Origin of the sequence: Paraburkholderia sp. EG286B (assembly GCF_040965655.1) — a bacterium.
Taxonomy (GTDB): domain Bacteria; phylum Pseudomonadota; class Gammaproteobacteria; order Burkholderiales; family Burkholderiaceae; genus Paraburkholderia.
Window position 1 is genome coordinate 1 of the sequence record NZ_JBFRCF010000028.1, and the last position, 56773, is coordinate 56773.

At 60.8% G+C, this 56773-nt stretch carries 50 protein-coding genes and 3 pseudogenes (1 of these 53 cut by a window edge); 28 read left to right on the forward strand and 25 right to left on the reverse strand.

The window, feature by feature from the left end:
* From AB4Y42_RS37045 to AB4Y42_RS37060, 4 genes and pseudogenes are all read right to left on the reverse strand, one after another.
* Window positions 1-127, reverse strand: a pseudogene (locus AB4Y42_RS37045) (DNA-binding response regulator); the annotation flags it as partial.
* 55 nt (window positions 128-182) lie between these two features.
* The gene (locus AB4Y42_RS37050; RefSeq protein WP_368696952.1) at window positions 183-635 is read right to left on the reverse strand and encodes a hypothetical protein; all 453 of its coding nucleotides are present in this window, start codon (window positions 633-635) and stop codon (window positions 183-185) included.
* Between the two features lie 38 nt (window positions 636-673).
* Window positions 674-1456 carry a hypothetical protein gene (locus tag AB4Y42_RS37055; protein ID WP_368696953.1) on the reverse strand — a complete coding sequence of 261 codons (783 nt, stop codon included), beginning with the start codon at window positions 1454-1456 and terminating at the stop codon, window positions 674-676.
* A 570-nt stretch (window positions 1457-2026) separates the two neighbouring features.
* Entirely contained in the window at window positions 2027-2599 is a 573-nt protein-coding gene (locus tag AB4Y42_RS37060) for a GNAT family N-acetyltransferase (RefSeq protein WP_368696954.1), read from the reverse strand.
* Between the two features lie 250 nt (window positions 2600-2849).
* Between AB4Y42_RS37060 and AB4Y42_RS37065 the strand changes: the two genes are divergently transcribed.
* Entirely contained in the window at window positions 2850-3497 is a 648-nt protein-coding gene (locus tag AB4Y42_RS37065; protein WP_368696955.1) for a LysE family translocator, read from the forward strand.
* On the opposite strand, the gene AB4Y42_RS37070 is transcribed toward AB4Y42_RS37065, so the two are convergent.
* Window positions 3475-4302 (reverse strand): AraC family transcriptional regulator, encoded by an 828-nt coding sequence (locus tag AB4Y42_RS37070; RefSeq protein WP_368696956.1) that lies wholly within the window; start codon window positions 4300-4302, stop codon window positions 3475-3477. The two genes, AB4Y42_RS37065 and AB4Y42_RS37070, sit on opposite strands and share 23 nt — an antisense overlap.
* 637 nt (window positions 4303-4939) lie before the next feature.
* Here AB4Y42_RS37070 and AB4Y42_RS37075 point away from each other — a divergent pair.
* The 4 genes from AB4Y42_RS37075 to AB4Y42_RS37090 all read left to right on the forward strand — a co-directional run bounded on the left by AB4Y42_RS37075 (window position 4940) and on the right by AB4Y42_RS37090 (window position 10443).
* Complete coding sequence (locus AB4Y42_RS37075) at window positions 4940-5941, forward strand: UPF0149 family protein (protein WP_368696957.1); 1002 nt, start codon at window positions 4940-4942, stop codon at window positions 5939-5941.
* 213 nt (window positions 5942-6154) lie between these two features.
* Complete coding sequence (locus AB4Y42_RS37080) at window positions 6155-8833, forward strand: DEAD/DEAH box helicase (RefSeq protein ID WP_368696958.1); 2679 nt, start codon at window positions 6155-6157, stop codon at window positions 8831-8833.
* Window positions 8834-8851: 18 nt separating this feature from the next.
* On the forward strand, window positions 8852-9853 hold the full coding sequence (locus AB4Y42_RS37085) for a hypothetical protein (RefSeq protein WP_368696959.1): 1002 nt from the start codon (window positions 8852-8854) through the stop codon (window positions 9851-9853).
* Window positions 9854-10293: 440 nt separating this feature from the next.
* Entirely contained in the window at window positions 10294-10443 is a 150-nt protein-coding gene (locus AB4Y42_RS37090; RefSeq protein WP_368696960.1) for a hypothetical protein, read from the forward strand.
* Between the two features lie 59 nt (window positions 10444-10502).
* Here the strand turns inward: AB4Y42_RS37090 and AB4Y42_RS37095 are convergent, their stop codons facing one another.
* The gene (locus AB4Y42_RS37095; protein WP_368696961.1) at window positions 10503-10838 is read right to left on the reverse strand and encodes a metallophosphoesterase; all 336 of its coding nucleotides are present in this window, start codon (window positions 10836-10838) and stop codon (window positions 10503-10505) included.
* 432 nt (window positions 10839-11270) lie between these two features.
* Between AB4Y42_RS37095 and AB4Y42_RS37100 the strand changes: the two genes are divergently transcribed.
* Window positions 11271-11438: a hypothetical protein gene (locus tag AB4Y42_RS37100; protein WP_368696962.1), complete on the forward strand. Its 168-nt coding sequence runs from the start codon at window positions 11271-11273 to the stop codon at window positions 11436-11438.
* A gap of 157 nt (window positions 11439-11595) precedes the next feature.
* Window positions 11596-12864 carry an acyl-CoA dehydrogenase family protein gene (locus AB4Y42_RS37105; RefSeq protein WP_368696963.1) on the forward strand — a complete coding sequence of 423 codons (1269 nt, stop codon included), beginning with the start codon at window positions 11596-11598 and terminating at the stop codon, window positions 12862-12864.
* Window positions 12865-12900: 36 nt separating this feature from the next.
* On the opposite strand, the gene AB4Y42_RS37110 is transcribed toward AB4Y42_RS37105, so the two are convergent.
* Together AB4Y42_RS37110 and AB4Y42_RS37115 are read right to left on the reverse strand one after the other, a co-directional pair.
* The gene (locus AB4Y42_RS37110) at window positions 12901-14007 is read right to left on the reverse strand and encodes a sigma-54 interaction domain-containing protein (RefSeq protein WP_368696964.1); all 1107 of its coding nucleotides are present in this window, start codon (window positions 14005-14007) and stop codon (window positions 12901-12903) included.
* Complete coding sequence (locus AB4Y42_RS37115) at window positions 14004-15230, reverse strand: acyl-CoA dehydrogenase family protein (RefSeq protein ID WP_368696965.1); 1227 nt, start codon at window positions 15228-15230, stop codon at window positions 14004-14006. Before AB4Y42_RS37115 ends, AB4Y42_RS37110 begins: the two co-directional genes overlap by 4 nt.
* Before the next feature lie 436 nt (window positions 15231-15666).
* Between AB4Y42_RS37115 and msuE the strand changes: the two genes are divergently transcribed.
* The 8 genes and pseudogenes from msuE to AB4Y42_RS37155 form a co-directional block, all read left to right on the forward strand.
* Window positions 15667-16236 carry an FMN reductase gene (msuE, locus tag AB4Y42_RS37120; protein ID WP_368696966.1) on the forward strand — a complete coding sequence of 190 codons (570 nt, stop codon included), beginning with the start codon at window positions 15667-15669 and terminating at the stop codon, window positions 16234-16236.
* A gap of 26 nt (window positions 16237-16262) precedes the next feature.
* A complete protein-coding gene (gene sfnG / locus AB4Y42_RS37125; RefSeq protein WP_368696967.1) occupies window positions 16263-17366 on the forward strand; it encodes a dimethylsulfone monooxygenase SfnG in 1104 nt (367 codons plus the stop codon).
* 99 nt (window positions 17367-17465) lie between these two features.
* Window positions 17466-18245, forward strand: a complete 780-nt coding sequence (locus tag AB4Y42_RS37130) for an ABC transporter ATP-binding protein (RefSeq protein ID WP_368605991.1) — start codon at window positions 17466-17468, stop codon at window positions 18243-18245.
* A 12-nt stretch (window positions 18246-18257) separates the two neighbouring features.
* Window positions 18258-19139, forward strand: coding sequence for a branched-chain amino acid ABC transporter permease (locus AB4Y42_RS37135; protein ID WP_368696968.1), 882 nt, complete (start codon window positions 18258-18260; stop codon window positions 19137-19139).
* A 10-nt stretch (window positions 19140-19149) separates the two neighbouring features.
* Window positions 19150-20184, forward strand: coding sequence for a branched-chain amino acid ABC transporter permease (locus tag AB4Y42_RS37140; RefSeq protein WP_368696969.1), 1035 nt, complete (start codon window positions 19150-19152; stop codon window positions 20182-20184).
* Window positions 20185-20238: 54 nt separating this feature from the next.
* Window positions 20239-21603: an ABC transporter substrate-binding protein gene (locus AB4Y42_RS37145; RefSeq protein ID WP_368696970.1), complete on the forward strand. Its 1365-nt coding sequence runs from the start codon at window positions 20239-20241 to the stop codon at window positions 21601-21603.
* 1 nt (window position 21604) lies between these two features.
* On the forward strand, window positions 21605-22405 hold the full coding sequence (locus AB4Y42_RS37150; protein WP_368696971.1) for an ABC transporter ATP-binding protein: 801 nt from the start codon (window positions 21605-21607) through the stop codon (window positions 22403-22405).
* Between the two features lie 461 nt (window positions 22406-22866).
* Window positions 22867-22980, forward strand: a pseudogene (locus AB4Y42_RS37155) (HU family DNA-binding protein); the annotation flags it as partial.
* A gap of 47 nt (window positions 22981-23027) precedes the next feature.
* On the opposite strand, the gene AB4Y42_RS37160 reads toward AB4Y42_RS37155, so the two are convergent.
* From AB4Y42_RS37160 to AB4Y42_RS37175, 4 genes are all read right to left on the reverse strand, one after another.
* Window positions 23028-23729: a LuxR C-terminal-related transcriptional regulator gene (locus AB4Y42_RS37160; protein ID WP_368696972.1), complete on the reverse strand. Its 702-nt coding sequence runs from the start codon at window positions 23727-23729 to the stop codon at window positions 23028-23030.
* Window positions 23730-23809: 80 nt separating this feature from the next.
* Window positions 23810-24886, reverse strand: a complete 1077-nt coding sequence (locus AB4Y42_RS37165) for a porin (protein ID WP_368696973.1) — start codon at window positions 24884-24886, stop codon at window positions 23810-23812.
* Between the two features lie 74 nt (window positions 24887-24960).
* Complete coding sequence (locus AB4Y42_RS37170; RefSeq protein WP_368696974.1) at window positions 24961-26211, reverse strand: MFS transporter; 1251 nt, start codon at window positions 26209-26211, stop codon at window positions 24961-24963.
* A 59-nt stretch (window positions 26212-26270) separates the two neighbouring features.
* On the reverse strand, window positions 26271-27866 hold the full coding sequence (locus tag AB4Y42_RS37175) for an amidohydrolase (protein ID WP_368696975.1): 1596 nt from the start codon (window positions 27864-27866) through the stop codon (window positions 26271-26273).
* Between the two features lie 200 nt (window positions 27867-28066).
* On the opposite strand from AB4Y42_RS37175, the gene AB4Y42_RS37180 reads away from it, so the two are divergent.
* The 6 genes and pseudogenes from AB4Y42_RS37180 to AB4Y42_RS37205 all read left to right on the forward strand — a co-directional run bounded on the left by AB4Y42_RS37180 (window position 28067) and on the right by AB4Y42_RS37205 (window position 34244).
* A complete protein-coding gene (locus tag AB4Y42_RS37180; RefSeq protein ID WP_368696976.1) occupies window positions 28067-28462 on the forward strand; it encodes a DUF4440 domain-containing protein in 396 nt (131 codons plus the stop codon).
* Between the two features lie 401 nt (window positions 28463-28863).
* On the forward strand, window positions 28864-29433 hold the full coding sequence (locus AB4Y42_RS37185; RefSeq protein ID WP_368696977.1) for a plasmid pRiA4b ORF-3 family protein: 570 nt from the start codon (window positions 28864-28866) through the stop codon (window positions 29431-29433).
* Between the two features lie 37 nt (window positions 29434-29470).
* Window positions 29471-30874: pseudogene (locus tag AB4Y42_RS37190) on the forward strand (ISKra4 family transposase).
* A gap of 190 nt (window positions 30875-31064) precedes the next feature.
* The gene (locus AB4Y42_RS37195; RefSeq protein ID WP_368696978.1) at window positions 31065-32285 is read left to right on the forward strand and encodes a porin; all 1221 of its coding nucleotides are present in this window, start codon (window positions 31065-31067) and stop codon (window positions 32283-32285) included.
* Window positions 32286-32550: 265 nt separating this feature from the next.
* On the forward strand, window positions 32551-33369 hold the full coding sequence (locus AB4Y42_RS37200; protein WP_368692341.1) for a molybdenum cofactor biosynthesis F family protein: 819 nt from the start codon (window positions 32551-32553) through the stop codon (window positions 33367-33369).
* Between the two features lie 206 nt (window positions 33370-33575).
* Entirely contained in the window at window positions 33576-34244 is a 669-nt protein-coding gene (locus AB4Y42_RS37205; protein ID WP_368696979.1) for a response regulator transcription factor, read from the forward strand.
* Here the strand turns inward: AB4Y42_RS37205 and AB4Y42_RS37210 are convergent.
* From AB4Y42_RS37210 to AB4Y42_RS37225, 4 genes are all read right to left on the reverse strand, one after another.
* The gene (locus tag AB4Y42_RS37210; protein ID WP_368696980.1) at window positions 34222-34911 is read right to left on the reverse strand and encodes a TetR/AcrR family transcriptional regulator; all 690 of its coding nucleotides are present in this window, start codon (window positions 34909-34911) and stop codon (window positions 34222-34224) included. The genes AB4Y42_RS37205 and AB4Y42_RS37210 overlap by 23 nt on opposite strands.
* Before the next feature lie 98 nt (window positions 34912-35009).
* The gene (locus AB4Y42_RS37215) at window positions 35010-36311 is read right to left on the reverse strand and encodes an NAD(P)/FAD-dependent oxidoreductase (RefSeq protein WP_368696981.1); all 1302 of its coding nucleotides are present in this window, start codon (window positions 36309-36311) and stop codon (window positions 35010-35012) included.
* 125 nt (window positions 36312-36436) lie between these two features.
* Window positions 36437-37249, reverse strand: a complete 813-nt coding sequence (locus tag AB4Y42_RS37220) for an SDR family NAD(P)-dependent oxidoreductase (protein WP_368696982.1) — start codon at window positions 37247-37249, stop codon at window positions 36437-36439.
* Between the two features lie 69 nt (window positions 37250-37318).
* Window positions 37319-38077, reverse strand: coding sequence for an SDR family NAD(P)-dependent oxidoreductase (locus AB4Y42_RS37225; RefSeq protein ID WP_368697019.1), 759 nt, complete (start codon window positions 38075-38077; stop codon window positions 37319-37321).
* 337 nt (window positions 38078-38414) lie between these two features.
* On the opposite strand from AB4Y42_RS37225, the gene AB4Y42_RS37230 reads away from it, so the two are divergent.
* A complete protein-coding gene (locus AB4Y42_RS37230) occupies window positions 38415-39911 on the forward strand; it encodes an aldehyde dehydrogenase (RefSeq protein ID WP_368697020.1) in 1497 nt (498 codons plus the stop codon).
* A 60-nt stretch (window positions 39912-39971) separates the two neighbouring features.
* Window positions 39972-41411 (forward strand): APC family permease, encoded by a 1440-nt coding sequence (locus tag AB4Y42_RS37235; RefSeq protein WP_368696983.1) that lies wholly within the window; start codon window positions 39972-39974, stop codon window positions 41409-41411.
* A 40-nt stretch (window positions 41412-41451) separates the two neighbouring features.
* Here the strand turns inward: AB4Y42_RS37235 and AB4Y42_RS37240 are convergent, their stop codons facing one another.
* The gene (locus tag AB4Y42_RS37240) at window positions 41452-42174 is read right to left on the reverse strand and encodes a TetR/AcrR family transcriptional regulator (protein WP_368696984.1); all 723 of its coding nucleotides are present in this window, start codon (window positions 42172-42174) and stop codon (window positions 41452-41454) included.
* Window positions 42175-43326: 1152 nt separating this feature from the next.
* Here AB4Y42_RS37240 and AB4Y42_RS37245 point away from each other — a divergent pair.
* Window positions 43327-44589 carry an adenylate/guanylate cyclase domain-containing protein gene (locus AB4Y42_RS37245; RefSeq protein ID WP_368696985.1) on the forward strand — a complete coding sequence of 421 codons (1263 nt, stop codon included), beginning with the start codon at window positions 43327-43329 and terminating at the stop codon, window positions 44587-44589.
* A 225-nt stretch (window positions 44590-44814) separates the two neighbouring features.
* On the opposite strand, the gene catA is transcribed toward AB4Y42_RS37245, so the two are convergent.
* The 3 genes from catA to AB4Y42_RS37260 are packed head-to-tail and all read right to left on the reverse strand — an operon-like array spanning window position 44815 to window position 47251.
* Window positions 44815-45750, reverse strand: a complete 936-nt coding sequence (gene catA / locus AB4Y42_RS37250; RefSeq protein WP_368696986.1) for a catechol 1,2-dioxygenase — start codon at window positions 45748-45750, stop codon at window positions 44815-44817.
* A 44-nt stretch (window positions 45751-45794) separates the two neighbouring features.
* The gene (gene catC / locus AB4Y42_RS37255; protein WP_254317753.1) at window positions 45795-46085 is read right to left on the reverse strand and encodes a muconolactone Delta-isomerase; all 291 of its coding nucleotides are present in this window, start codon (window positions 46083-46085) and stop codon (window positions 45795-45797) included.
* A gap of 29 nt (window positions 46086-46114) precedes the next feature.
* On the reverse strand, window positions 46115-47251 hold the full coding sequence (locus AB4Y42_RS37260; RefSeq protein WP_368696987.1) for a muconate/chloromuconate family cycloisomerase: 1137 nt from the start codon (window positions 47249-47251) through the stop codon (window positions 46115-46117).
* 310 nt (window positions 47252-47561) lie between these two features.
* Here AB4Y42_RS37260 and antA point away from each other — a divergent pair, with 310 nt between their 5' ends.
* The 4 genes from antA (at window position 47562) to AB4Y42_RS37280 (ending at window position 51594) form a co-directional block, all read left to right on the forward strand.
* Window positions 47562-48950 carry an anthranilate 1,2-dioxygenase large subunit gene (gene antA / locus AB4Y42_RS37265; RefSeq protein ID WP_368696988.1) on the forward strand — a complete coding sequence of 463 codons (1389 nt, stop codon included), beginning with the start codon at window positions 47562-47564 and terminating at the stop codon, window positions 48948-48950.
* Window positions 48951-48953: 3 nt separating this feature from the next.
* Window positions 48954-49445, forward strand: a complete 492-nt coding sequence (gene antB / locus AB4Y42_RS37270; protein ID WP_368696989.1) for an anthranilate 1,2-dioxygenase small subunit — start codon at window positions 48954-48956, stop codon at window positions 49443-49445.
* 16 nt (window positions 49446-49461) lie between these two features.
* The gene (gene antC / locus AB4Y42_RS37275; protein ID WP_368696990.1) at window positions 49462-50499 is read left to right on the forward strand and encodes an anthranilate 1,2-dioxygenase electron transfer component AntC; all 1038 of its coding nucleotides are present in this window, start codon (window positions 49462-49464) and stop codon (window positions 50497-50499) included.
* Window positions 50500-50595: 96 nt separating this feature from the next.
* Window positions 50596-51594, forward strand: a complete 999-nt coding sequence (locus AB4Y42_RS37280) for a helix-turn-helix domain-containing protein (protein ID WP_368696991.1) — start codon at window positions 50596-50598, stop codon at window positions 51592-51594.
* Window positions 51595-51878: 284 nt separating this feature from the next.
* Here the strand turns inward: AB4Y42_RS37280 and AB4Y42_RS37285 are convergent, their stop codons facing one another.
* The 5 genes in view from AB4Y42_RS37285 to AB4Y42_RS37305 are tightly spaced (at most 55 nt apart) and all read right to left on the reverse strand, a layout consistent with a single transcriptional unit that may run on beyond the window.
* A complete protein-coding gene (locus AB4Y42_RS37285; protein WP_368696992.1) occupies window positions 51879-52832 on the reverse strand; it encodes a transporter in 954 nt (317 codons plus the stop codon).
* Window positions 52833-52872: 40 nt separating this feature from the next.
* Window positions 52873-53406, reverse strand: a complete 534-nt coding sequence (locus AB4Y42_RS37290; RefSeq protein ID WP_368692357.1) for a flavin reductase family protein — start codon at window positions 53404-53406, stop codon at window positions 52873-52875.
* Window positions 53407-53429: 23 nt separating this feature from the next.
* Window positions 53430-54668, reverse strand: coding sequence for a styrene monooxygenase/indole monooxygenase family protein (locus AB4Y42_RS37295; protein ID WP_368696993.1), 1239 nt, complete (start codon window positions 54666-54668; stop codon window positions 53430-53432).
* A gap of 55 nt (window positions 54669-54723) precedes the next feature.
* Window positions 54724-55512 (reverse strand): SDR family oxidoreductase, encoded by a 789-nt coding sequence (locus tag AB4Y42_RS37300; RefSeq protein WP_368696994.1) that lies wholly within the window; start codon window positions 55510-55512, stop codon window positions 54724-54726.
* A gap of 36 nt (window positions 55513-55548) precedes the next feature.
* On the reverse strand, window positions 55549-56773 hold the 3' portion of the coding sequence (locus AB4Y42_RS37305; protein ID WP_368696995.1) for a dienelactone hydrolase family protein. 20 nt of this gene lie beyond the right edge of the window; only the last 1225 of its 1245 coding nucleotides appear in the window; its start codon lies off the right edge, out of view — the gene reads right to left on this strand; the stop codon is at window positions 55549-55551.

A 56773-nucleotide genomic window follows, 5' to 3' on the forward strand; every position in this document is an offset into this window, starting at 1 on the left:
GCGCGGCGAACGCGGTCAGCGCGAGCGCGCCGTCCGTGACGCGATCTGCCGCGTACGAGGCGTCCTTCAGCGCAGCCTGGACAGCTTCGCCAATCATCGGGTCGTCTTCGACAAGCAGTATCCGCATGCCTCCACCCCACGAGTGATAGCCGGAATCAGCGTCTGTGATTTTCGCATGCGCGTCACGAGGTCTTGCCGGCGAGCCTGTCGAACGTGTGCAGGAGGTCGTCCATCGCGGCAGTGCAGTCGCTCTGCTTCGGATGGTCGGTGCGCAGCGCTTCGAGCGCGCGGTCGATCGCCTTGTCGAGCACGTGCCAGTCGTCGGCCGCGCGTGGCTTCAGGCCAGCTTCGGCCTCGTCCCACGCGACCTCGAGATCCTTGATGCGTGTCTTGCCGCCAGGCAGGTCGCCCCTGGCAACGAGATCGGACACGTCGGCCGCGATCCTGCGGAACTGGGAGAGGTCGCCGAGCTTCGACGCGCTTGCGGGCGAACCGCCCTGTGCGGCGGCGGAGGCGGACGCCTTGGTCGATGCGACGGCGCTGCCGGTCTGTCTGGAGCAGCCGGCCGCGAGGCCGAGCGCGGCGCACATGGAACCGGCAACGAGCAGACGCAAAAGCGTGGTTGGATAACACATGAAGAAACCTCGATTCGATGGTGAAAGAAACGTGACGGTCACTCGGCGTTCTCGACGCGCGCGCGGCTACCGGCGCCGATCTGCGCGACGGCGACGAGCACGACGATCACGGTGAGGAACAGCAGGCTCGTCGAAGCGGCGCCCATGCCGAACCCGCCGTAGTTGCGCGACTGCGTGAGCAGGTCGCCGAGCGAGGCACCGAACGGTCGCGTCAGGATGTACGCGATCCAGAACGTGAGAACCGCGTTCGCACCGATTCGCCATGCTGCGTAGGCCGCAGCCAGCAGGAGGCCGAACGACACCGCGCCGAGCGAGAAGCCGAGACCCAGCGCTTCGGTCGCGAGATCGCCGGCGGCCGTGCCGAGCGCGAACGTGCAGAGGATCGCGGTCCAGTAGAACAGTTCGCGACGCGGTGTGTCGATCGCGTCGATCGCCAGGGTGCCCTCGACGCGATACCAGATCGCGAAGAATGCCGCGAGCACAATGGCGAATACGCCCGTGCTGATGTAGAGGCTGACACCGAGGCCGTCGGTCAGCAGATCGGTGATCTGCGTGCCGACGACGCTCACGAGCACGACCGTAAGCCAGTAGATCCATGGTGTGTACCTGCGCGTGCGCATCTGCAGGAAGAGCGCGATCGCAAGCAGCGACGTCATCAGCGCGCGCGTTGCGCCTTGTCCCCATCCCGCGTTGACCGCGAGAAAGTCGGCGCCCGTCTCGCCGACCGTGGTCGACATGATCTTGATGATCCAGAACGCGAGAGTGATCGCGGGAACCTTGTTGAGCCAGCGTGTAGCCGGTCGATCGGAGGTGAAGGTCATACGGCGACTCCTCGGAAATCGGGTGACGGACCTGCAGTCTGATCGCTCAGACTTAGCAGATCCTTAGCCGGGTTCTTCTGGAGCCGCCTCCTGGCTCATACACCGACTGCAGGTGGGCTGTTAGACAGGGGGAGATATCGACACTTGGCCGGGTTCGTCACCTTGCGGTGGATCGCTGCCAACGGGCGCTCAATCGCCGGCGCCGGACTTCGGCGACGGCACGCCCGACATGGGGCTTTTCCTCGGGCAGGTCACGTCGCCGCCTGGCGGTCTGGCGAGCAATGACAACGGATGCGGTTTTCTGATCTGTTTCCCCCGACGTAAGCGTTGACGACGTGTGGGCACACTTCGCCAGGGTCGTTCGTCGGCGGCTTACGCCGAATTTGGGAAAAGGTACAGGAGTTCAGCGTTTGACGAAGTCCAGACGTTCGGCAGTAGCCGACCCGATATAGCGGTCCTACAAAAAGCGGTCCTACAAAAGCGTAGAGGGGATTGTCGCGTCCTCGAGCGAGAGCGGCCATTCGGCTGCGGCCAAATGGGTGCTTTTGCTTATCATCCGTCCCAAGACGACTAATTCGATTTGGGAGTCAATGCAGCGATCGCTGGACCTGTTGCTGGCGGCGCTCCCGGCTCGTCGAGATGGCATTCGAAATAGACGAGGTCATGCCACTCGCCGTGAAAATGCATGGCCCTGCCGGCTCGCCCAAACGCCACGAAGCTGTTCCGCTCCAGAACTCGCATCGATCCGATGTTCTGAGGCCGTACAATTGCTTCCACTCGCGACAAATTCAATTCGCTTGCGGCAATATCCATCGCACGCTTAACGGCTTGAGATGCATAGCCACGTCCTGCAAAGCGTCTTCCTATCCGATATCCAAGCGTCGCCCTGTTGAAGTATGGGCGAGTAACGCTGACAAGATTCACTCTGCCGACGATCGTATCGTCGAGCCGAACGAGGTACTGATAGGCTCGATCGTCGTCTCTATCGCTCGTTGCTGCTCCTATCGCTTCGCGAACCGCGGAAGCGCTGTAGTAGTCGCCAGGGCGAGCGTTAATCCATTGCTCGAAGTAAGCACGGTTTTCGACCTCGAATGCCAGTAACGCGTCGGCATCGCTCAACGTCGGGGGACTGATTTTCAGCATGGCAGCGGAGATTATTCGCGACCCAAGGATTGTACAACCGCAGTGTTCACTGTGTGGGGTGCAAAGTCCGACGGCCATTCGTTTCCGTATGGGACGTCATTCCCGTGCTTGTCAATTTCTTCCAATCATTCTCCTTCCATCCGCGCGACTATCCAGGCTCCCAATTCGCGCGCCTGACCGTGCCTTCTAGCTACGCAGCTGAAGCCATTGCCAGGTGCATCTACCGGTCAACGCAGAAATCCCTCGTATCATGAGTCCGCAAACCAATGGCTTCCTCCTTTCCCTCTCTCTTTGTCTGGACATCGGCATCGTCAACATCGCGATGATGACCGTAACCATGCAAAGAGGCTACTGGAGCGGCTTCTGGCTCGGAATAGGTTCGTGTGTTGGAGATTTGCTCTATGCCATCCTTGCGTTGGCAGGGATGACAGCCGTGTTGCAATTTGCCGCCGTCAGGTGGGGGATGTGGCTCGGGGGGACGGTCGTCCTTGCGGTGCTTGCGGCGAAAATGGCGCTTGGCGCATTCCAGCCGGTCTCCACTCAATCGCGCAGGCACTACGAGGTCAGCGGGACACATCTGCAGCAGTTGCTCAAAGGCATCTTGCTTGCGCTGTCGTCGCCATCGGCCATCGTCTGGTTCGCCGCAGTTGGTGGCGCGTTGATTGCACAGGCGGGCGCGAAGGGTTGGGAGGCAATGGCTCGTTTCCTGGCCGGCTTCCTGGTCGCGGGGGTCGTTTGGACATGCGCGGCATGCTCTGTCGCCAGGCTTGGTGGAAAAGCGTTCGGCGCCAGAGTATTGTCGTTCTGCTATTTCGCGTCGGCGGCACTTTTCGCTTTCTTTGCCTGGCAAGTGGTATGGTCTGGCTATCGGAGTCTTATTCTCGGGCTCCCGGTCTGACGAGGCGCTGCGGCTTGGCAAACCGCAACGGGCTCACTCCGAGTACCTTCCTGAACGCGTTGATGAAGTGGCTCTGGTCGTAAAAGCCGAGTTCAAATGCTACATCCTGTACTTCGACGCCGCGACGCAATTGGCTTCGCGCTTCGATCAATCGAAGTTGCATGTGGTACCTGGCTGGCGTCACCCCAACTAACGATTTGAAACTGCGGATCAGGTGATACTTGTTTACGTTTCCCACGGCTGACAGGACATCCAGCGTGACAGGGGCGCAAAGTTGCGTCCTCATATACTCGATTACCGGCGCGAGTTCGCGGCGGCCTGGCTTGTCGATGGCGTGATCGCGATGGGTCAACAGCGCCGCCGTGATTTCAATCATGGCGGTTTCGAAGTCTGCCTCGCAGTTGTCCCTTTTTGCTTGATACGCGGCCAGTATCAGCTGATACAGGGCGGGATTGGTAAATGCGCCTTGACGCAACTCGGGGGCTGTCGAGTGGGACAACCATCCGTTGGCTTGTCCCATGCCGACCAACTCATCTGATTCGATGTAAAGCGAGATGAATTCAGCGTCAACCCCGCTGGAGTCGAAGGCAGAAGACTGCACGGCTTCGGGGTTGTAGATCGTGACCATACCTTCGGTCGCGCGCAGCTTCTTTCCGTCGACGTAAATGTCTTCACAGCCGGAAAGATTGGCGCTGACGACGTATTCGGCGTGGGTATGAGGGGGGAAAGACGCATCGGAGCTGGCGCAAATTCGCGCAAGCTCTATACCACCGGACCGATAGAACTCGCCCATTTCAGGCGTCATGTGCATGCTCCGACTTGTTCGCGCGAGTGCGGTGACGAAATTCGAAGCTCACAGGATATCAACAAAATTCAAGCGCTGGACAACCCACCGGATACTGCCCGACCGTCAAGACTCTTTCGGGTTGCGAAGCGGTCACTCGAATGACCATGCGACGACGATCGAGGACGGCTGGTATTGGCCGAGACCAGCAGTTCGCCGTACGACTGTCGGTAAGCAATGGTGCTACCACGCGGCCGCTGCTAACCGGGGCGGGCCGGCACTGCTGCGACGACGTTGCCCAACAGCCCAGATTGGCTGACCGGTGGCGTGATGACAAAGCGCCGCCGCACCGCGGGGCATCCGAGATGCCTGGCCGGCGTGGATGCGTTCCAGCCAGCACGTGCGGTTCGGACTGAGCCACGCGCGCCTGCCATCGTGACAGGTCCCAGGCCCCTGGCAAAAAACCTGCCGACAGGGCAGCCAAAAAGTTCATCGCGTGTCGCCCGGCGTCCGGTCTGTGCATCGCGCCTCGGATAAAATGCCGGGACTGTCACACTGGCCGGAAATGCCTCACGAGCGCGGCGTAGCGCTGAACGTCGGCGGCAATTGCGAAGCGGGTGAACTGCATCGCGGTTGCTGCATACCGCACGGACATACCATGAAATTCGATCATCCCGATCCCGAACTCAACAATCCGTTGACTGACGAAGAACTGGAATTCCTCGAACGCTTTCTTTCGGGCAATGCCGTCTGCGACGATGCGATGGGCGCGGTCATGTTGCATGGATTTCTGACTGCCGTCATCTCCGGACCGAACGCGATCATGCCGGACGCGATCCTTCCCTGGATCTGGGATGCCAGGCATGCAACCCGTCAACCCAGATTCCTGTCGGCAGGCCGGGCTCGCAAGGTCACAGGACTGATCTTTCAGTACTGGAACGACATCAACGATACCCTGAATCAATGCCCCGACCTGTTCGAACTCCCGCTGCACACGAGCGTATACGAGGGCGAAGAGGTTCCTGTTTTAGACGAATGGTGCGAGGGTTATTGCAAGGGCATCGACATCGACCGGGAGGCCTGGGAGCCGCTGATGGAACGGTACCCCTGGTGGTTCAATATCATCCTGCTGTTCGGCACAGCGTCCGGATACCAGGAACTTGCGCGACGGGACTACACGGTTGAGCAACGCCGGTCGTTCGTACTCCAGCTTGTGGCCTCGGCACTCAATATCCATCGCCACGGGTGTGAGGAACGTCGGAGATCGCTGGAGCAGGGCGAGCAGCCAGGCGCGATTCCGGCGGGTTCGTGGTCGAAAGCCAAGCCGGCGATGCAGATCACCGCGAGGAATCGGGCCGCGCGGGACGGGAGCGTGTCCAAAGATGTGTTCCTCGTGGATTCGCTCGGTCGGCTGACGGACGACGCGTTTCACCCGCTGGCATTGTCCCCGCTGGCTACGCGCATCACGCGTGGCGGCACGTCTGTCAATGCGCACATCTATCGCGCCGGCGATGAGGGTCGCGACGGCTGGATACTGGAAATCATCGATGCGTCCGGGACGTCCACCGTCTGGGACGAGCCGTTCCCGACCGATGGGGCCGCGCTGGCCGAAGCATTGAGCACGATGAACATGCACGACATCGCCCCCGGTAACCGGTGACGGGCCGTGCCCGCGTCGTAACGCTGAGCGTGCCCGCACCCGGAAGGGCCTGGCGTTGCGCGCCGTGAACGGATACGTTGCCCGGCGATGTCATGTGACGTGCTGCGAAACAATCCGTCCCACGACCAGGTCCGGTCCTTTTTCCCACGGCGCAGCCGAAACGTGATCGTTTCCGTCTGCATTTGAAACCGGGACTCTTCCCCATCAACTGTCATGTCCTTGACCGATACCGATCGCCTCTCGCCAAGAATCACACCGGCTGGCCATCTGCTTGCCGCACCCGACGTCGAGGCGCCTGCCCTGCCCGATGACGTAGCGCTGGGCGCGGCCTTCACGCGCGGCGCCGGTCACGGGCTGCTCTATCTGGGAAGCGCAACTATCGGGCGGGCATTGCCGCCCGCCTGGGCGTGGTGGCGAGAACTAGGGGCTCGCTATGTCACGGCCCTGTGCACTACGACGGAAGGTGGGGAAATCGCGGTCGCAGAGCCAGACCCAACGGAGCTCGGCACACTGATCGACGACGCGCCACCCATGACGGGCACTGAATATCTCACGCCGGATGTTCTGGCGGCACTGTGGAGCGAAATCGATGGCGCCCTGCGCGACGAGCTCGCTGAATCGGGAGAGTCACTTCAGGCATTCCTCAGGTCGCGTCATCCTGCATGGAATCTGGTGGGCCGGGTTCACTTCAACCTTGCCGAAAACCGCAAGGACCCCGAAGCACCTTTCGCGTTCCTGGCTACATACGCTGCGCGCCTGTCGGCCCATGGCAAGACGCAGCATCAACCCCTTTCGCGTGCGCTCGAAGAGTTCTCCGGTGCGCGCAACAAGGCACAGCTTCTCTCCCTCCTGATGCCGGTCCAGCGTGCCGCTGAACGCTGCGACTGGTTGCGCGCGATGGTTGAATCGCGCGAAATCTACCACCCGTTGCGCTGGATGCCGGCCGACGCGTTTCGCCTGCTCTCCGATTTGCCGGCCCTGGAATCGGCCGGCATCATGGTTCGACTACCGGCGAGCTGGGCCGCGGGACGCCCCGCGCGGCCCGCGGTCAGGACGAGCGTCGGGACGCGGCCTCCGTCACGCCTGGGCAGGGAAGCACTGCTCGACTTCAGGATGGAGGTGTCGCTCGATGGCGAAGCGTTGAGTCCGGCCGAGATCCGGGGTCTGCTCAAGGGGGCCGACGGCCTTCAGTGGATTCGCGGGCGCTGGATCGAGGTGGACACGAAGAAGCTGGGCCGCCTGCTTCAGCGCTTTGAGGGTCTGGAAAAGGCCGCGCAGGCGGGACTGCCGCTGAACGATGCGCTGCGTCTGCTGGCGGGCGTCTCCGGTGACGAAGATGACGCGTTCGGCGAGCGCGACTGGGCGCAGGTCGTGGCTGGCGACTGGCTTGCACAGATGCTGCAGCAGTTGCGCCAGCCCGAAGGGCTGGCGCACGTCGATCCGGGTCCCGATCTGAAAGCGCAGCTTCGACCGTACCAGCAGGCCGGTGTGCGCTGGCTCTACCTGCTCAGCCAGCTCGGGCTCGGAGCGTGTCTTGCCGACGATATGGGTCTCGGAAAGACGATGCAGGTCCTCTCCCTGCTACTGATCCTCAGGCGCGACCGGGTCGACCCGCGCCCGAGCCTGCTGGTCGCCCCGGCGTCCCTGCTGGCAAACTGGGCCGCGGAAGCGGAGCGTTTCGCGCCGGGCCTGCGCGTGCTGGTGGCGCACCCGTCCATGACGCCTGCCGACGAACTGCGCGCCCTGGACTGTGCGCGGCTCATGCAGACAGATCTTGTCATTACCAGCTTCGGTTCGCTGCTGCGCCAGCCCGTTCTGGAAACAATGCAATGGCGTGTCGCCATTGTCGACGAGGCCCAGGCGATCAAGAACCCCGGCGCCCGGCAGACGAAACAGGTCAAGAAGCTGCAGGCGCAGTCACGTATCGCCCTGACGGGTACCCCGGTAGAAAATCGCCTGTCGGATCTGTGGTCCATTTTTGATTTCACGCATCCAGGCCTGCTGGGCTCGGCGAAGGAATTTGCCGGTCTGACCCGGCGTCTGGCGAAAATCGAGCATTTCGGCCCGCTTCGCACCCTCGTGCGGCCCTACATCCTGCGTCGCCTGAAAACAGACCGGCGCGTGATCGCGGATCTCCCGGAAAAGACCGAACTCAAGGCGTGGTGTCACCTGAGCCCCATCCAGGCCGCCCTGTACGAACGCGCGGTCAAGGACCTGGCTGCGGCGCTCGATGGTACCGAGGGTATTGAACGCAAAGGGATCGTATTAAGCTACCTGATGCGGTTCAAGCAGATCTGCAACCATCCGTCCCAGTGGCTGGGGGACGCGGCGTGGCGACCCGAAGCCAGCGGGAAATTTGCGCGGCTGGGCGAACTGATCGACGTGATCGCGGCGAAGCAGGAAAAGGTTCTGGTGTTTACGCAATTCCGCGAAACCACGGAGCCCCTTGCCGCGTTCCTCGGATCGCTTTTCGGGCGGGAAGGCCTGATTCTCCACGGTGGAACGCCCGTCGCCAAACGCCGCGAACTCGTCCGGCAATTCCAGGAAGATGAATCGGTCCCGTTCTTTGTGCTCTCGCTCAAGGCGGGCGGCGCGGGGTTGAATCTCACAGCCGCGTCCCACGTGATCCACTTCGATCGCTGGTGGAATCCGGCAGTCGAGAATCAGGCGACGGACCGGGCATTCCGCATTGGCCAGCGCAGGAATGTTCTGGTACACAAGTTCGTTTGCCGGGGTACGGTCGAGGACCGGATCGACCAGTTAATCGAAACAAAGCAGCAACTGGCGAAGGATGTGCTTGAGGGCGGGGCGGAGCTGCTGCTGACCGAGATGAGCGACCGCGAGCTGCTCGATCTGGTCAGGCTCGATATTCATTCCGCGCAGGCAAACTGATCAAGGAGAGGAACTCCGATGGCTGACTACGGTGGATGGAAACCCTACGTCCCGGTGGCCGAGCGCAGAAAAAAGGCGGAGCAACTGGTCGCGAAAGCTCTCAAGGCTGGCAAGATGCTGTCGCCCATCGCGCCCTATCGTGGGGCTATTGCGAAGACCTTCTGGGGCAAGGCATGGTGCGATAACCTTGAGCACTACAGTGACTACGCAAGTCGCCTGCCACGCGGTCGCACCTATGTGCGCAATGGTTCGGTGATCGATCTGCAGATTTCGACGGGCAGGATCCGCGCACAGGTCATGGGCTCCAGCCTGTACGAGATCGAAATCGGTGTTACAGCCTGCCCGGAAAAACAGTGGCGGGCGTTGAGTGCCGAGTGCGCATCGTCGGTTGACTCCATGGTCGAACTGCTGCAGGGCAAGCTGTCGGCTGCGGTGATGGGCCGCATCTGCAAGCCCGGCAGCGGGCTCTTCCCCGCGCCGAAGGAGATCAAACTCGGCTGCAACTGCCTGGACTGGGCGGCGATGTGCAAGCACGTCGCCGCCGTACTCTATGGCGTCGGCGCGCGGCTCGACCAGCAGCCAGAATTGCTCTTTACGTTACGTGGTGTCGACCCTGGCGATCTCGTCAGCAGCACCGGTGCGAACCTCTCCGGGGCAGGAGCCGGCCCGGCGTCCGGCAAGGTACTCGACAACGTGGACCTGGGGGATGTGTTCGGAATCGATATCGACACGGAGCCCTTTGCCGATTCGCCCCCGGCCCGGAGCAAGCGCACGCGCAAGGAAACCGCCTCACAAAAGGCACGCACGCCGGGATCGACGGCATCGGAGGCGTCTGCGAACGCAAAAGTGACACCGAAAGGCAAGGCCGTGCCGCCAGACGTGAAAGCCAGTGCTGCCGCCGTGAAGAAACCAAAGGGTAAAACCGACCCCGGCGTTTCGAAGGCGACACGTTCGGCTGCATCCCCAAAGCCCACTGTGCGTGCGCCCGCTGCATCAAAAACCGCGAAACGCCGCGGGTGATGTCTGACGCGACGCGTCACCGCCTGGTCCAGCGACTGATCGCGCTCGCGAAGTGAGCAACTGTTACGGAAAGCACTGAATCGAACAGCGCAACTTCAGTCATGCGAAGGGAAACTGTTCACCGGATTCGCCGAAATGGCAAAAATGCGATACGCCACTACTCGCGCCATCCTGCCAGCAGTGCAACTGGAAGGCCGGAGGTTCGAGCAACGACGCAGGATTCTCATTTGGCTGGAGTCGCAATGCAAACTGCGTTGTAGTAACCTGGGCAGGTCAACACGGGTACGGCGCCAGGACGCGCGTGCAACGCGCGATGAACGTGCCCGGTGACGATGCGCTCGACGTTGTGATGTCCGGATAGAAGAAGTCGCAAGGCGTCAGTCGTCTGCATGCCGAAAAGTTCGGGATGGGGGATACAGGTGCGAAACGGCGGATGATGCATGGATGACAACCGGTCGGCTCACGTATCCAACGGGCTCGCGTTCCAGCCACAACTGCGCCGCCGGACCGGTTTCGCCGTGGCGGAAGCCTGGGACTCTTGTGTCTGTCGCAAGGATGCGCGCATGGCCGACATCGACGCCGAAAACTGAGTTCACCCGCGCATGTTAGCCCCGGTTGATCGCCGGGCGCGCCGCGCAGACATCTGCAGTCATCGTTGGTTGCCGGGTAAGACCATATTGGGGTGCGTCAACTGCGCCAGCAGTTCGTGCAGCATTTCGTATTCTTCCGGGAGACCCTCGTCCGTGAGATCTCCGGTTATCAGGACGAGCCGAGGCTCTGGATTCGGGCGGTTCGATCCTGTGGCCTCTGTAGCGAACGCCGCCCCACCGCCGCGCTCGCAGTAGAGATGTTGGAGCGGACCTAAATGGCTGGCGCCGTGCCAGTAGCGCAACCGCGGGGCCGAGGTGCCCCGCGTTTTCTCCCTTTCGCGTGAGCTACCCGGACGCGATGGTCTGCTTCCGTCCTCAGACGCTAAATCCCGCAACTCGCATCAACTGGCGCGACACTGCGCTGCATGAGCCTTCCGCATCGAATTGTGCGCGAAGGCTCGCGTCTGCCTTGCGGGTCACGCCACGGTGCATGGCCACAATCAAGGCGAAAAGGGCGACGAGAAACATTGGTATGCCGTACATCGTATTGCTCCTGGCTGGTGAAACCGGATATGCGTTCGGCGATGGTCATGTGTGATCGCGTCGCGCTGTCGTCGGAGATCGCGGTCCCATCCCCTCGCGTGACTCCACCAAGAAGGCCTTCACGATGCCCGGATTGCACCGGCTGGGATAGGTGCAGTTTCCTCAAGGCCATGCGCCGCCCACGCGAATCGTGTCTGTACCCTGCGTAGACTGTCATCCGCCGGAGTCCCGCTCACCGGAAGGCTCTCAGTAATAATGTATCACAATATGATATATGGAAGTATATGGCTCATTTGCTGGAAACCGGATGGATCGACAAGGATGCCGAAATCGACTCGCAACAGATGGCTGGGCCGGCCGCCATGTCGCGGAACAGGCGGGCAGCGATGACGCCCAGTGACCAGTCCGGACATCACGAGATCGATCAGGCATCGCTGCAAATCCAGCAGTGAATCAGCAGCGTGCTGTTGCTGAACCAGCAACGTGCATGCGGTTTTCCCGACCTACGCACACCTGCACCTTGGCCTACGATTGGCATGGCTTCTGCTTTATCGGTAAAGAACGAGGCCCGATCATGGGCCACCCATCATGCCGATACCCGGAGCCCCTATGACCGCATTGAATCTCGCCAGCACGGTGGCCGTTGCTCCCGTTCTTTCTCCCGGTACGGATTACGAGCGTCTCGCTTCACGGTTTCGCCCCATCTTTGCCCGCATCGCAGAGGGCGTGCTCGAGCGTGAGCGCGATCGCAGCCTGCCCTATGAGCAGATCGAATGGCTCAAGGCCGCGGGATTCGGCGCCGTTCGCGTGCCTCTCGAGTATGGCGGCGCGGGAGCTTCGCTGCCGCAACTGATTCAGTTGCTGATCGAACTGGCCGAGGCGGATTCGAATCTGCCGCAGGCACTGCGCGGCCACTTCGCGTTCGTCGAGGACCGGCTCAACGCGGAGCCCGGCCCGGCGCGCGACGTCTGGTTCAGGCGATTCGTCGACGGCGAACTGGTCGGTAACGCCTGGACCGAAGTCGGCAGCGTGGCGATCGGCGACGTGACCACGCGCGTATCGCGTGATGGCGCACGTTGGGTCGTCAACGGAGAGAAGTACTACAGCACGGGCAGCATCTTCGCCGACTGGATTGACGTGTTTGCGCGCCGCGACGACACGGGCGAAGACGTGATCGCGGCCGTGCGCGCAAGGCAGCCCGGCGTGACGCATCACGACGACTGGGACGGTTTCGGCCAGCGCACGACGGGCAGCGGCACGACCACGTTTGTCTCCGCCGAGGTGGACGAGATCGACATCATTGACTTTTTGACGCGCTTCAAATACCAGACCGCGTTCTACCAGCTGGTGCTGCTGGCTGTGCTCGCGGGTACGGGCCGCGCCGCGCTGCGCGACATCTCGCAGGAGGTGCGTTCGCGCCGACGCATCTTCAGTCACGGCAATGCGCCTTCGTTCGCGCAGGATCCGCAGGTGCAGCAGGTCGTGGGCCAGGTCTCGTCGCTTGTGTTCGCGGCCGAAGCCACAGCCGTGCGCGCGGCGCAGGCTTCGCAGCGCGCGTACGAGGCGCGTTTCGGCGGCGACGCGCAGGCCGAGCACGAGGCGAATGTCGATGCCGAACTCGATTCCGCGCGCGGCCAGAGCGCGATCGCCGATCTCGTGCTGCGTGCGACCACGCTGCTGTTCAACGCGCTCGGCGCATCGGGTACGAGCGAGCAGAAACGACTTGATCGCCACTGGCGCAACGCCCGCACGGCGGCCTCGCACAACCCGATCGTCTTCAAGGAGCGTATCGTGGGAGATCGCGAAATCAACGGCACCGAGCCGCCGTATGTCTGGGCGATCGGCGCCGGTCCCGCTACGGAGCAGAAGGCGGCCTGAGTGCGAACGTGCGGTGCCGCCACGCGCACGGCACCGCTATTTGAGGGCCCTGATTTCCTTCGTGCGGATCAGCCGTGCACGCAGCACGTTGCGGCTGATGCCGAGGAGTCTCGCCGCCTGAATCTGGTTGCGGTGGCTGTACTCGAACGCCGTGCGCATCACCATGTCCTCGATCTGTTCGAAGAGATTCTCGTGTTCACCGTTGAACAGTTCGAGCAGCGCCGATTCGAGTGCGTGGTGCGGGCCGCTCGGCGCACTCACGCTCGCACCGGCCGGGGCCGTGATGCCGGAGGAGAACAGGTGCAGGTCGCCATCCTGCAGGGTGTCGTGGCGGCTCACGAGCAGGGCGTGATGAATCACGTTCTCCAGCTCCCGAATGTTGCCCGGCCAGCTGTACGCGAGCAGCTTCTGTTCGGCGCGCGGCGAGATCGTACCTGGCCCGTAACCGAGCCGGCCGCGGTAATCCTCGATGAAGTAGCGGGCGAGCGGAAGGATGTCGCCGGTGCGCTCGCGCAGCGTCGGAATGGCGAGCTGCACGACGTTGAGCCGGTAGAACAGGTCGCTGCGGAAATGCCCGGCCGCCACCGCGTGCTGCAGGTGGACGTTCGTCGCCGCCACCACGCGCACGTCGATCGGAATACCGTGCCGGGAACCAAGCCGCACGACCTCGCGCTCCTGCAGCACGCGCAGCAGCTTGACCTGCATCGACAGCGGCAGGTCGCCGATCTCGTCGAGGAAGAGCGTGCCGCCGTTGGCCGCCTCGAACCAGCCCGGCTTTGCGTTGAACGCGCCGGTGAAGGCGCCTTTCTCGTGCCCGAACAGCTCGCTTTCGACCAGCGTTTCAGAAAACGCGCCGCAGTTGACCGCGACAAACGGCTTGTCGCGCCGCCCGCTCAAGCTGTGGACGTGGCGCGCGATCAGCTCCTTGCCGGTGCCGGTCTCGCCGATGATCAGGATATTCGCGTCGCTGGGCGCGACCAGCTGGATGCGCTCGAGCAGTTCGATCGAGCGGGGATCGACGAAGACCTGCGCGCGTGCGCGGATAGAGGTGGTCAGCGAATGCCTGTGTGGCAACGTCAGGACGGAGACATCGCCGTTGGCTTCGGCATCGTCTGACCATGCATGGGAGAGCGGTTGGTTCATGAGTAGAAGCTCGGCGAAGGATAGGTTCGTTTGAGCGCCCATTCGCCGATCTCACGGATCTTGTAGGCGAGCGGATCGTGCAGCGTATGGGTGCGCAGGTTGCGCCAGTGGCGGTCGAGCCGAAGCTCGCCGTGGGTCGCGCGGGCGCCAGCGACATCGAACATGCGCGTACAGATGTCGAGGCCGGTTTGCGCGGCCGCGACCTTCGCGCTGGCAATCGCCAGCGCTACCTCGCCACGTTCGGCCGCCGTGAGGCGGGTGCCGCGCGACCACGCACGGTCGAGTCCGGCAGCGGCCTTGTCCGCGAGCGCGCGAGCGGCTTCCAGCCCTAGCCAGAACTCGCCGTACTGGCTCAGGATGTACGGGTCCTCGCCGGTGCTCGCGACCTTCGCGGCGGGCCAGGGCCGCGCCTCGTTCAGCGTGTAGTGTCGTGCATCTTCGAACGCGGCCTCGCCGATGCCGAGATAGATGTTCGTCAGGATCAGTTGTGCAATGAGCGGCCTCAGGCACGCGAACGGCGACGAAAGCGGTCCTGGGTCCGAAAGGATCTCGTGATGCTCGACACGGACCCGTTCGAACGTCACCGAACCGCTGTCGGTCTGGCGTTGGCCGAAATTGTTCCAGTCGTCCGCGATCGCAATGCCGCTTCGCTGGGTTGGCACGGCGGCCACGAGAAACGCGCGCGTGTCGGCGTGGCGCGCGGAGACGATCAGCATTTCCGAGTCGAGCGCGCCCGAGCAGAAGCTCTTCTGCCCGCTGAATTCGAGCCACGCTCCGCGCGGATGCGCCAGCGTGCGTTCGTCGAGTGGATTGAGCGCATTGCCCCAGAACCACCGGTGCCGTGAGGTCTGTTCGAACAGCGCCTGCCATTGCTCCCGCGAGCCGAACAGGCGGGCCGTGGCCAGCATCAGGTGATGGAATCCGAACACGTGCGCGAGTGAACTGTCGGCGCACGCGAGCACGCGCACGACGTCGAGAGTCGTGCGCCAGTCCGCACCGAGGCCGCCATGTACCGCAGGGATGCTCAGTGCGAGCAGGCCGCTCGCACGCAGCGCGTCGCGTTCCGCCTTCGGTGTGCCGCCGCGCGCGTCGCGCTCAGCTGCGGTCCGCGCAAAGCGTTCAGCAAGACGCCGGGCGACGCTCAATGGCGATTCGACCTGCGGGATGGGCCGGATGTCCTCCGGCGCGTCGGCCAGCGGCAACGATAGGGAAGTGGATGCCATTGCAGTGTGATCGGGTGAAGCAGCACTGCACGCGCATGCGTGCTGCAGGATCAGCACAGTGTTCAAGGTTTTGGCACTCGAGAGAAGCAAGGATTTCTCATAACCTAATCAGGCTGCTGCGCTGGCAGCATTGAGACGCGAAGCCATGCGTCTTAAGTACTTCCATTCATGTGACGAACCGGCGCTGCTGCGTGGGAAGCAGCGAAGAAGCAGCGTTGTTGCCGGTGCGTCATCACATGCCGGCATATCGATCCGAGTGCCGCCGGGATGTGCTTATCAGGTGCATTTCCCCTTCTGGAGCGCCGCTCGACGACGAAAACTGCTGCTATGTCAGCCGTTCTGCCGTGAGCGGCCAGTTCTCAAGATTTGGCACAGTCCTTGCCTTTAGCTCATGACGGGACCGATCAGGCACGTCCCGATTCACGAAGGAATCCTCATGAGCAACAAACACAAGATCGTGGCGGTGTCGGGCAGCTTGCAGCAGCCGTCGCGCACGCTGGCGCTGGTGCAGTCGCTGCTGTCCGCGCTGGAAGCCGCGCTGCCTGTCGAAATCCGCGTGATCGATCTCGGCGAGATCGCCGGACGACTCTCCGGTGCGCTCACACGTGCGCAGGTGCCCGCGGATATCGAAGAACACATCCGCGCGATCGAGACAGCCGACCTCGTGGTCGCGGCCAGTCCGGTTTATCGCGCCTCCTATACCGGCCTCTTCAAGCATCTGTTCGATCTCGTGCACCACGAGGCGCTGAGCGATGTTCCGGTGCTGCTGGCCGCCACGGGCGGTAGCGAGCGTCATGCGCTCGTCATCGATCACCAGTTGCGTCCGCTCTTCAGCTTCTTCCAGGCGCACACGCTGCCGATCGGCGTCTACGCCTCCGAAAGCGACTTCGATCGCTACGAGATTGCGAGCGAGGCGTTGCGCGCTCGTATCGCACTCGCTGTCGAGCGTGCGGCACCGTACGTCGGTGCGCGTGCGGAAAACGTTACTGCGGCGCTTGCCGTCTGAATCCAAAATCATTCAAGGAACCTTCAATGAGCCAGACTTCCCACACCGCCGCCGCCGTCAAGTTCGCCTACTGGGTGCCCAACGTGAGCGGCGGCCTTGTCGTCAGCACGATCGAGCAGCGCACCGACTGGAGCCTCGACTATAACCAGCGTCTTGCGCAGACCGCCGAGCGTGCGGGCTTCGAATATGCGCTGAGCCAGATCCGCTTTACGGCTGGCTACGGCGCGGAGTATCAGCACGAGTCGGTCTCGTTCAGCCAGGCGCTGCTGCAGTCGACCACGAAGCTCAAGGTGCTCGCGGCGATCCTGCCCGGGCCGTGGCATCCGGCAGTGGTCGCCAAGCAGATCGCCACCATCGACCACATCTCGAACGGCCGCATCGCGATCAACGTCGTAAGCGGCTGGTTCAAGGGCGAGTTCACCGCGATCGGCGAGCCGTGGCTCGAACATGACGAGCGTTACCGCCGCTCGAACGAGTTCATCCGTGCGCTCAAGGGAATCTGGACCGAGGACAACTTCACGTTCAAGGGTGACTTCTATCGGTTCAACAACTACACGTTGAGTCCGAAGCCGGTGCAGAAGCCCCATCCCGAGATTTTCCAGGGCGGCAGCTCGCGCGCGGCGCGCGACAACGCGGCGAGCGTATCGGACTGGTATTTCACGAACGGCAACACGCCCGAGAATCTCAAGGCCCAGATCGACGATATCCGTGCGAAGGCGGCGCAGAACAATCACCAGGTGCGTATCGGCGTCAATGCCTTCGTGATCGCGCGCGATACCGAAGAGGAAGCGAAGGCCGTGCTCGACGACATCATCAGGCATGCGCACGTCGAGGCGGTGCACGCGTTCGGCGAAGCGGTCAAGGAGGCGGGCAAGGCGTCGCCGGAAGGCGAGGGCAACTGGGCCAAGTCGACCTTCGAGGATCTCGTTCAGTACAACGACGGCTTCCGCACGAACCTGATCGGCACGCCGCAGCAGATCGCCGAACGTATCGTCGAACTGAAGTCGATCGGGGTCGACCTGGTGCTGACCGGCTTCCTGCATTTCATCGAGGAAGTCGAGTATTTCGGCCAGAAGGTGCTGCCGCTCGTGCGCGAGCTCGAGGCGCAGCGCGAAAAGCAGGCCGCCTGACGCAAGCGGCGGCGGGGCGGGGCCGGGCGCGCGAGCAGACCCGCCCGCACGAAACAGAAGAACACAACTGGGAAACGGCACCCCAAGGGGTGAATCAGCATGACGCAAGCCTCGACGGCCCTGCTCGCGCTCGACGGCATTTCCGTGTCGTTCGGGGGCGTCAAGGCCATTACCGATATCAGTTTCGAAGTGGCGGCAGGCGAGATCTGTGCGTTGATCGGCCCGAACGGCGCGGGCAAGAGTTCGCTGCTGAACGTGATCAACGGCGTCTATCGTCCGCTGCATGGCACGCTGCGCTTCGACGGCCATGCATACCGGCGCATGGACGCGCACGACGCCGCGCATCGCGGCATCGCACGCACGTTCCAGAACCTCGCGCTGTTCCGGCGCATGAGCGTGTTCGACAACGTGCTGGCCGGGCGCAACCTGCATCGCCGTAGTACATGGCTCGAGCAGACACTGCACGTTGGCCGTGCCGCACGGGATGAAGCCTTGCAGCGCGAGCGCGCTGAGCGCGTGATCGAAGCACTGGATCTGCAGCCGTGGCGCGACAGCGTGGTGGGCACCCTGTCCTACGGGTTACAGAAGCGGGTCGAGCTGGCGCGTGCGCTCGCTGCCGAACCACGCCTGCTGCTGCTCGACGAGCCCATGGCCGGCATGAATACCGAGGAGAAGCACGCGATGGCCGGGTACGTGCTCGATGCCAACGAGCATCTGGGCGTCACGGTCGTGCTGATCGAGCACGACATCGGCGTGGTGATGGGCTTGTCCGATCACGTGGTCGTGCTCGACTACGGAAAAAAGATTGCCGACGGCAGGCCCAACGAAGTCCGCACGAACCCGGACGTGCTGGCGGCCTATCTCGGCACACGTCATTGAGAGGGGCGCGCAATGCAATTCTTTATCGAGGTGCTGGTGGGCGGACTGCTGGCCGGCGTGATGTATTCGCTGGTCGCAATCGGCTTCGTGCTGATCTACAAGGCGTCGGGCATCTTCAACTTCGCGCAGGGCTCGCTCGTGCTGTTCGGTGCGCTGACTTACGTGAGCCTCGTTGAGCGCGGCTGGAACCCGTGGCTGTCGTTCGGGGCGACGCTCGCCGCGCTCGTACTGATCGCGATCGCAACCGGCCGCTTCGTGCTGCGCCCGCTCGTCAACCGCGCGCCGATCGTGCTGTTCATGGCCACCCTCGGTCTGAGCCTGATTCTCGAAGGCGCGGCGCAGCTGTTCTGGGGCGCGCAGGTGCACGGGCTCGATCTCGGCATCGACGACAGGCCGCTGCATCTGGGCGGCGTAATGGTGAGCCGCTTCGACCTGTTCGCGGCCGCCACGGCGGGCGTGCTGGTGCTTGCGCTGTCGCAGCTCGCGAGGCGCTCGCGTTTTGGCCTGTCGCTGCGGGCCGTGGCCGACGATCCGCTCGCCGCCTTCGCGGTCGGCGTGCGGCTGCCGCGCGTCTGGGCCATCGTCTGGGCACTGGCTGGCTTCGTCAGCCTCGTTGCGGGTCTGCTCTGGGGCGCGCGGCTCGGCGTGCAGTTCTCGCTCTCGCTCGTCGTGCTCAAGGCTCTGCCGGTGCTGATCATCGGCGGCTTCTCGTCGATCGGCGGCGCAATCGTCGGCGGGCTGCTGGTCGGCGCAACGGAGAAGCTGGCCGAGGTTTATGTCGGGAGCGTGATCGGCGACGGCATCGAGAACTGGTTCCCCTATCTGCTTGCAATGCTGTTCCTGCTCGCGCGCCCGTCCGGCCTGTTCGGCGAGGCGGCCGTCGAGCGCATTTGAGGAAACCTTGATGGAATTGACCCGTCCCCTCGCCGAACCGCGCCGGCTGAACCTGCGCCGGCTGGCGGTGCCGCTTGCGGGCGCGCTCGTCGCGTTTGCCGGCGTGCCGCTCGCGGCGAACGACTACTGGCTGAACGCGATCCTCGTGCCGTTTCTGATCCTGTCCGTGGCCGGACTCGGACTGAACTTCCTGACCGGCTATGCGGGGCAGTTGTCGCTCGGTTCGGCCGCGTTCATGTCGATCGGCGCCTATGCGACCTACAACCTGCTCGTACGTGTGCCTGCGATGCCGCTGCCGGTCGCCCTGCTGCTCGGCGGCCTGGTCAGCGCCGCTGCCGGCGTGCTGTTCGGACTGCCGAGCCTGCGTATCAAGGGCTTCTACCTGATCGTCTCGACGCTGGCCGCCCAGTTCTTCGTGGTCTGGCTGTTCACACGCGTGGGGTGGTTCTCGAACTACGACACGTCCGGCGTGTTGAGCGCGCCGCAGCTCGCGATCGGTCGCTGGCGCATCGACACGCCGGTATCGCGCTACCTGTTCGTGCTCGGCGTCGCGACCTTGCTGTTCGCATTCGGCGCGAGCCTCGTGCGCAGCGAACTTGGCCGGCGCTGGATGGCTGTACGCGACATGGAAGCCGCCGCGCGTGTGATCGGCATCCCGGTGGGGCGCAGCAAGCTGCTGGCCTTCGCGCTGAGTTCCTTCGTGCTCGGCATCGCCGGCGCGCTGTGGGCCTTCGCGTATCTCGGCACGATCGAGCCGGACGGCTTCAACCTGAATCTTTCGTTCCAGGTGCTGTTCATCATCATCATCGGCGGCATGGGCAGCATCTCGGGCAACTTCCTGGGCGCCGCTTTCATCGTGTTGCTGCCGATTCTGCTTTCCAACGCGGCTGGCGCGCTGGCCTATGCAGGCATTGGCGCAGACCAGGTGCAGAACCTGCAGAAGATCGTCTTCGGCACGCTGATCATCGTCTTCCTGATCAAGGAACCGGACGGCCTTGCGAGACTCGTGCAGATCGTTCGTCAACGCCGGCCGAAGGCATTCTGAGCCGTCAATTTTTCTGCTTCATCGTTGCTCTTATCGTTCAAGGAATATTTTGTTATGCGAATTAATGAGGTTCGTCCCGTTCGCCCGAAATGGGGAAAGTGGTCCTCGGCTTTCGTGGCCGCGCTTGCGCTCACCATTGGCGCGTTGCCTCAGGTGCATGCTGCGGGAGAGGAATATTTCCCGCTGCAAAGCTACCGGGTCGGCCCGTACGCGGCTGGCGGCAGCGGCTTCTTCGGCGGCTTTATCGACTATCTCCAGCTGATCAACGCGCGCGACGGCGGCGTGAACGGCGTCAAGCTCGTGTGGAAGGAGTGCGAGACCGAGTACGTGGTGGAGAAGGGCGTCGAATGCTATGAGCGCCTGAAGAGCGGCGGCCCCGACGGCGCGCCGACTGCGGCTACGAACCCGTTGTCGGTCGGTATCGCTTACGCGACACTCGACCGTTCGACGGCCGACAAGATCCCGCTCATCACGATCAACCACGGCCGCACCGATTCGACTGACGGCGCAGTGTTTCCCTATGTGTTCCCGCTGCAGCTGAATCCGTACAGCGAGGTCTCCGCGATCGTCAACTACATCGGGCAGCGCTCGGGCGGTCTCGCCGCGCTCAAGGGCAAGAAGATTGTCGTGCTATATCACGGTTCGCCGTACGGCCGCGAAACGATTCCTGTGGTCGATCTGCTCGCGAAGAAATATGGCTTCGACGTGACCCAGATCGAAGTGCCGCATCCTGGCAACGAACAGGGTTCGCAGTGGCTGAAGATTCACCAGATCAATCCCGACTGGGTGATCCTGCGCGGCTGGGGTGTGATGAATCCAGTAGCGATCAAGACCGCGCAGAAGGTCGGCTATCCGGTCGATCACATCATCGGCAACATCTGGAGCAACTCCGAGGAAGACGTGCGTCCCGCAGGTGATGCGGCCAAGGGCTTCATCTCGATCACGACGCACCCTTCGGGCACGGACTACCCGGTGCTGCAGGCGATCAACCAGTACGTGGTGAAGCCCGGCAACGGCAACCTCAAGGACCCGGCGCGCTTTGGCACCGTCTACTACAACCTGGGCGTGGTGAACGGTATTCTCAACGTCGAGGCGGTGCGCGTTGCGCAGCGCAAGTTCGGCAACAAGCCGCTCACGGGCGAGCAGGTGCGCTGGGGCTTCGAGCATCTGGATCTGGACGATGCGCGCCTCAAGCAACTCGGCGCACTCGGCCTCGTGCAGCCGCTCAAATTGACCTGCGCGGACCACGAAGGCGGCGGCGCCGTGCGCTTCCAGCAATGGGACGGCCAGAAGTGGAACGTGATCAGCAACTGGGTGCAGGCCGACCGCGCGCTGCTGCGTCCGATCATCGAGAAGTCGGCGCTGTCGTACGCGAAGGAAAAGGGCATTACGCCGCGCGATTGCAGCAAGGACCTCTGACATGGCGAGCACCCCGATCCTGCAGGTCGACGAGATCGCCGTGACCTATAGCCAGATCATCCCCGCGCTGCGCGGAGTGTCGCTGGCGGTGCCCGAGGGCGCGATCGTCGCGCTGCTCGGCGGCAACGGCGCGGGCAAGACGACCACGCTCAAGGCAATTTCGAACCTCGTACGCGCGGAGCGCGGCGAGCTGACGGGTGGACGCGTCGTCTATCGCGGCGAAGATGTCGCGCGCGTCGAGCCGTGGACGCTGGTCGAGCGCGGGCTTGTCCAGGTCCTCGAAGGACGGCGCTGCTTTGCGCGTCTGTCGGTCGAGGAGAATCTGCGGATCGGGTCGTTCGCCCGGCGGCCCCGGCGGGCCGAGATCGAAGCGGATCTAGAACGGATCTACGCGATCTTTCCGCGTCTGAAGATCAAGCGCCAGTCGCTGGCGGGATTGACGTCGGGTGGCGAACAGCAGATGGTGGCGATCGGCCGTGCGCTGATGGCGCGCCCCTCACTGGTGCTGCTCGACGAGCCGTCAATGGGGCTCGCGCCGATGGTCGTTGAGGAAATTTTCGAGATCGTTGCGGCGCTCAACCGCGACGAGGGTGTGAGCTTCCTGCTTGCCGAGCAGAACGCGACCATGGCGCTGCGTTATGCGCAACATGGCTATGTACTCGAAGGCGGTCGCGTGGTTGCCCAGGGCGCGCCGGGCGAACTCGCCCAGCTTGATGTGCTGCACGACGCGTACCTTGGAGGCGCAGCCGTCGATTACACGGCGCGTCGCTCCCGGCGTGCGAGACAGGCTTTGACTGGCTGATATGTGACACGTCACCGAACGGACAGCGCGCTACGAGCAACACTGTGGCTTATGTCGTGAGCTGGTTCCAGTGTCGACAAACCATCACAAGTGAGCTAACCAGAGTAACGTCAGTCGCTCCCGGCTAGCGGGGGAGAATTACAAATTCGTCATAAATATATGTTGGAGTGCAGATTAACTGCGATGTGGGACCGAGCGAGTCTTTTTAACTTACGCCCCTTCTGTGATTCAGATAAGAAGACTTATCTCAACGGCAGTTCGGATGTCGCGTTGCACGCTCAAGCGATGAGTTCGGCCCCGCCTTTTGCGCGACCAGCGCCAACGAGCGCTGTGGCGAGAGGGCAAGGCGGCTCTCCTGAGCGCAGGGCACGTTGACGGGTCGATTGACCCTGGCGCCGCAGCTTCGATCGAGTCCGGGGTGTAGAACCCCGGACGCTTTCCTCCGCGTCCGGAAGTGGCCCAGGTCCGGGCGGAAGGAAAACATCGGGACCGGCGCGGAGATCCAGATCGCGGCGGCGAAGACGGTCAAGTTCACGGCGGGCAAGGCGTTCAAGGACGCATTGAACGGTGCCTGACAGCGGGTCGTGATGTCGACCCTGACCACAGGCCCGATATCTCCAGTTCATACGTGCAACTGCGGCACCCTAGCATTGACAAGTCCAATCAGTTCGACCCGGTTGGTGAGCCCGGTGCGAGCAAGAATTTGCGTCACATGGCATTTGATCGTGGGTACAGCCAGATCAAGCCGTATTGCGATCTCCTTGTTCGATAAGCCCAGCCCGATCAGACGCGCAATGTCCATCTTCCGTGTCGACAGATTCACCGTTGCCAGATTCCTCGATACGCGCCGCGCCGCGCCGCCGGCGAGCTGCTGCCGGAGATTGAACTCGACGTACGGAAAGAGGGCGCGTGCAGCCGCCAGAACTCTTGCGGTTGCGTCGCGCTCAGAGTGTTTCGGAATCAGATATGCCAGCCAGCCAAGCGTATCTGCGCTCTGGCCGTCCCCTCGAAAGCTCATCACCACCATGTCGGCGATGCCGTGACCAGACACGAAATGGCGATACCGGCCGCTGTCGGGCGACGCATCCAGCCGCTCCGACAGCGTCTCGACATCGTGGCAATCGTGGGCGCGATCGCCGCACAGGAACGGATTGAAACGGCACATCCCGCCAACGTAAGCGCGATGAAAGTCGTCCGGCGATTTATAACGCTCGAATATGCTTTCGCCAAATCGATCGCCAAATATCTGCATCCCCGCGGGGTACTGCGGAAATAGCCGGACGGCAAGAGCAAGGCTTTCTTTGGTGAACTCGGCGACGGACATTTGTGCTCGTTCCTCGATGGGCGGCGGGCTGTTGGGCAGACGCCATGCGTTGGCGCCCGCTCCCTCGAGCCGAATTGGCGTCAGAATTGCTGTCTGAGACCGACTACTATACCGACCGTATTGCCGTCGTCCAAGCCCTGCAATGAGGTGCTGGTATTGGTCGCGAGGCCGGTGCCGAGGCCACCCGAGTTTCTGGTAAACCCGACTTGCGTATAAATGGTCGAACGTTTCGATAGAGAGTACATAAGACCCGTGCCCGCCATTGTGGAGTGGCCCCCGCTGTCGCTCTCGTTACGTGATACATAGACGCCCGCGTCCCACGTGAGGGCAGGTTGTATCGTCCAATTGAAGCCGAGACCGTACACGTAGACATTCGAATACGTCGTCTGTGGACGACGATAATTCGTGACTGCGGCTTTGACCGTAATGCTTTGATAGGTATAGCCGATGCCCGCAGTGCGCCCCTCGGCCTCGAGCGTCCCTGTTGTATCGCTGCGACTCGCATAGTATGCGGCGTTGGCGTACAGGCCCGAGTTCGAATAGGTGACGGAAGCAGAGGTGCGCTTGCCCGCGTTGAAATTGCCGGGCTGATTACCCAGCGCCAGTTCGACGGACGCAGCAAGGCCGTGAAAGTTGGGCGACGTGTACACGAGCGAATTTTCGTCGAACATCCCGGTGATCAGGAAGTTGTTCAGATAGGGCACGAGGCTACTGGCGAAATCCGCACCCAGCCGCGCGTCGCTGCCCATGACGGCCAGAAAGAACGGCGAATACTGCAGACCCGCCGTCAGTGACCCGAAATCCGGATTAGTGAGTCCTACATATGCCTTGCGACCAAAAATTCCGCCGTTCGAACTCGCGAGGCTTCCGTTGATCGAGCTGAAGCCTCCTTCGAGAACGAAGGTGGCGGCCGTCCGGCCTCCCAGGTCCTCTTTTCCCATGAATCCGTAGATCGAGGGATTCAGGCCGCCGTCCAGAGTTTCCAGACTGCTCTGGCCGCCCGCCGTCGTGCGGTTTTGCCAAAGAATCCCCGAGTCGACCACCCCATACAGCACGACCGAGTTTTGAGCCGAGGATTCTCGAGGAAATACGCAAACTGAGATGGCAATGAATGTGATTGACAATAGAGATTGACGAATTAAATGACGTGGTCTCATGGCAGGCATGTTATGGATGTGCGGATTCGGGAAAGTAGGTGGGCGGCCTGACGGCACCCACGAGAAGCACAGCGTTAGTCCGCGAACGTCGACAACCGTGTGGACACCGCCGCTTGGCGAGCTGCTTTCGTTTCCTTGAAAAAGAGCGAGAGCAGTGCCCCAGCGGCAAGACAGATACCGCCGATCAGCAGGACGACCGGTAACCCAAGGGCGTCGGCATACGAGCCTGCAATCATCGGTGCGGCGGCTCCGCCGACTATCTCGGCCGTCCCCATGATCAGCGAGCTTGAAGTCGCTGCCAGCCTTTTCGGGACGCTTTCCACTCCCAGAAGTGACATGTAGAGCGAGGTCGCACTGCCGGCAATGCCACCTGCAACCACGTAAAACGACACGGTCCAGAACGACGGTCCGACGAAGTACAGCGACAACATCTGTGCGGATGCGATTGCCAGGAATACAGTCGATGCATTGCGCCGCCCGACGTAATTGGAGATGGCGGGAATGCCAATCACCCAAAAGATCTGGAGCAGGCCCATGATGGAGGCGAGATTACCCATCTGGGCGGCTGTGAGCCTCGCGGACTTTACCCAGTAGAGCGGGCCGAAAGTGTAGGATAGCCACATCCCGGACAATGTCAGGGTGCAGACCACGACCGAAAGCCACACATTGCGCACGCGCAGAACAGACCCGACCAGACCTAGACGGTTACTTGCCGAGCTCTTCGGGTCATCGTGCTCTCCGACTCGAGCACTGCGGGAATCTTCGGGCAGGAAGCGAAATGCGATGATGCCCAGCAACAGCGAAGGGAGCGCGCTAATGGCGAATGCTACTTTCCAAGTGAACAGCGCTTCGAGATGGGTGACGGCCGTGGGACCAAGCGTGAGGCAGATTACTGTCACCCCAGCCTGCACGAGGCCCACGTTCAGCGCGTAGCGACCTTCACTGCTATGGCGGGACAGGATCGCCATCGTCAGAGGGAAGATTGGGCCTTCGCAGGCGCCTGTGAGAATGCGAAACACGAGCAGGTCGTGATAGTCGCGTGAAATCGCGGAGGCCGCGGCGAAAACCGAGGTCAATAGCACGGTCGTGGCCAGGCCGCGTCGGGAACCCAGTGTTCGATCGATGAAGGAGCTAAAAAGAAGCGCCGATAAAGCATAGGCGAGTGTCGTCGCCAGCATGATCTGGCCGATCTGTGTGTTGCTCATGTGGAACACGTTGGCGAGCTCGGGCGTGAGGAACGCTATTGCCATTCTGTCGAGGAATATGAAGCCCCAGATAAGGGAAAGCAGAAGCACCAACAGATTTTCTCTACCTTTGTTTTGCATGGTAGTCCTTAGTAATGTGATGACTGCCGCAGCAGCGGCAGAAAGGGAATGGTGGTTGCTTATCCGCTTATCCGGTCGAAGACGATCCGACCTTCGAAGATCGTCTTCAGAACTTGCGTTTCGCCGATGCTGGAGACGGGAACGGTGAAGAGGTTGCGGTCCAGCGCGATGAAATCCGCGGACTTGCCTGCCTCGATCGTTCCGATCAGATGCGACAGGCCCACGGAGCGGCTACCCGCGAGCGTCATGCAGGAGAGTGCATATTCGAGGTCGACCGATTCCTTGCCGCGTTCCAGCATGCCCTGGAGCGCGGGGAACAGGTTCGGGTCAGGTGGCAGGACCCAGTCGGAGCCGACGCTGATCGTCGTTCCACAGTCGCGAAGCGTGGCAAATTTGAAGCCAGCGTCGAGTGGAGCAAACTCCGGCTCCTTCCGGTGCCAGATTGCCGGCGACATTTCGGCGGTGACGCCCAACCCGGGAAGACGCTTGACGTCATCAGGGTGTACGAAGCCTGCGTGGGCGATCTCGTGGAAACGGCCCGGGCCGTTGCTGGCACGCACCCGCTCGATCGCATTCAGAGTCACCCGCGCGGCTCCCTCGGCCGCGCAGTGGATCTTGACAGTCATCCCTTGGGCATCGAATTCGCGCAGCGCGTCGAACAGTTCATCCTCGGAGAAGATCAGATTGTCCGTATCGACGCGGCCGTCCTCGCCAAGACCTGAGTGAGTCATATATGGCGGAAGCGGTACGCCGTCGAGCCAGATTTTGATGAAGTCCGGACGAACGTGGGGCGTTGCATATTGCCGGCGGTTGCGGATCAACTCGTCCAGATCAGCTGCGCTTGCCTCGCCGAACCGTTCGTCTCGCCAAACGAGATGCGCGGCGACGTGAAGCGAGAGCTCGCCATCGAGGTCCAGTTCTCGGGCAGCCTCCAGAAAGTGGCGAGACGCAGAGGCTTCCTGGATGGAGGTGATGCCGAACTGGTTGGCAACTTCGGTGGACCATCGAAGCGCCTTTTTGTACATTTGTCGGGAGCGCGCGGGCATCGCTCGCAGAACCCGGGTATTCGCCATTTCGACGAGTACCCCATTGGGTTCCGATGAGCCGTGCCGGCGAATATATTTGCCATTTGGCGGGTCGATCGTGTCCGACGTTACGCCCGCGAGCTCGAGCGCCTTTGAGTTCGCGACACCATGATGAATGGTGTAGTCATAGAGATAAACCGGAGTGTCGGGAAACGCGGCATCCAGCGCCGACTTGTCAAAGCCGGTCGCAACGAGACTGTTGAGGTTGACTTCCCCGCCAACGAGCCAGCCATTTTCTGTCTGGCAACATCCGCACGCGAGCAATGCCTGCGTTAGCGCCGCGGTGTCCGCGCCCTCGGGCAGTCGTGGGTCGAATTTGTGCTTCAGCCCGCTTAGCAGCAGATGGGTGTGAGCATCGTGAATCCCGGGCATCACCATGTGCCCGCCAAGGTGTTCGAACCGGCAATGCGGGGCCGCCTGTGCCCTGATCTGTGGATCGGTCCCGACGGCCGCGATCTTGCCGTCCCGAACCAGAACCGCCTCTGCCCAGGCGCCGTTGCGTCCTGTATAGATGCTGGCGCCGACGAAGGCGATTTCGTTTGCGTCGTGAATGTAGGTTTGCGTCTCCACCACCTGTCTCCTGAGATACTGCAGTTGGTCATGCTGTTCGTTCCAGCCTCTGCAAAAATGCTCGCTGGATAGGTCGAAATTTAAGGAGCTTAGGCAACCCGCACCATCAGCCGAAGGTATGTCGAGCATACCTTCGGCTGATGGTGTTTTCTCGGACGAGGACGGAAAGTATCGGAAACCACAACTTTGGAGACGATACGATGAATCGCACTGATTCACGCGCTGAACTGGTTGAGTTCCAGGCGGCAATACGGGAACGCTACGATTTCCACATCGACGCGTTCCGCAGAGGGGATGCGCACGGTCTGGTCAAGGGATTTTTTACCGAGGACGCGGTCTGGACAGGTCCGGGGTTTCCGGACGCTGTTGGACATCAGCAGATTATGGCGATGTTTTCCGCCGTAGTTGGCACGCAGACGGTTTCCGTGACGTCCGAGCACACGGCTGTGCGCGGGAGCGTGGGCTGGGACATCGCCGCCTACCCGGTGGTGCCGAACAATCCGGATCTCCCGCCTTTCACCTTCCGGCCGCTTTTTGTCTGGGAAACGCAGGCAGAGGGTTGGCGATGCAAGGCGGTTTGTTCGTTTTTACGATAGGCAACGGTCGACAGAGGCGGGGGATCGCCCGGTTGCGCAGCCTGGTGTGAGCCACCTCGCTCCAGCCTGATCATCGATGGTTCATGCTTCGCCGCTTCTGCGCCGGCCGTCACCTTCGGAACGCCGGACGCAAAAGAAGCGCGTGGTTCGGGTGCCGTTTCCCGGCGAGTCAACAACGGCGAAATAGTGCTTGGCGAAGCGGTCGGAATGCACTTCCCACGAGATCGGCGTGCCTTATTCAATGAACCAGCTGTCGCCTGCCTTGTACCGGACGGTTTGACCCGTGTGTTGGAGACCGCGCAAAAGCGGGGGCTGAAGCCGGGCCCCGGCGAATTTGGACGAAGGAAGGTTTATAGTGGGTCAATGGACTCCGCCCTTCCGATCCGCCTTCCGTCCTCCAGTTGCGAATCAGTCTGCGCGGCGTCAGCCCGCCGGTCTGGCGGCGAGTGTTGATTCCCGAGCAGATCACGATTGCGCAACTGCATCAGGTGATGCAGCTCGCCATGGGCTGGAACGACGAACACCTGCACCGGTTCATCATCCGCGGATGGCGTTACGGTGGACATCGCGACGGCGCGTTCCAATTCTTTGACGGCCCAGACACCCTGTCGCTGTCGGTGTTTGACCTGCACGACCATGAGCGTTTTGCCTACCTGTACGACTTCACCTCGTGGTGGTTACATGACGCGCGCGTCGAGCGGCGCACGTGCAACCAGCGGTCAGGGCCGCTACCATGCTGCATCGCGGGCTCCGGGCGTTGTCCGCAAGAAGACAGCGGAGGCCCCGAGAGATACATGAACGCTCTGGAAGTTCATGGCGAGCACGAATTTCTCGAGTGGATCGAGACTTTGCGCGAAGGCCAGATTGACGTGAACGATCTGCGCGTTGAGGCCGACGAATGGCTGATGTGGCTGGATCGGGGTTTCGACCGGCGTGCAACGAATGAGCGGCTGCAGATCCTTGCGCGGTAAGCTCATCGTCCGAGCTACGCCGCCGCGGGAGACTGCGATGCAAATCAGCGTGCAGATTGTGGTTCATACCGAAGTCGACGAACAGGCGAACATTATGGAGATAGCCCGATTCGAACGGGACGGATTCGATGCTGGTTCTCTCGGCTTACATCTTGAGGAGGCAAAGGCGCTGCTGGGCCGGCTGCAGCGTTCGATGATCGATGCCCAGGCCGCCGAAGCGATCGCCCGAGTGAGCGTGTGTACGAAATGCGGCTCCCGTCTGACCGTCAAGGGCCACCATCGCCTGGTCTACCGCTCGGTCTTCGGTCGGCTATCGATCGACAGCCCGCGGTTGTACCAATGCAGGTGCTGCGCAAGCGGGCGCCGATCCGTCAGCCCGCTGGCCGGCTGCCTGCGTGAGCGGACCAGTCCCGAACTGCAGTATCTGCAAACCAAATTTGCCGCGTTGATGTCCTACGGGCTCACCGTCCGGGTGCTCGAAGAGGTGTTACCGCTTGAGCATGTGCTCGCCGCTACCACGATCCGCAGACGCGTCGACGCACTGGGCCGTCGCCTTGACAGCTCTATGGCAATGATCGCTGTCGAGCAACGGCGATACGTCGATCTGCCTGCCGGCCGGTGTGCTATTCCACAGCTAAGTTCAGTGCGCGCCGTGGGAATCGACGGCGGGTATATCCGCCTGGCCGGACACAGCAGCCGGCAGGACGGCTGGTTCGAAGTCACCGTCGGAAAATCACTGCGCGACGACGGTCGCGGACACAGCTTCGCTTACGTTCACACACTCGAGCACTAGCCTGCCGATCGAATGCTGGCCTTTCTCGCGCAGGAAGGCGTCAGCGCCGACCAGCCGGTAACTTTCCTGTCCGACGGCGGCGACACCGTGCGGCGCGCCCAGTTGGACTTAGGCGATTGTGGCGAGAGGGTACTCGAATGGTTTCACGTCGCCATGCGTGTGCAGAATCTCGAACAAATGATCAAGGGGTTGCCGGACCGCGACGAACGGCCATCCGTCGACGCGCTGGTCGATGGGCTGCGCAGCGCAAAGTGGCACCTCTGGCACGGTTGCCCTTATCCGGCGCTGCAGCGGCTTGAAAGCCTGGGCTGGGAACTCGCTGCGGATGGCAGTCCCGAGGAGGCCAGGCTGCTGGCCAAACTGGATGAGTTCGTCGGTTACCTCGAGAACAACCAGCGCGTTATAGTGAACTACGGAGACCGCTACCGTCATGGCGAGCCGATCACCTCGAGCTTCGTCGAGTCGGCTGTCAACCAGGTGGTCAGCAAGCGCTTCGTGAAGCGGCAGCAAATGGCGTGGCGACCGGCTCATGCGCAGGGCCTTCTGCAGGCGAGGACAGCAGTTCTGAATGAGCAGTTGCGCTCATGCTTCGAGCGATGGTTTCCGGCGCTCGCTGTCAACGATCATGCTCACGCTATCACGGGATAGAGCCCCCGCTTTGGCGCGGTCTCCGTGTTGGTAGTTTCCCTCAGACCATCATGAAATCAGTCTAACGGTTGATTTCAGCAATAAATCGTCCAATAAGAATATCCGCACTCCCGTCGGTAGTGCCGCGATCTGCGGCACTCCGTGCGAGCGATTTTTTTCTGCAAAAACTGGTTGCGAGGAGTCGGAAGTGATGGATCAGAAGAAGACGAAGAGGGCGGGTTGGCTTCTTGGTGTGATGGCCGCAGCGTGTTCACCGCTAGCTCATGCGCAGGGTAGCGTAACGCTTTACGGAACGATCGACACGGGCCTCACATATGTGAGCAATCAGCAGGTTTCGACGTCGGGCGGCCAGGTGTCTGGAAAAAGTTCAGTGTCGGTGACGACCGGAAACCTGGCGCCTGCGTCTTTCGGCTTTCGCGGTACGGAGGACCTGGGTGGCGGCACCAGTGCGATATTCAATTTGCAGAATTACTATCTATCGAACAACGGTGCAATGTTTCAGGCAAATAACCTGTTTGATGCTACGGCGATGGTTGGACTGAAATCGGACAGATGGGGTCAACTGACGCTCGGGCGCCAGTTCGACTCATACACCAATGCTCTCGCACCGTTTGCAGTCAGCAACAACTGGGCGGGGCCATTCGGTGCGCACTTCGGAGATATCGACAACCTGAACGCTGCTTTCAACCTGAACAACAGCATCCAATATTCGAGCCCGGCTTTTCACGGACTGAGCCTGAGCGGAACCTTCAGCCTGGGGGGCCAACCCGGAGCCTTTGCCACCAACCGCGCATGGGCTATGGGCGCCAGCTATACCGACGGCGCTCTCTCGCTGGGAGCGGGCTATCTGTCATTGCGCAATCCCCTCACAGCTGCGCTGGGTGGCAGTTCGGGGTATATCGGCGAATTGAGCTGCGGGCAGAGTCCTTCCAGCTATTGTGAATTGCATGACGCCGACGAACTGCGGACGTTTGGACTGGGTGGCAATTACACGGTGGGTAATCTGACTATTAGCGGCACGCTGACGCGCGCGATGCTGCTGGGGAGCCGGTATCTGATATCCACGGGCGGGCCCGTCAGCGATTTCCGGTTCGATACTGCGGAACTGGGCGGATTGTATAGCGTCACGCCAGCCCTTCAGGTAGGGCTCGCCTACAGTTACACGCGCGCGAAAATTCAGGTGCTCGACTCGAATACGAACATCAACAAGATTTCGCTTGGCGGTATTTATTCGCTGTCGAAGCGGACCCAACTCTACGCAACGGGCAATTTCGAAAAGATGAGTGGTGCGGGCCTCGGCATTAACCCCGTGACAGGTGCTTTCGAAAACTACGCCCAGCTAGCGTACCTGGGTACCTCGAATTCTTCGTCCCAGCTCGAGATATCAGTGGGGATCAAGCATAATTTCTGACGTCGAAATGTGCCGGAAGGCGCAGATCATGAGGAGAGCGGGTTGCCAACGGAGTTCCTCAGTAACCATCCCGTGGGGAGCGCCAGTCCCCCGGATCCGTTCGGGGTTCCGCCAAAAAATCAGCCATGAGGTTGACGTCGGCAAAGATAATATTCCGCAGAGTCAACCTCTGTATGCCCCACCTGGAATCAGGTGGAGTATTGAACGATCGGCTTGTTTCTGAACAAAGAAACATCGAGACATCTTCAATTGATAGGAGCACATTATGGACTACAGCATCGATCAAACGATTCAGAACCACAAATATGTCCCCGAAAGCGAGTGGGTGACGCTCGAGGAGATGGCGGATGGCTTTTCCGAGCACAAATATCCGAACACGTCGTTGCTCGCGGGGGTTCGGGAAGTTTTTCGTTTCGACAACGGCTGGCTGATCGAGCATCACTTCATCGACGAAAAAACGCTGACCTGGAAGATTATCGAGGGTGACGGCGTTGGAATGACCGGCACGCACACCTATGAAGCCATGGAGCTGCGGCGGGGGATTGTTTTCGTCGAATTTCTCAAGGAAGAATTCGAGGAATCGGTGACGCTGGTCTGGAAGCTGGAAAGCGGCAATATCTTCGTGGCGGCGTCGAGCTTTTACGACCGCGATGGCGAGAAGCGGACCAAGACCGATTTCCTGAACGCTACCGTTCAAGGCAAACCGGGCGATCAGCCCATCAGGCAGTCCTCGTCCCTGGTCGGCAAGCGTGTCCTGTACCGGTATAGCTCCGATGACTGGTACGAGCACGTGTACTTTGGCCGGGAAGTGATGGCCTGGCATTGCGTCAACGGTGCCGAACGAGGTGTGGCCGATGTCGAGAAATGCGCCTATTTCGATGTGGCCCCGGATTTGACGATCCTCTTCTGGAGCGAAACCGTCATGCCGGTGGAATCGATCGTGGTGGTCGATATGCAGCGCATGCGCTCGACGGGCCGCTTTTTCTGCTGGGATCCGAAGCCCAGCAAGCTGGTGCATCTGACGTTCGGTTCGAAAGCGACGCTCCTCAACGAAACGACGTATCCGTCATCGTTCCAGGATTGAGAGGGGACCCACGCGATCCCGGTCACCGATGGGGTTATCTCCGACCCCATCGATTCGTCCCCAAGCAAGCGCTAGATGAGGGTTAGCGCTAATGCAATGTCGAGCGTTCCCGGCTAATAATAGGTCGTATGGCCTAGTTGCGCCGGGTCGATTGCATACGTAATTGGGGGTGGGATGTCATGGAGCAGGGAAAACATCGACCGTCGATGGAGCAGTTCATCGACGAGACGCTGAATTGCTTCACTCGCGTGACTGGCGCGCAAGCGCTGGCGTTTTATACCTGCGGTGGGCATCAGGAGATCCGCTATTTCGAACGAAGGGGATTGCCGGACGCGTTTCATCGCTTGTATGTGGACGAAATGTATCGTCTCGATCCGTTTGACGAGCACATGGTCGATTTCCCGGACGTCGACGTGGCGCTGCTTTCAAATCATCTCGGGATGCACGAATCGCACCGGGAGTACCGGCAATTTCTGTCGATGTTTCGGATCAGCAATATTATCGAACTGGTATTCCGGTCTGAGGGGCATCCGCAGGCAGGCATGAGTGTATGTCTGCCGGAGGCTTGCGACGATCAGGCTGCTGCTTCGATTCTGGCGGCGGCTCGCGCGCTGCACCCGTATATTGGGTTCAACCTCGCCGCATCATCGGCGATCGCAGAGGACGACGCTCGGGCCAATACGGGCGGTCGATATGGTTTGTCGAAGCGCGAGGCACAGGTAGCAGAACTGGTTTGTCGTGGGTTCAGCAACGGCGATGTCGCGTCGTCGCTCCACGTCAGTGTGGCAACCGTCAAAACCCATCTGCTGCATATTTTCGACAAGGCTGGCGTCACGAGCCGCACGGCCCTGGTCAGCCGGTTGTTGGCGAGCTAGTAGGTGCACTGGCAAGTGCCATCATGGCTCGTATCACCTCGGTTTCGAGTCCTTTCAAATCACGCGGAAAGCTCTTGCGTTGAGGAATCAGGATCATCAGCCCCTCCATCTGGCACGAGATCAGTGCCGCCCGAAGTGCGCATTCATGTTCGGTGAGTGCCGGATTAATCTGTGCAATAAAGCGAGCAAGGATAGCTCGCTGCGCTTTATAGATCCGGTCGACAATCTCGCGCGCAAAGTCCTGCGTCTGGGCGAGCGCCCAGATATTGAAGAAAATTGATTGCACGCGCGGCTTTTTGTCTTCAGTCAGCGTGTGTCGCAAGAGCACTTCCAGACGGTCCTCCGGGCTGAGACGGGCATCCTGCGCGAACACTTCATATTGCTCGAGATATCGAGCCGTCAGCTGAATAATGACTTCGCCAAGCAGATCTTCACGCGTTTTGAAATGGAACTGCAGATTGGAGAGACTGATACCCACGCTGTTCGCAACTTTGCGCATGGTGAGTTCGCCGTAGCCTTCCTCGCATAGCATGTCGGTTGCTACGGAGAGAATCCGGGCAATCGCGTCCCGGCCGCGTTGGGTCGGGGCGCGTCGTTGGCTTGCCTCGGTGGTGCCAAGATCGGATACTTCGCTATCCAGTCGGGCGGTAGATGCACTGCGGGGCATGCGCTACTCCATGCGTTGGGAGAAATACACATTCTCTCGCATTTTGCGCTCTCCGGGTCATTCTCAAATATCGAAATCGACCCGGAGCGGCCAATATCTTATCGCCGACCGTTGACGTAGCCGTGCAGCTGATGCGTCACTTTCCCTAGTGTGCAAATGACATTTCGGAAATTTTCCTTGCCAATGACTCTGGCCCGAGGAATCGAACTCATCACGTCCCATTCATAAGATCCCTCCAGTATGCCATCCACCACGACGCGGCTGACGACATGGCTTGGGGTCACGCCGAATCCTGAATAGCCCTGGACGAAAAAAGCATTGGGTTGACCCGGAAGCGTACCAATCTGCGGGAAAAGCGTTGCGGAGCACTCCATCGGACCGCCCCATCCCAGGTCGACCTTCACGTCCTTCAAATACGGGAAGATCCGAAGCATGGCGTTTCGGTTGTATTCCTTGAAGTCCTTCGGGATATATTCCAGAAAATGCGTGACGGTGCCGAAGAGCAGCCGATTCTCATTGGTGACGCGGTAGTAATCGATCGCCGGGCGCACATCCGTGAATGCTCCCCGGATTGGGCTGATTCTCTGAATGAGGTCGTCGGAAAGGGGCTCAGTGACGAGCTGAAACGAATAGGTGCTGATGATTGTCTTATCAAGCTTGGGTTCAAGCCGATTGATGAATGCACCGCATGCGAAGCAGACCTTATCTGCAGTGACTGAACCCCTGGCGGTGCGCACCTTGATCTTCTTGCCATACGTCACTTCCACCACCGGCGTGCTTTCGTAAATTCGCCCGCCGAGCTCGACGACGGCGCGTGCTTCGCCAAGCAGGAGATTGAGCGAATGAATGTGGCCATTGCCCATATGCATCAGCCCAGACCTATAGGCGTCTGAGCCAAGGATGTTTCTCAGCTCAGCCCCTTCCAGGTAAGCAATGTCTTGCCCCGGATTCAACTCCTTGAATTCCCTTTCCCATTGCTGAAGAAGTTTTCCCTGGCGACCATTGAAGGCGAGATACCCGTACCCTCGGCGGAAATCCGCATCAATGCCATAGCGATCAATGCGCCGTTGAATCGTGCTGGCGCCTTGATCGCTTATATTGAAAATGGCCTTGACACCGTCATCGCCGACGTACTTTCGGATCTTCTCCAGATCGTGACCGATGCCGGCCATTACGTGCCCGCCGTTGCGCCCCGAACCACCGAACCCGAGATAGTTAGCCTCGAGCACGACCGTATTGGTGATGCCTCGTTCGGCAAGCTCCAGCGCAATATTCACCCCCGAGAATCCTCCACCGATGACCACGACGTCCGCCTCGATATCTTTTTCGAGCGGCTCGTATCGATCGTGATACTTGCGCGTCATCGTGTAATAGGTGGTGGGGCTTTCGACTGACAACATGTTCGCTCCTGGTCACAAATGCTGGGGATCAGACCATTCCTTAAATACTAGGTCATGTGACATAGTATCGAGGGTGCGGACGCACTTTGGCATTAGCGTTTACGCGTGCCGCACGAGCCCTGAGGTCAGTCGCGATGACGCTGGGCGAAGGTGACGCGTGGATCCAGGGCAAGGGATCCCGGGTCGCCAGCGACCATCCCGCCATCGACCGGTATGACTGCCGCGTTGATATAGGACGCCTGTTCGGATAGCAGCCAGGCAATCAGATGGGCCACTTCAATGGCATCCGCCGCTCTGCGGGCCGGGACGAACGAGGTTGCGATGTCGTATGCTTCCTGATACCCGACCCCAAGTCCTGTGCCGATCTCGCGCATCTCCATATCGGCCATCTCGGTTCTGATCCAGCCTGGGCACACGGTATTAGCGCGCACGCCTTGCGGGCCATAATCCACCGCAACGGACTGCATCAGCATGGCGAGCGCGGCTTTGGTCGCGTTGTAGCCGGGAATTCCCCCTGTCGCTCTCAGCGCGGCAGCCGAACCGACGCCGACGGCCGCTCCTTTTGCTGCCACAAGATGAGGTAGTGCGGCCCGCAGCAATCGGAACGGCCCGGTCAGATTGGTGCGAACCATGTCATCCCAGGCGTCGTCCGCGAGCTCGCTTACCAGTCCGGCCCGGACGATTCCGGCATTCAACACGAGGCCATCGAGAGATCCAAATTTATCCAGCGTGCTTCCCACCAGACGCTTGAGATCATCTGCCGATGCTGCGTCTGCGACAAACGGGATGGCACCGGTGGACTCCGCGACGCGCTGAAGCGGCTCGGGGCGGCGACCGCAGATAACGACTTCCCATCCGCTGGATCGGAGAACTTTGGCCGTTGCGGCGCCAATACCTGTGCCTCCGCCAGTGATGACGGCGACTGAACGATTGCTCATCTTTAATCCTCTATAGAGACGGTTACTACCTGTGGAGATTGCCTTAATCGAGGAACTGCGCTGATAGGCTTACTTGAAATCGAGCGCGGGAAGGGCGGATCGTGCTACGTATCCGAAATCGGTAATCAGACTGGTCCCGTTCATGGGCGCGCTCACCGGGGAAGCCAGAAATACTGCGTGTCGTGCAATCTGCGAGGGCGACATGATAGGCAAGTCCGTACCGGCAAAGCCTTCGGGTCGTCCGAGGTCGGCGCGTGACATCGGGGTGTCGACGATGCCGGGGCACAGACAATTCACCCTGATTCGGGGATGGTCCACAGAAAGTGACTTCGCGAGCATTAGTACCGCGCCTTTGGATGTGCTGTAAGGAGCCATACCTTCGAATGCGACCAGCGCTGCGTCGGAAGCGAGGAACACCAGCGTTCCGACCTCACTTGCGCCGAGCAGTGCCAGGGTGTGCTTGGCGATAAGGAAGTTACCCTTGACGTTGACAGCCATGACGCGGTCCCAGTCCTCCGTGGAAATGTCAGGCGCGGTCGATCCGACAGGGCCGGAGATTCCAGCGCAGGCGATCACCGCGTCAAGCTGACCGAAGCGGTCCTTAGCTTGCTTTACGGCTCTGCGGATATCCGTCTCGAGGGTCGTGTCGGCCTGCGCGAACTCAACGCAATATCCCTGCTGTCGAAAGCTGCCGGCGACTTCAGCCCCGCTTGGGTCTCTGTCGACGATCAGGACGCTGGCGCTCTCGGCAAGTACGGCCTGAACACACGCACGGCCGATACCCGAGGCGCCACCAGTAATCAAAACCACACGGTCGCGTAAATGCATGTCCACGATACCTGTCTCCTGTAAATGATCAGATGTGTCGAATGATGTGATGCCTCGGAACCTGGCAATTTCTGCGCATTTTCAGCAGCGCATTTTTTCCGGTCAATCCTGCTTACGGCTGAATTTTTGAACGACCAGCGATGCGGATAAAGATCCAACTTTCGGTGGATGCGCGACCGGACTCGGGCCAGTAGCCTTGCACGTGCCTTCTTCCGTCGCGAAGCAGGGCATTGACATCGGGATTCGGGTTCAGGCGCTCTTGCAATCGACCGGATTCTGCATTAAAAATAGGTCGATAGACCTAGTTAAAATTGGAGGCGGTGTTGTGGAGCGAAACCTGGGATCCCGGTTGGTCGAGATTCTTCCCGAAGTCAGGGCATTTCTCGATCGGGCGCATGGTGCCTTCATCGACGGAAAGTCGGTCCCGTCGACTACGGATCGATACATTGATGTTCATAACCCGGCGGATGGCTCTGTCATCAGCAGAACCATCGAGGGCTCGCGTCATGAGGTCGATCTGGCAGTCGATAGCGCCCAGCGCGCCCTGGGTGTCTGGCGCGCCATGAGGCCCGCCGACCGGGAGCGGTGCCTGGTCCGGTTCTCTGAAGTGATCGAGGCTCATGCCGAAGAACTGGCGCAAATCGAAACGCTGAATCAAGGCAAGTCGATCAATCTTGCGCGCGCCGTCGACGTTGCTGGATCAGTCGAATATGTTCGCTACATGGCAGGCTGGGCGACCAAGATTGAGGGTTCGACGCTCGATCTGTCGATACCGATTCCGCCGGGAACCAGGAATCTCGGTTTCACATTGCGCGAACCGGTCGGCGTGGTGGGGGCCATCGTGCCCTGGAATTTTCCGATGATGATCGCGTTGTGGAAGATCGCGCCGGCACTGGCGGCGGGATGTACGATTGTCGTCAAACCGTCGGAAGACACACCGCTCACCGCATTGCGGGTGGCTGAACTGGCGCTCGAGGCTGGCATTCCGCCAGGTGCGGTCAATGTTGTCCCAGGATACGGGCGGGATGCGGGCGCGGCGCTGGTCGAGCACGCCGGCGTCAACAAGGTGACGTTTACCGGCTCGACCGAAACTGGCCGTCATATTGGCATGTCGGCGCTGAAGAACATGACACGCTTCTCTCTGGAACTCGGCGGCAAGAATCCGTTGATCGTCCTGCCCGACGTCGACGTTGATCAGATCATGCCGGGCATCATGGGCGCGTGTCTCCTCAATCAGGGGCAGGTGTGCGCGGCGGCGTCGCGGCTTTATGTGCATCGCTCAATCTATGACCGGGTCGTAAGCGGGGTGAGCGACGCCATGAAGCGCTTACGTATGGGTCCGGGCATGGACCTGAGTGCGGATCTGCAACCGCTGGTGTCGCGCGCGCACGTCGAAAAAGTCGCCGCGCTGGTCGGGCAGGCGGCCAAGACGGCGGACATCGTCACGGGCGGCAATCGTCCGGATTCCAGAGGCTTCTATTTTGAGCCGACATTGATCGTCAATGCCGACGCCAATAACCCTGCAATGCGCGATGAGATCTTCGGGCCAGTGATCAGCGTTACGCCGATCGAGTCACTGGATGACGCAGTGACCCTGGCGAACGCTTCTCGAAATGGTCTGGCCGCGAGCGTGTGGACCAATGACCTCAACTCGGCATTGCGCGGCATTCGGGCACTGGAAGCCGGCACTGTCTGGGTCAACAGCCATATTCCGGTGGATCCTAACTTGCCGTTCGGCGGCTACAAGCAATCGGGTATCGGCAGGGAGCACGGCCGGCAGATGATCGAGCAGTACACGGAGATCAAGTCGGTGTGTATTCCGGTTCCGCTGTGAGAGATGCCCAGGAATCCATATTAGTCGGAACAGTTGATAAGCTAAATATTGGAGACGTCAATGAAAACGATGGAGAGTAACCAAACCTCGCTGCGCAAGGACGCGCTGGGTTGGTTGAATATTGTGTTTCTGGTGATTGCGACCAACGGTCCTCTGACGGCCTTGGTTGGCGGCGCGCCACTTGCGATCGGCATGGGTAACGGGGCCGGCGCTGCGGGTACGTATGTCGTGGTTGGCTTGCTGTATCTCGTCTTCAGCGTTGGCTTTTGCGCGATGAGCCGCTACGTGAAGAATGCCGGTGCATTCTATGCGTATATCGCCCAGGGGTTGGGACGCCCGTGGGGGATCGGTGGAGCATTTATGGCAATCCTCGCGTATAACGCCATGCTGATCGCCTGCTATGCGATGATCGGCTTTTTCATCAGTTACGGCGTCCAGTCACATTTTGGTGTTGCAGTTCCATGGTGGATGTGCACATTGGCCTCGATGGTGGTCGTGTTTTTCTTTGGCTACAAGAACATCGCATTTAGCGGTCGTGTGTTGTTCATACTGATGCTTGCCGAAGTCTCCATCATCCTGATTCTTAACGGAGCCATTCTCGGGAAGAGTGGTGCGAGTGCGGTTGCCTTGACGCCGTTTATGCCGTCGAATGTGTTTGGTCACGGGTTTGGCGCCTCGTTCGTGTTCGTCGTCAGTTGCTACATGGGTTTCGAGACGACGGCCATCTATGCGGAGGAAGCACGCAACCCGGAACGTTCGATTCCCCGCGCCACGTATGCGGCGGTCATCCTGATCATGGCTCTGTATGCAGTTTCCGTGTGGCTGGTGACGAATGCCTACGGTATTCCCGAAGCGGTAGCGCAGGCCTCGAAGGACCCGGGCAACATGTGGTTCATCATCACGCAACGGTATCTGGGTGCCACTGCGGCCGATATCACCAATATGCTGATGATCACGAGCCTGTTGGCGGCACTGATTAGCTTCCACAATGCCTCGGCGCGATATCTGTTTGCCCTCGGACGCGAGGGTGTGCTGTGGTCGCGCTTCGCCAAACTGCATCCGGTTCAACAGACGCCTCACGTTGCCGGTATATTCCAGATTCTGGTCGGCGTCGCGGTCATCGTGCTGGCTGCGATCTATAAGGCCGACGCCATGCTCGTCGTGGTTCCGCTGTCCAGCGTTCCGGCGGCGGTCGGTATCGTTGCGGTGCAGGCGCTGACTGCGCTTGCGGTGATCGGGTTCTTTGCGCGTAATACCCACGGAGTGTCGATCTGGCAACGTCTGATCGCGCCGACGATCAGCGGCGTGGGTCTCGTGCTTTGCGTCTATGAAATCACCAGCAACGTGTCGCTGCTCACGGGTACGAATTCGTGGTTCTCGGAAGCGCTTCCGTGGATAACGCTTGCGGTTGGTGTGTTTGGCGCAGGCTTCGCCTATTGGCTGAAAGCTGCCCGTCCTGAACTCTACAAGGGTATGGGGCGGCTGCTCGACGAAGCGTAGGCCGTGTAGCGGTTGCGATATTCGCCCTCACCAAGTACGCTTAGTGAGGGCGAATTGCGTTGGCTGAGGAGGGCGCGGCAGCGAGAGCAAGTATCGTCCGCATGGCTTCCTCTTCGATACCATCGAGGCCGTGAGGATAGGCTTCGCGCTGGGGAATCAAGCTCATCAGGCCTTCTATCTGGCACGAGATCAGCGCGGCGCGCAGCGAGCAATCATGCGCGCTGAGGCGCGGATTGGCCTCTCCGATAAAACGCGAAAGTTCTGCGCGCTGCGCCACGTAAATCTGCTCGACGATCGAACGAGCAGATTCCTGGGTCTGTGCGATCGCCCACATATTGAAGAAAATCGCCTGTGTGCGGGGCTCCCGATTGCCAGCCAGCGTATGACGGAGCGCCGCTTCCAGGCGTCCTTCTGAACTCAAGTGCGCATTGCCAGCCAGGGTGCGGTACTGTTCGAGGTATCTTGATGCCAGCAGCGTCATGACTGCACCGAGGAGATCTTCGCGGGTCCTGAAATGAAACTGCAGATTGGACAGGCTGATACCCGCTTTGCTTGCGATCTTCCGCATCGAGAGTTCGCCATAGCCCTCGTCGACGATGATGTCGATGGCGATGCGCAAAATTCGTTCGATGGTATTTCGACCACGCTGCGTGGCTGCCGATGTGTTTTCAGTCGTCGCGGCAATTTTTGTGGCGACGCTATTGGTGTCGGCATCTACTGACATGTCTTGAACTGCATGAGTGGCATGCACACTGAGGGACATTCGCGTTGGCTCCAAAGAATATTATCCGCTTTCATTTTCACAAAATTCGCGTGGGAGAGCATTTTAAAATTCACTGCGATTTTTGTGAAATCATCCGAATGGCTGATTTCGGTGAAGAGTTTCCAAAAAAAATGATTTTATTCCAGAGCGCCACGCGGTGAAGCGGCGTTGGAATTCGTGTGAACGTGTACATTTTCATCTTGAAATCGCGACGAAAGCGCGGTGGAATTTTGCGCGATGGCGGCATTCTATTCACCCGTCAGCCATGCCTAGAGAATGAAAGAGACGGGGACGTCCATTTCATTCTCTAGATGGCGCCAAGCAGCGTGGCTGGCATGGCGTGTCATAAGGAAGGACGACCCCTTGCAGGCAAGTTCGGCTGTCGTCGAGATGGGACTGTGGTCACGCGATCTCACGGCGAAAATCGGCTGCGACTTGCCGAACGCGGTAAAGCGCCGCTATTACATGCACTATTCCGTGATAAAAGGGGCAAAACTGAACCAGCCCGTTCTCGACACGGAGGCGGGCTTCCAGATTCCCCCGATGCTGCGCGGCGTCCGCCTGACGAGAGGTGTCGAACTGGGTTATCGCGATACGGCCAGGACCCCGGTTCAGCTCGAAGCCGACGAGGCGCTCTCATGCGGCCTTTTTCGGCCCAGCGCGCGGGCGGATCCCGCGCCGTGGTGCGGTTGCCGCCCCTGCACGCCCGCATGTTGCCGGTCATTGGGCCAGCGCCGACGCACGACAACCTCTGTTTCGCATTCGGACACGCCCACTACGGTCTGGCGCTCTGGCCGGTTACCGTCCGGCTAATCGCAGAGATGATGGCAGGTGCGCCGACGTCGTGGGTCTGAGACCATTTCACGCCTGGCTCTGAACCGAAGCAACTGTGTGGACTGGGCTTCGGAATCAGTGAGGCTCTCAAACTGGTCACCAACAAACTCAATGCCCAGTACGGTGCCGGTGGCTTAAAGATAATGTTGAGCTGGATTTGGAGCGCGCGCCGCGCATGCATTGTATTTGTATGAAAATATCAATGCTCGCATCTTCTGTGTGCGACTGGGTACACTGGGAGTATCAGATCGATAGCATGCTGAAGGCAATGGGGTGAGCAAGCGCCGCACCGGATGCCGGAGGCGCAAGAGGTGAAGCATGGCTGCGATCCATCTCCAGTGTTTCTCTACCGTCGCAGAATTTCGGGTGGGCGACGTGACGCTCTCTGCAGGCGATGACCTCCAGACACAGCGGAATAAGTTAGCGCGCATCATGTTTGACTCGATGTATCAGTTCGTAGGTCTACTGGATACGGACGGGACAATGCTCGAGATCAACCATGCTGCGCTTGAAGCCGCCGGGATACGAATGGATGACATTCGTGGTAAACCGTTCTGGGAGGCGCGTTGGTGGGTCGTTTCGGGGCAGACCCAGGCCCTGCTCCGGGAACTGATTCACCGCGCTGGCGAAGGCGAGTTCGTCCGCCGCGATTTCGAAGTCTACGGTCACTTAGCGGGTGCGGGGACGATCGTCGTCGATTTTTCGATTTTGCCGATCAAAGATTCAAACGGTGACGTCGTATTCCTGCTTCCTGAGGGCCGCAATATCACTGAGAAAAAACGGGCGGAAGCCGAGATTACGCGTAAGAACGAGGAATTGCGGGCGAGCTGGGAGCTAATCCAGCGCCAACGCGACGAACTCCAATGCCTCTATGACAAGCTCGCTGTCGAGCAAAAAATGTCGGAGCGGCTACTGCTCAATCTGCTGCCCTATCCGATCGCTGAGCGGCTGAAAGCGCGCCCGGACCTGATTGCCGACAGTATTCCTGAAATCATCGCGGATAGTTTTACGGATGTCACGGTTCTATTCGCTGATATTGTGGCGTTTACACAGTTTTCGGCGCTCATGGAGCCGGAGCAACTAGTCGCTTTACTCAACGAGATTTTCGCCGAATTCGATAACATCGCCGACCACTGGGGCCTTGAAAAGATCAAGACTATCGGTGATTCGTACATGGCAGCATGTGGGCTGCCAGACCCAGCTCCTGACCATGCAGAGAGGGCAGCTCATATGTCACTGGATATGATCGATGCGCTTGCGCGATTCAATCGGCGCCACGGCTACAGCCTCCAAATGCGTATTGGCATCAATAGCGGGCCTGTGGTCGCCGGTGTCATCGGCAGGCGAAAGTTCATCTATGACTTGTGGGGCGCTGCAGTCATCACCGCCAGTCGAATGGAGTCACACAGCGTGGCGGGGCGTGTGCAGGTTACCGACGCCACGCGGGGCCTTCTTGGTGATCGTTTTCTGTTTGAGGAGCGAGGCGAGATTGAAGCGAAAGGCATAGGTACGCTGCACACCTGGTTCCTGACGGGCACAAACCCGCTATACGCGGAAACGGGCGACAAGTCAGCGCAATAGCCGTTTCATCTTTTGACGCGGCTGGATTAGACGCTTGGTTCGTGGACGTTGCGCATATCAGCGCTTCTGGACAGCTAGCCACATATTCGGCATTTAGCCGATGTCACGTCTTCTACGGTCGATCTTCGTACGTGGGTTTATATAGCACGCGTCGTGCGGGTAGCAGCGGCCAGTTCACTACACTGACCGGCGGCAGCGTTGCGGCGCCGCCACCGGCTCGGCCAACTACGCTGTGGCTGAAGCGCGAAGGCGATTGACGATATGGTTATCCTTGCCCTGGACCAGCGGCGTGAGCGTGAAGTTGAACTCGATGTCCTTGTACGTATCGGCTTTCAGGCCGAGCGCGGTGCCACCGGTCTTTTCCGTCACGGGCGGAATCAGCTCTTCGCGCGTTGCGTAGGCGAAGTCGTCCCAGATCAGCGGGTCGCCTTCGATATTGAATTGCGTGGTGAGCTTGCGGCTGTTATCCGCCGAGACGAAGAAGTGCACGTGCGCCGGGCGGTTGCCGTGGCGGCCAAGGCCGTCCAGCAACCGCTGGGTCGAGCCTTGCGGCGGGCAGCCGTAGCCCACCGGCATGAGCGTGCGGAATTCGTACTTGCCGTCCGCGCCGGTCTTGACCGCGCCGCGCAGGTTGAAGTCGTCCTGCGCGCCAGTCGGGTCGAAGTGCGAATAGAAGCCCTTCGAATTGGCGTGCCAGCATTCGACCAGGGCGCCGGCGAGCGGCTTGCCGTCGAGTCCGGTGACCGTGCCGTGAATGACGAGCGGCCCCGCGTCGGCGTCGGCGTTGAGGTCAATGCGCGAAACGCTCTCGCGCACCGGCGCGCCCGCAACGTAAAGCGGCCCTTCGATCGTGCGCGGCGTGCCGCCTTCGAGACCCACTGCCTTGTCTGCGGCGTCCATGCGGATGTCTAGATACTTCTCGAGACCGAGACCGGCGGCCAGCAGCGCCGCTTCGCCGTCCTGGCCGAGCTTGTTCAGATAGTTCACGCCGGCCCAGACTTCATCGGGCGTGATGTCGAGATCGTCGATGGCCGTGAACAGGTCGCCCAGCAGACGATGGACGATCTGCTGGAAACGCGCGTCGCCGCTACCGCCGTTGAGATTCGCAGCGGCCTTCAGCAGGTCCTGCACTTCCTTCGTGTCGAATACTTTTGCGCTCATGGTCTTTGTCTCCTGGTGCTTGCTGGTATTGAGGGGGAATCAGCTCAAGCGTCGTTGTCCCTGACGGAGGACGGGTGGCGACACAACGGCGTGACCGTTATCTTCATGTATGGAAAAAGCGGCAAGGCGGTGAGAATGTCGTGCAGCTCTGCATTACTCTCTACGTCGAAGATGCTGTAGTTCGCGTACTCGCCCACCAGTCGCCAGATATGACGCCACTTGCCGCTGCGCTGCAGCTCCTGCGAGTACTCCTTTTCGCGCGCCTTGATTTCGTTGGCGACATTGGCCGGCATGTCGGCCGGGATGTTCACATCCATGCGTACGTGGAAAAGCATCGTCAAATTCCGTTTATCCGGTGTCCGGATTACTTCGTGACTTTCATCAGGCCGTCGCGGGTGAAGCGCTTGACCTTCGCCTCGTCCAGTTCGATGCCCAGGCCCGGGCCGTTCGGCACCGTCAGCTCGAAGTCGCTGTAGTCGAGCGGCTTCGTCAGAATCTCTTCGGTGATCAGCAAGGGGCCGAACAGTTCGGTGCCCCACTGCAGGTTGGCGAAGCTTGCGAACAGGTGCGCCGACGCCACCGTGCTGAACGCGCCTTCGAGCATCGTGCCGCCGTACAGCTCGATACCCGCGGCGTCCGCAATCGTGGCTACGCGCTGCGCCGCGAACAGTCCGCCGCTTTGTTCGATCTTGATGGCGAACACATCGGCGCCCTCGCTCTTCGCGATCTCGAACGCGCTTTCCTGTCCCTGCAGGATTTCGTCGGCCATCAATGCCACCGGGAAGCGGCGCATGAGGCGCGACAGCGCCGCGGGCGAAGCGACCGGCTGCTCGACCAGCTCGCAGCCGGCTTCCGCCAGCGCGGGAATCGCCCAGGCCGCCTGCGTCTCGCTCCAGGCCATGTTGACGTCCACGCGCACGGCGGCACGGTCGCCCATCGCCTTCTTGATGTCGGCCACGTGCTTGATGTCGGTCTTGAGGTCCTTCGCGCCGATCTTCAGCTTGAAGATCTTGTGACGGCGCACTTCGAGCATCGCCTCGGCTTCGGCGATGTCCTTGGAGGTATCGCCCGACGCGAGCGTCCATGCCACCGGCAAGCGCTCGCGGCGGCGGCCGCCCAGCAGTTCGCTCACCGGCACGGAGAGACGCTTGCCCTGCGCGTCGAGCAGCGCCGTTTCCAGCGCGCACTTGGCGAAGTGATTGACCTTCACGAGCTTGCCCAGATGCGCCATGAGCGCCTGGATTCGCGTGGCGTCCTGGCTGATCATCGCCGGGGCGAAGTAGGCGTCGATCGCCAGCTTCATCGCTTCCGGGCTTTCCGGACCGTAGGCCATGCCGGCAATCGTCGTACCTTCACCGATGCCGGTTACGCCATCGCTGCAATACACCTTCACCAGCATCAGGGTTTGCCCGTACATCGTGGCGACGGACAGCTTGTGAGGGCGAATCGTCGGCAGATCGACGAGGCGGGTCTCGATGCGTTCAATCGTCGGTGCGGTCATGGCAGAAGCTCAATGATGTACGTGGAATCCGGTGGACATGAGCCTGCGGGCGCTTGAGCTCGGTGTCTGTCGCTCCGAAGAGCATCTTGGGGCGTTGACGGCATTAGATATCCGGGCCCGCGCGAGCGCTATCCGTCTATTGGAGACTTACTATCCGTTTTTTTCGGCGCCAGCTAAGCGGAAAAAACTGCAAAAAAAGCGGATAGCGAATGCCGACCAGGCGGATAGCGCCCGCACCGCATCGGGTATTCAATCCAGCTCATCAAGAACCCGGTCGCAAGACCGCTCAACGGCAGGAGGAGAACCCATCGTGAGTGCAGAGAAAAACACGTCGCAATGGCAAGAATTCATTGGCGGATGCCTCGATTTTCGTCCGGCAGAGGGCGTCTATCGCATTGCGCGGGAGATGTTCACGGAGCCGCAACTGTTCAACCTGGAGATGGAGTTCATCTTCGAGAAGACCTGGATCTACGCGTGCCACGAGAGCGAGATCCCCAAGCCCCACGACTTCATGACGATGCGCGCAGGGCGCCAACCGATGATCATCTCGCGCGACGGCAACGGTCAGCTCAACGCGATGATCAACGCATGCCAGCATCGCGGCGCGACCCTCACGCGTATGGGCAAAGGCAATCAGTCGACCTTCACCTGCCCCTTTCATGCGTGGTGCTACAAGAGCGACGGACGCCTGGTCAAGGTCAAGGCGCCAGGTGAATACTGCGACGACTTCGACAAATCCACGCGCGGCCTGAAAAAAGCGCGCATTGCAAGCTACAAGGGCTTCGTGTTCATCAGCCTTGACGCCGATGCGACCGACACGCTAGAGGACTACCTCGGCGATGCGCGCATCTTCTTCGACATGATGGTCGCGCAATCGCCCACGGGCGAGCTCGAGGTGCTGCCGGGCAAGTCCACGTACACCTACGAAGGCAACTGGAAGCTGCAGAACGAAAACGGCCTCGACGGGTACCACGTGAGCACGGTGCACTACAACTACGTCGCCACGGTGCAGCACCGCCACGAATCGAACGCCCAGAAGGGCGGTGCGACGAGCGGAACGCTCGACTACAGCAAGCTTGGCGCGGGCGATTCCGAGACCGACGACGGCTGGTTCGCATTCAGGAACGGCCATAGCGTGCTGTTCAGCGACATGCCGAACCCCAGTGTGCGTCCGGGCTACGGCAGCGTCATGCCGCGCCTCGTCGAGGCACAGGGGCAGCAGAAGGCCGAATGGATGATGCATCGCCTGCGCAACCTGAACATCTATCCGAGCCTGTTTTTCATGGACCAGATCAGCTCCCAGCTTCGCATCGTGCGCCCGGTCGCCTGGAACAAGACTGAGGTCATCAGCCAGTGCATCGGTGTGAAGGGCGAAACGGATCAGGATCGCGAGAGCCGTATTCGGCAGTTCGAAGACTTCTTCAATGTTTCGGGCATGGGCACGCCGGACGATCTCGTGGAGTTCCGCGAGCAACAACGCGGCTTCCAGGCGCGCCTCGAGCGCTGGAGCGACATCTCTCGCGGACACCACAAGTGGGTGGCAGGCGAGACGGCAAATACGCGCCTGCTCGGCATCGAACCTGTGCTGTGCGGCACGGAGCTGACCCACGAGGGGCTTTACGTCAACCAGCACGGTGCGTGGCAGACCTACCTCATGAAGGGGCTCGCACAGAAGTCGAACGTTACGAAGGAGGCCTGAACCATGTCCATCACCCTGCAACAATCGGTCGAGCAGTTTCTCTATCGGAAGGCCGAGCTCTGCGACGCGCAGAGCTGGGACGAGTACCTCGCCCTCTTCGACGAGAACAGCGAATTTCACGTACCCCAGTGGGACTCCGAGCATGTGTACACGACCGACCCGAAGCGCGGCATGTCGCTCATCTACTATGCGAACCGCACGGGGCTCGAGGATCGCGTGTTCCGCCTGCGCACGGGAAAGTCGGCGGCGTCGACGCCGCTGCCGCGCACGCTGCACCAGATCACCAACGTCCGCATTTCGGAGCGCGATCGCGGCGAGCTGGAAGTCAAGGCCAACTGGGCCACGTTCTACGCCCGGCATGGCGTTGCCGAACATTTCTTCGGACGCGTCACCTACCAGCTGCGCCCAGCCGGCGAGACCTGGAAAATCGCTCGCAAGCACGTGCTCCTGCTGAACGACACGATCAACGCAGTGCTCGACTTCTACCATCTGTAAGCGGGAGTGCCACGAGATGAGCCACAAGGTTGCCTTCAGTTTCGCCGATGGCAAGACGGCGTTCTTCGATGTCCGAGCGGATGAGCTCCTGCTCGACGCCGCGCTGCGCAATGGCGTCAACATCCCGCTCGACTGCCGTGAGGGCGTGTGTGGAACTTGCCAGGGGCGCTGCGAATCGGGCAGCTATACGCAGGACTATGTCGACGAAGAGACGCTGTCTGCCGACGACCTCGCTGCGCGCAAGATCCTGTCCTGCCAGACGCGCGTGCAATCCGATGCGTCCTTCTACTTCGACTTCGATTCGAGCCTTTGTGGCGCGAGCCGGACTACTTTGCTAACTGGCAAGGTCACCGCCGTGAAGCAGGTTTCAGAAACGATGGCGATCCTGCATCTGGACGCGAGTGCCCATCCCGGGCGGCTCGATTTTCTGCCGGGCCAGTACGCCCGCGTGAAGGTGCCGGGCGCGGACGTTTGGCGATCCTATTCGTTCGCGCACCGGCCCGAGGACGGAAACCAGATCCAGTTCCTGATCCGTCTGCTGCCCGACGGCGCGATGAGCAACTATATGCGCGAGCGCTGCCAGCCGGGCCAGACGGTCGAGTTCGAGGCGCCGCTGGGCACGTTCTATCTACGCGAGGTGGAGCGGCCGCTGGTGATGGTCGCAGGCGGTACGGGTCTGTCCGCATTTCTGGGCATGCTCGACGATCTCGCGCACAAGGGCGGCTGTGGCCAGAGGGTCCATCTGTACTATGGTGTGACGAACGCGCGGGATCTATGCGAGCTCGATCGTTTGAAGTCCTACGAGCAGCGCATCCCGAACTTCGCGTGCGATATCGTTGTGATGAATCCCTCTGAGGCATGGCAGGGCAAGACGGGGCTCATTCCCGAACATTTCGACTGCGGGATGCTGGAAGCGAACCCGTTCGACATGTATGTCTGCGGACCGCCGCCGATGGTCGAGGCAATCAAGACGTGGCTTGCAAGCGAACGACTGGAAGGCCGTCTTTACTACGAAAAATTCGGGGACAGTAACAGCGCGCAGTCGTCCTCCTGACGCTGCTGATGCCGGGGCGCCTTGGGGTGTTTCGGTATTTTGTCTGGGCACGGGGTGGTTTACCATTGAGCATTCGCCAACCTCCCGTGAAACGCCATGCCTTCCCCCGCTTTCAACGACAGTCGAGGTATTGACGCGCTGAGTCGAGATCTTCAGGGCGCGCGGGACTGGATGGCGTCGATTTGCGGACCCCATGGGCTGCAGGTACGCAGCCCTAAGGAACTGCAATTCCATCATTCTGGAACGGTGATGCGTTCCATGGCCAGCACGCTGGGGTATGTGGAGTACGGCACCGATGTCACCGTCTCGGTGCACAATGATGCGCCGCTCAACAGCTATAGCGTCAGCCTGCCTCTCACCGGCCACCAGGAGCTCGCGGCGCAGGGCCGCCTGTGGCTGTCGGACCAGGACAGGGGCCTCGTTCTGTCGCCGCATGAGACGCAGGACCTTGCGATCATGGGCAACTGTCGCAAGATCATCGTTTCGATTCCGATTCCGGCCCTGCGTCAGGTGCTCGAGGGACTTCTGCAACGCCCGCTCGACGCTGTGTTGACCTTCGAGCCCCAGATGAATGCCGCCGAAGGCGATCAGGCGGCCTGGTGGCGCATGGTCAAGTTCTTGCTGGCCGAGATGGGACAGGCGGGGCCGTTGCTCAATCATCAGAAAATGGCAGGGGATCTCGAGCAGGCGCTGATTAAAGGGCTGCTGCTTGCTCAGCCGCATAACTACTCGAATGCGCTTGCCGAGGCGATGCGGCCTTCATGTCCGCACTACCTGTTGCGAGCGAAACAGTTCATTCACGACAACGCACGCGAAAATATCGCACTCGAAGACATTGAGCGTGCTGCGGGCGTGTCGCGCTACAAGTTGTTCGAAGGCTTCCGGCAGCACTTCGGGCTTGCGCCCATGGCCTGGCTGAAGAGGCACCGGCTCGAAGCGGTACGGCGCGAGATGCTCTCGGACTGCTCGGAGCGCAACGTTTCGTCAATCGCGATGAACTGGGGATTTTCACATCTCGGCCGTTTTTCCAACGACTACAAGCAACTCTTCGGCGAAACGCCATCGCAGACACTGAAGCGTGCTTCAAGACGTTAGATCGCCCGGCTTCGAGACAGGCGAAGGCAGTGTGGACGAAGTGCTCGCGCTCGGGCATCAAGGCGACGTGCGCCGCTTGACGAGGCAAGCTTTGCGCCGTGGCGTGCAGGCAGTTTCAGGACATGCGGGCAGGATTCTGTGAACTGTCAATGCAGCACGGCACTGAGCAGCAGGGAAGGGATTCACCGTGTGGGGACTAACGAATGCCTCTACACATTCGCGTGCGCCATAACGGCGGGCTCGACTTGAGCCGGCGTGCATGGCGCGAACGCTCAATCAGCGTGTCACTGGAAATGATGAACGTAGCGCAGCACCAGGCGCGTTCCCTCGGGCCGGTTGCGCGCATCCGCCTCGAAATAGGCATTGAACATCAGGTGGTCGTGCTGGGAGAAGCTGTACATTGCCCCCGGGCCGATCGCCCACACCGCTTCACGCTGCCCCGGCACATTCTGGCCATTCACCTTCATGTCGGTGATCTGGCGCAGCCAGTAACCGTTGAGGCCGATTCGCAAGCCTGGCATCACCTCGTATTCCGTGGCGATGTTGGCGTGCAGCGCCTGTCCGGCCTGCGATGAAGTCGCGCCGTCCCCCAAGCCCTGATTCGGCCGATTGTTCGTGGCGTTCCAGAGATAGTGCAGCCGCCAGGAAACCGTCCACTTCGGATTGATCCAGACTGTCGCGGCCCAGTATGGGTCGATTGACCAGAAGCCGCTGCCCGGGTTGATCGCTTTGCCCGGGTCATAGGCACCCGTTGGCGCAATGATCTGGAGTTCGAAGCGGTGCGCAAAGCGCGGTCCGTCCGGGCCCATTACCGGATCGAACTGGATGAAGGGCCCAACAAGCAGATCGCCGAACCCCGTGCGTGCATTAAGCGCCACGTCGCCCATGCCGTCGTCGGTGTGGGCCGATGCCACCCACGGCAGGATCACGTCGACGCCCGGATGCGCGCCGGCAATCTTGAAGGGCGACTGATAAACGAGTTGCGTCAGGCCCGCGAAGATATCGACGTTCTGCTTCGGCAAGGCGACCTTGTTTCCGGCGTTGTCGTTGATACGGTCTGCCGTGTAGTACTCGAGGTACTGCGTTGCATACCAGCCGGACCCCGCCGGCGGTGCACCATCGAGGAAGCTCGTGAAGCCGAGGTTGACGTTGGGCAGGTCGCCCGCTATTGCCGATCCTGTGCTCAGGACTCCAGACAGAGCGAAGCAGAGCAGCATACGGGACGTGGAGTGCTTCATGGCGGTAAACCTTATAAATATGTAATACTAAATAATATGATTAAATTAATGCCGGATTATTGGTTACCGCGCCGTACTGCCCGGAATGGAAGACCAGCGGAGCGTGGCCCTCTGCTTCGAAATGCTCGATCTGCCCGATAAAGATCAGGTGATCGCCGCCTTCGTGCTGCGCCAGGTTGCGACACACGAAGTGCGCGCTGCAGCCGTCGAGCACCATGGTGCCACCAAGGCTTTCACGGCAGGCGACGCCGACGTACTTGTCGGGCGACGGTTTCGAAAAGCGGCGCGACAGGTCGGTCTGGTCTTCGGCCAGCACGTTGATCGCGAAGTAGCCCGCATGGACGAAATCCGCGCAACTGGGTGAAGTCTTGCCGATACTCCAGATCACGAGTGGTGGATCGAGCGACAGTGACGCGAACGAGTTTGCGGTCAGACCGATCTTGCGGCCATCCCGCGCGGCGGCTGTGATGACAGTAACGCCCGTCGGATACTGCCCGAACGCGTTGCGCAATTGCCGCATTGCATTGAGCTGTTCATCGGGTTTCGCGGCAGTGGGTTCGAGCGTGCTGCACATGAGCTTTCTCCTTTTCGTGTTCATTACGCGGCACGCGCAGCGTGTTCGTCGATCAGCGCCATGCAGGCGGTCGGATCAAACCACCACGGCGAGAACGTGCGCGGGTCGTCGAAGCCGTTGGCAATCGTCGAGGCGAGCGTTGGAAACTGACCGGCTGCGCCGAGCAACTCGAGAATGTGCGGCGGCGGTGGCGTAAGCAGTGAGTTCGTCCACCTGACGACCTCTTTCGCGTACGACCAGTAACGGTCGAAAGTCTGCTGCATCCAGTCCTCGCTGAAGGCAGCGCCGTTGCGCTCGAGAATGGCATCGAGATAGACCTTCGTGCACTTGGCAGCATTGTTCGAACCCTGGCCTGTAATCGGATCGTTCACGACGATCGCGTCGGCCATGCCGAACACCGTCTTGCCGGAAGGCAACCTGAAGTAGGGATTGCGCACAGTCGGTGCGAAACGCCCGCTCAACACGCCGTTGGGGTCGGTCAGTTCTACGTTTGCGCAGCGCTCGGCTTCCCACGGCAGATATTGGCGGAGAAAGGCCAGACTGGTCTCGAGATGCTGCTCGGGTGTCTTGACGCCTGCCCAGCAATCGAGCTGGCCGCCGGGAATGCCTTCGAACACCATGATTTCGCACGGACCATTCGTGGTCAGAGCGGGGAACGCAAAGTACTCGCCCACGCCCGGAATCAGATTGAAACGTACGCGCGAGTAGGGCGTCGACGGCATCATGCCCTTCACGTAAGTCAGCGCCAGCGCGCGCTGCGGCTTGTCGAAGGGGCTGCGTTCGGCGTTGCGGCCCAGCAGATTTACGATCTCCCCCTTGCCGGCTGCCAGCAGCACGAGGTCATGGCTCCTTGCGAGTTCTTCCATTTCGGGCACGCCGACCTCGCAGATTCGCACGTCGGCGCCACGTTGGACGACGGCTTCGAGCCAGGCCGACATCTTGACGCGCTGATCGACGGATTGTGCCGGTTGAGTCAGGCGCGCGGACCAGTCGATGAGCTTACGGCCCGGCAGGTCCGGATGCGGGACCGCGAAGCCAATCCCCTCCACGGGAGGGCAGGACGCGTCCCACCAGTTCAGGCCGAGATCGCGCTCGATCTGCAAAGAGGCGTTGAACATGCACTGACTCGACATGACCTTGCCGGTGCGGATTTGCTGTGCATCGCGATTGGTCGCGAGCGTGACTTCATAGCCGCGGTCGAGCAGGGCGAGCGCCAGTTGCAGACCAGACTGGCCGGCGCCGACGATGGCAATTTTTCTCATAACGAATACCTCGAAGTCGATAGAACAGAGAAGAGTGTTTGCGAAGTGACGGGTGTTACTCAGCCAGTCTCGGAATGGCCGGCACGGCCTGTTCGGGGCCCATCGCCGAATATCCGCCATCGACGGCGTAATCGGCCCCGGTCACGAAGCTGGCTGCATCGCTGCACAGGAAGGTGACGACATGCGCGATTTCCTCGGGGTTACCGACGCGTCCAAGCAGATGAAAGGGCGCGGCCACGCGGTCGGTCTTTGCGCGATCGCCATGCGTGAGTTCGTCCATCACACGCGACCAGGTCCAGCCGGGCGAAACCGAATTCACGCGGATCCGGTCCTGGGACAGGTCCATCGCCATGTTGCGCGTGAGTGCCTTGAGCGCGGCTTTCGAGGTCGGGTAGAGCCAGCGCCCCGTTTGAGCGCACTCGGCCGAGATCGAGCTGAAGTTGACGATCGATCCGCCGCCGCGCTTGACCATATACGGATGCACGGCCTTGACCAGCATGACCGCCGAGATCACGTTTACGTTCATCGCGGCGAGCCAGTCGTTTCGGCCTGCCTGGATGCCGTTGTCCACATAGCTGCATGCCAGATTGACGAGGATGTCGATGCCGCCGAACTGCCGCGCGGTTGTCGCAACCGCTTGCTCCAGCGCGCTATCGCTGGTGATGTCGGTTTCGATGAAGAGACCGTTGGCGCCGAGTGTCTCGGCTACGCGTCTGCCGTGCTGAACGTCGATATCGAGCACGACCACGCTGGCGCCGGCGGCAGCGAGATCCCGGGCGACAGCCGCGCCGATCAGCGTGGCGCCACCCGTCAAGATGGCGGTTTTGCCTGCGAGTGAGGTCATGATGGCTTGCTCCATATTCATGAGAGGATGATTCGGTCAGTTCGCGTCGTTGGCGGGGACGCTGTCCTGCCAGCGCTTCATCAGCGTGTTCGATGGGAGCGTTTCGTCGAGCAGTTTGCGGGCGGTATCAGCGCCTGTTGTGGGCAGTCCCGTCGGGTCGAGCAAGCCGATCTGCACCAGCACGCTGGCCTGGTCCCAGTAGATGTGCTCGTGGTAGAGCTTGTCGCCGCGGAATTTCACCACGGCAAGCAGCGGAATCTCGACGCGCTTGCCCGTCGGCGCAATGCCGGGCAGCATCCAGTCGATCTCGGTGGTATGCGTGAAGCAGAACAGCGTTTCGTCGACGATCTGCGTTGCGCCGATGGTGCGCGAAACCGGGATGATCGTCGTATCGGGCGGATTCGCGTGCACGAAGTGGTGGCGATAGAAGCGCTTCAACTCGGTGTAGCCCACGCCGCCCGTGAGCGTCGGAATATGGTTGACGTAGGGCTCGGCCACCATCGTCGCCATGGTGGCATCGACGTCGCGCGTCGCGAACTCGTGGGCGAGGTGTGCCTCCCACAGGGCGGAAAGATCGTATTGCGGCCCGATCGTCTTGCGAAAGGCGGCTACCGCGCGCTCGTGCGCCATCATGGCCGAGGGCTTGTCAAAGTGGTCGCCCCCCTTACGGGCGAACGCGTGGTCGACGCCCGGATAGACATACACTTCGACATTTTCTTTGTGGCCCAGCGCGGCCGTGATCTGCTGCTGCGCGTCGGCCGGGCAGAAGCGATCGAGGGCCGCGATATTCAGGACGACGCGCCCCTTGATGTTCGCCGCTTCGTCCAGCGCCTTTTCAATACCCACGCCGTAGTAGCTGACCGCGCAAGCCACGGGAAGACGGCAGGCCGCGAGCCAGGCCAGTTTGCCGCCCAGGCAGAATCCGAGCACACCGGCCTCGCCGCGGCATTCGGGCAATGTCCGGAGTACGGCGAGTGTCGCACCGATATCTTCGACACCCTGGTTTTCGTCGTATTGCTGATAGAGTTCGAACGCACGCGCAAAGCCGGCCTCCGTGTAACCGAGTTCGATGCCCGGTTCGACGCGCCAGAACAGGTCGGGCACCAGCACGGTGTAGCCTTCCTCGGCGTAGTAGTCGGCCACGTCGCGCATGGTCGCGTTGACGCCGAAGATCTCCTGACACAGCACAATTCCCGGCCCCGTGCCACTGGCAGGAGTTGCCAGGTAGGCCCGGAACGCGCCGCCTTCCGGTGCGGGAATA

What these genes read in the sequence shown, in the direction of transcription:
- AB4Y42_RS37050 (WP_368696952.1), bottom strand. Translation starts at nt 635, where the DNA reads ATGTGTTATCCAACCACGCTTTTGCGTCTGCTCGTTGCCGGTTCCATG.
- AB4Y42_RS37055 (WP_368696953.1), bottom strand. Translation starts at nt 1,456, where the DNA reads ATGACCTTCACCTCCGATCGACCGGCTACACGCTGGCTCAACAAGGTT.
- AB4Y42_RS37060 (WP_368696954.1), bottom strand. Translation starts at nt 2,599, where the DNA reads ATGCTGAAAATCAGTCCCCCGACGTTGAGCGATGCCGACGCGTTACTG.
- AB4Y42_RS37065 (WP_368696955.1), top strand. Translation starts at nt 2,850, where the DNA reads ATGAGTCCGCAAACCAATGGCTTCCTCCTTTCCCTCTCTCTTTGTCTG.
- AB4Y42_RS37070 (WP_368696956.1), bottom strand. Translation starts at nt 4,302, where the DNA reads ATGACGCCTGAAATGGGCGAGTTCTATCGGTCCGGTGGTATAGAGCTT.
- AB4Y42_RS37075 (WP_368696957.1), top strand. Translation starts at nt 4,940, where the DNA reads ATGAAATTCGATCATCCCGATCCCGAACTCAACAATCCGTTGACTGAC.
- AB4Y42_RS37080 (WP_368696958.1), top strand. Translation starts at nt 6,155, where the DNA reads ATGTCCTTGACCGATACCGATCGCCTCTCGCCAAGAATCACACCGGCT.
- AB4Y42_RS37085 (WP_368696959.1), top strand. Translation starts at nt 8,852, where the DNA reads ATGGCTGACTACGGTGGATGGAAACCCTACGTCCCGGTGGCCGAGCGC.
- AB4Y42_RS37090 (WP_368696960.1), top strand. Translation starts at nt 10,294, where the DNA reads ATGGATGACAACCGGTCGGCTCACGTATCCAACGGGCTCGCGTTCCAG.
- AB4Y42_RS37100 (WP_368696962.1), top strand. Translation starts at nt 11,271, where the DNA reads ATGGCTCATTTGCTGGAAACCGGATGGATCGACAAGGATGCCGAAATC.
- AB4Y42_RS37105 (WP_368696963.1), top strand. Translation starts at nt 11,596, where the DNA reads ATGACCGCATTGAATCTCGCCAGCACGGTGGCCGTTGCTCCCGTTCTT.
- AB4Y42_RS37110 (WP_368696964.1), bottom strand. Translation starts at nt 14,007, where the DNA reads ATGAACCAACCGCTCTCCCATGCATGGTCAGACGATGCCGAAGCCAAC.
- AB4Y42_RS37115 (WP_368696965.1), bottom strand. Translation starts at nt 15,230, where the DNA reads ATGGCATCCACTTCCCTATCGTTGCCGCTGGCCGACGCGCCGGAGGAC.
- msuE (WP_368696966.1), top strand. Translation starts at nt 15,667, where the DNA reads ATGAGCAACAAACACAAGATCGTGGCGGTGTCGGGCAGCTTGCAGCAG.
- sfnG (WP_368696967.1), top strand. Translation starts at nt 16,263, where the DNA reads ATGAGCCAGACTTCCCACACCGCCGCCGCCGTCAAGTTCGCCTACTGG.
- AB4Y42_RS37130 (WP_368605991.1), top strand. Translation starts at nt 17,466, where the DNA reads ATGACGCAAGCCTCGACGGCCCTGCTCGCGCTCGACGGCATTTCCGTG.
- AB4Y42_RS37135 (WP_368696968.1), top strand. Translation starts at nt 18,258, where the DNA reads ATGCAATTCTTTATCGAGGTGCTGGTGGGCGGACTGCTGGCCGGCGTG.
- AB4Y42_RS37140 (WP_368696969.1), top strand. Translation starts at nt 19,150, where the DNA reads ATGGAATTGACCCGTCCCCTCGCCGAACCGCGCCGGCTGAACCTGCGC.
- AB4Y42_RS37145 (WP_368696970.1), top strand. Translation starts at nt 20,239, where the DNA reads ATGCGAATTAATGAGGTTCGTCCCGTTCGCCCGAAATGGGGAAAGTGG.
- AB4Y42_RS37150 (WP_368696971.1), top strand. Translation starts at nt 21,605, where the DNA reads ATGGCGAGCACCCCGATCCTGCAGGTCGACGAGATCGCCGTGACCTAT.
- AB4Y42_RS37160 (WP_368696972.1), bottom strand. Translation starts at nt 23,729, where the DNA reads ATGTCCGTCGCCGAGTTCACCAAAGAAAGCCTTGCTCTTGCCGTCCGG.
- AB4Y42_RS37165 (WP_368696973.1), bottom strand. Translation starts at nt 24,886, where the DNA reads ATGAGACCACGTCATTTAATTCGTCAATCTCTATTGTCAATCACATTC.
- AB4Y42_RS37170 (WP_368696974.1), bottom strand. Translation starts at nt 26,211, where the DNA reads ATGCAAAACAAAGGTAGAGAAAATCTGTTGGTGCTTCTGCTTTCCCTT.
- AB4Y42_RS37180 (WP_368696976.1), top strand. Translation starts at nt 28,067, where the DNA reads ATGAATCGCACTGATTCACGCGCTGAACTGGTTGAGTTCCAGGCGGCA.
- AB4Y42_RS37195 (WP_368696978.1), top strand. Translation starts at nt 31,065, where the DNA reads ATGGATCAGAAGAAGACGAAGAGGGCGGGTTGGCTTCTTGGTGTGATG.
- AB4Y42_RS37200 (WP_368692341.1), top strand. Translation starts at nt 32,551, where the DNA reads ATGGACTACAGCATCGATCAAACGATTCAGAACCACAAATATGTCCCC.
- AB4Y42_RS37205 (WP_368696979.1), top strand. Translation starts at nt 33,576, where the DNA reads ATGGAGCAGTTCATCGACGAGACGCTGAATTGCTTCACTCGCGTGACT.
- AB4Y42_RS37210 (WP_368696980.1), bottom strand. Translation starts at nt 34,911, where the DNA reads ATGCCCCGCAGTGCATCTACCGCCCGACTGGATAGCGAAGTATCCGAT.
- AB4Y42_RS37215 (WP_368696981.1), bottom strand. Translation starts at nt 36,311, where the DNA reads ATGTTGTCAGTCGAAAGCCCCACCACCTATTACACGATGACGCGCAAG.
- AB4Y42_RS37220 (WP_368696982.1), bottom strand. Translation starts at nt 37,249, where the DNA reads ATGAGCAATCGTTCAGTCGCCGTCATCACTGGCGGAGGCACAGGTATT.
- AB4Y42_RS37225 (WP_368697019.1), bottom strand. Translation starts at nt 38,077, where the DNA reads ATGCATTTACGCGACCGTGTGGTTTTGATTACTGGTGGCGCCTCGGGT.
- AB4Y42_RS37235 (WP_368696983.1), top strand. Translation starts at nt 39,972, where the DNA reads ATGAAAACGATGGAGAGTAACCAAACCTCGCTGCGCAAGGACGCGCTG.
- AB4Y42_RS37240 (WP_368696984.1), bottom strand. Translation starts at nt 42,174, where the DNA reads ATGTCCCTCAGTGTGCATGCCACTCATGCAGTTCAAGACATGTCAGTA.
- AB4Y42_RS37245 (WP_368696985.1), top strand. Translation starts at nt 43,327, where the DNA reads ATGGCTGCGATCCATCTCCAGTGTTTCTCTACCGTCGCAGAATTTCGG.
- catA (WP_368696986.1), bottom strand. Translation starts at nt 45,750, where the DNA reads ATGAGCGCAAAAGTATTCGACACGAAGGAAGTGCAGGACCTGCTGAAG.
- catC (WP_254317753.1), bottom strand. Translation starts at nt 46,085, where the DNA reads ATGCTTTTCCACGTACGCATGGATGTGAACATCCCGGCCGACATGCCG.
- AB4Y42_RS37260 (WP_368696987.1), bottom strand. Translation starts at nt 47,251, where the DNA reads ATGACCGCACCGACGATTGAACGCATCGAGACCCGCCTCGTCGATCTG.
- antB (WP_368696989.1), top strand. Translation starts at nt 48,954, where the DNA reads ATGTCCATCACCCTGCAACAATCGGTCGAGCAGTTTCTCTATCGGAAG.
- antC (WP_368696990.1), top strand. Translation starts at nt 49,462, where the DNA reads ATGAGCCACAAGGTTGCCTTCAGTTTCGCCGATGGCAAGACGGCGTTC.
- AB4Y42_RS37280 (WP_368696991.1), top strand. Translation starts at nt 50,596, where the DNA reads ATGCCTTCCCCCGCTTTCAACGACAGTCGAGGTATTGACGCGCTGAGT.
- AB4Y42_RS37285 (WP_368696992.1), bottom strand. Translation starts at nt 52,832, where the DNA reads ATGAAGCACTCCACGTCCCGTATGCTGCTCTGCTTCGCTCTGTCTGGA.
- AB4Y42_RS37290 (WP_368692357.1), bottom strand. Translation starts at nt 53,406, where the DNA reads ATGTGCAGCACGCTCGAACCCACTGCCGCGAAACCCGATGAACAGCTC.
- AB4Y42_RS37295 (WP_368696993.1), bottom strand. Translation starts at nt 54,668, where the DNA reads ATGAGAAAAATTGCCATCGTCGGCGCCGGCCAGTCTGGTCTGCAACTG.
- AB4Y42_RS37300 (WP_368696994.1), bottom strand. Translation starts at nt 55,512, where the DNA reads ATGACCTCACTCGCAGGCAAAACCGCCATCTTGACGGGTGGCGCCACG.